The sequence below is a fragment of the Sphingomonas sp. CFBP 13706 genome (assembly GCF_014842355.1).
In the GTDB taxonomy this organism is placed as follows: domain Bacteria; phylum Pseudomonadota; class Alphaproteobacteria; order Sphingomonadales; family Sphingomonadaceae; genus Sphingomonas; species Sphingomonas aerolata.
The window spans coordinates 564,951-621,686 of sequence record NZ_JACYVM010000002.1 but is presented as its reverse complement, the minus strand read 5'-3'; the positions used below and the strand labels follow the sequence as shown (position 1 = coordinate 621,686).

The following is a 56,736-nucleotide window of genomic DNA, read 5'->3' as shown; positions in this document are numbered from 1 at the left end:
CAGAACTTCGCGAGAACGCACGCCACCGCCTCTTCATCGTTGACATGGAGGCACACGCTACCACCGGCGAAGCTGACTACGGTTTCGCGGAAAACATTCACGAGCTTATCGTGACGTTCCGCCACCCAAGCGGACAGGTCCGCTGGATCAAGGTTACGCTACCGGCTGATTTCACCCAACACCGTTATCTCCTCGATAACGCGATGGCTGGAGCCGTTAAGGCTGATGGTGCAGCATGAGCAAGTATAACTGCGTTATCAAGCCGATCACCGACGACTACAACGACAATTTCTTCAGCGATGAACCACGTCGCGGACTCACGCGCGATGACTACGCACTGTTTGTTGAGGATTACAGCAAGGCGCTCGATATTATCACGCTACTGATATGGCATGACGATGTGTCGCCTACGCCGTTCGATGGCCCTTACAGGGCGGAAAGATACACAGACGCCAGCGCATGCAATGGCGCTGGTATCGATGGCTACTTCATCCGGTTCAAGACCAGCGAGATCGACGCGGTAAGCGCAGCGATTTCGGATGCGGTGAAGGCATGACCTACCCCCTCACCCTAACCGTCTACGGTTCATCCTCGACATGCACGCGCCTGATGAACTGGAGCGTTAAGCAGCTTCCCCATAATGAGTTCAGCATGGTCCACCAGTCGGCTTCATTCAGCGATCAGGCTGATGGGGAACATTACTGGCATTTTGAGATCGATGTCAGGGACAGCGAAGAGCGCATGCTGTTCATCATCTCGCAGCTTGGGCAGATATGGGCCGATCCCCATGAACCTCACCTGTTCCATGATTGGGATATTGAGGGAGCGCTGGCGAGGGTTGATGCATGAAGCCGGTTGATGATCAGTGGACTATCTAACCGCCTCTTCCATAGCATCAATCACCTTCTCGCATATCGATCCCATCTCGTTAAGTATGGCAACAGCCGAAACCAATGGCAGGCCATGCACAGCGCCAAACCCAAAGCGCGGTGTGATCGTGCAGTCGCCAGTTATCTCTACCGTGGCGGGCGCTCCAACCGTGAATATCTCGGTCGGGTTAGCGTCCGTCCACACGGGAACTTTGCCCATGTAGTGGCATGCCTTACCATCGTCGCGATGCAGGGACAGGCCATCTATGGACATTTCGGACGGACCGCCCGCAAGCCCAACCAACTGAACATGCTTATCGGCGTTCACCAGTGGATTAAGCGCAGCAAGCACGACGTTGCCGTTCTCTGTCCACGGACGAAAGCGACGAACGACATCACATACCCGGCTATCAACACCGCGCATGTTTTGCCTAACTACCTTATTCCACCCCGCCTCATCCTTACCAAACGCAAAGTATATTTTGCCAATTTCATTCTTTGCGAGTGATCTTGCAGCTTCATACACAGCGATATCAAGCGATGAGCGAAATGCTCCCAATATATCGGCAACGATAGCGCAGTGCTGCAAGGTTGGTATCGAACTTAACCGTCCGTATCCCTTGGTATCTCCATTTGGCTGCCGAACGAGATCGATGATAATCTTTTCGGGTTGCATATAAGCAGCCTCTTCAGCAACCAGTTCATCAAAATGACGATGTGAGCGCTCAATCTTTGCGCGCGCACCATCGAACGGATTCCGAAACATGATCGATCCTCTATTCCTAGCGCTTACGATACCACCGCAAGAACCGAACAATCCCGTAGGAGAATATCAGGGCAAAACTGAACGCGCTTATCGCCCTACCGAACACGAAGTCATTACGCGCAGCTTGTTGCGCGACAACGGCCCCGCCCCAGACCGCGCCAACGATCAACCCGTTCCTAGTGTCTTTCTGCATGCTTCCCCCGTTCGCAGCCGTCTTAATCGACTAACTCACTAAATACCAGATATGGACGAGAAACCCGCCTTTGACGGCACCCGCACCTTTGCCGAGATATCCGCTGAATCGATTGGGACCGGCAATGGCCGCGACCTCCAGACCCTTGGCAGACAGACTGTAACCGATATGGCCACCCGACTTCGCATGCTTCACAACCTGAAGCCCGGATCGTCGTCTATCCGCACACCCGCGATGATTGATGAGATACTTGATCGCCTCAAGAGTGGCCAGAGCGTTACTGTAATCTGTCTTGATGATCACATGCCAGCGCACAGCACCTTCTATAACTGGTGCGATAAGGACGATTGGCTAGATGAGCAGCGTATACGCGCTCAAGCTATTGGGCAGCGCACCCTAGCTGATCTTCGTATCATGATCGCACAGGGCGGCGATTGGTCTACTGGAGATCGCCAGCGTGACGAACTGTTGATCAAGGCCATCAACACCAACATCGCACAGCGCAACCGCACAGAGTTTGGTGAACAGTCGCGTGTTGAAGTCACGCACTCTATTGCGCCTGTGGTCTTGCCGATGATCGCCCTACCGCCAGCGCGGGTGATTGAGGACGATGATCAGGCCGAATGAGCCTATACCGAAAACCCCTATGTTTTCAGGCCATACGATCCACGGTTTTCAGCCATTTATTGCAGGGTTGCCACCTATACGCTAAATAAGTGATTGCGGTATAGGAGCAACCACCATGCGAGTAGGGATTTACCTTCGAGTTTCGACCAAAGAGCAGACGACAGAGAACCAGCGGATGGAGCTTGAGCGTGTAGCCAAGCAGCGAGGCTGGACCATTGTAGAGATATTCGAGGATGCAGCTATCAGCGGCTCCAAGGGCAGGGACAAGCGCCCCGCCTTCGATGCCATGCTGAAGGCCGCACAGCGCCGCGACATCGATATGATCGCCGCATGGTCGGTAGACCGTCTAGGCCGCTCCCTGAACCATCTGGTGGCCTTCCTAGAGGATATCCAGAACGTTGGGTGCAACCTCTACCTCCACATTCAGGGACTCGATACCAGCACCCCTTCAGGGAAGGCGATGTTCCAGATGCTGGCGGTGTTCGGGGAGTTCGAACGCGCCATGATCGTGGAGCGCGTCAATGCCGGTCTGGCCAGAGCCAAGGCCAAGGGGGTGAAGCTCGGTCGCAACAAGGTGGAGCCGATCAAAGAGACGAACATTCTAGCACATCGCAAGGTGGGCAAAGGGAAGCTCTGGATCGCACGCACGGTAGGCGTCGGTGTCAGTGTGGTTCAGCGGGTGTTGCTGGAGCATGGCGATCCCAAGCCGAAGGATGCCTGATACAGCCCCATACAGCCCCTTGGGGACGATCTAGCCACGATTGAGGCCAGACCGTCCCCGAAGCGCCCCTGAAGGCTCCTAGCCGCCCCTACGCGGCTATTGTTACGACCTCGCAATCAGAGATGCAGTAACCGTAAGTATCAGACAGGTGGTTCATCACCTTGTCGTCAACAAACTCATCAAACTCGGCATCCGATCCGCGTTCCTGATAGTCCCCGAACCATTCCATCGTCACGCTGGTGGGCAGCTTTGCTACCTCGCGCTTGCTGGTGGCATCCCATACGATGTTGCTAACTGTGATATGTGCGGTGGTGGTGTTGGTCTGTTCAATCATGGTCTTCCCTTTGGTTGTAGTAGCACGCCGAACCCTTGCTACGACCGCACCCCACTGATTCGCATTATTTGAATCTCCGATCCGTCCGTGATGACGATCACGCAGACAGTTTAGGAATACCTCATCTTAATATTCGTCAAGGCTTTTATAGTATTTGACAGCAGCCTGAACCAGAACGTAGTGGATCGGGCGGCACAAACATAGGAGCCGCAAAGATGAACTTCGTTGATATGGGTATGACCCCACTTTCCAAGATCGCTCGCGACGATGACGACGCGCTACTCCAGTTGATCAAAGACTTGGCTGATGATGACACATGGTGTTGCGATCCAGCTTCCGACCGCGCCCCTGCTATCCGCCACTATCTCGCGATCCTTGCAGGGCAAGAGTAACCTAACCGTAGCCACCGCTAGTGCGTCACCATGCGTCTCTGGCGATCCGGCTAAATACCGGATGAGCAGCCAACCAGACCCTACCCCTGAACAGATACGCGACGTGCAAGAGCGAACCGCCATCCTAGATGCGGAGATCGCACAGCTTCTCGCCAACGATCACACCGAAACGGTAGCACAGCGGATACGCCGTTTGAGAGGCGATCAGGCATGACCCCGCCAGACCCCATGAAGCCAGTAGAGCGCTATTGCGAGGCGTGTGGCACGATGTGCGAGGCTCGCCAGTGGAATGATCACTACTTCGAAGAGTATGGCCAGACGATCCGCAACGGCGATGGCACAACCACGCTGTATTGCATCACAGACCTATCCGATGGCGGTATCTCCACCCTGATCATGAACAGCGCCAAGACGCTGGCTGATGAATATCGAGATCACGATCACTACGACGATGGCAAGACCCGCTATCCCAAGAGCGCGAGGTTGCGCGAGCTATGACAAACGTCATCAACATGAGCGATTACCAGACCGTAGATCAGGCCAGCATCCCGACCATGATGCGGCGGTTGGCTGATCGTATCGAGAAGGGCAAGGTAGACGCGCAAAGCGTCTTTGCCTTCACCATCACTGAAGATGGCGGGATCGGCTTCTATGGCTTTGGTGAGGACCGTTCCAACCTAGAGTTCGCCGGTATCCTCGCACTAGCGCAGTCATCTTGGTGGAATATCGTAACACCTCCCCCGATGGAGGAAGACGAATGACCCTCAAAGCCAGAATGCATCAACTTCCGACTTGTTGAACTGAACATCCTTCATCGTAACGCTGTTCCATTCCGTTACATACTTCAACGAGTCACGCCGATGATCGAACTTGGCTCTAGCCAGATATGTGACGTGGATTTTGCTTATTGGACGATCATCAAGCCGCCCCCAGACGGATACGCCATACTGAACAACCCAATCGGCTATAGCGAGGTTGATCCTCCTATCGTCCGCTTCGTCTGGAATGCTTGCCACAACCAATGGCACCAGTTTGGCTAGGCTGAAGTTCGGACGCAGCGGCGGTAGTTTCTCCGCTCCCCTCATTGCATCCGCTGAAATCCGCATGGGCGGGCGTCCGCTACCGTATGGCGACCTAGCCGGTTGCGTGGCGGCTGGGGGAGGACTGCCGATATTCACCGGCCCATGAACAACGCCGATGTTGAACGCGCCCGCTCCGCTGGAGGACTGTGACGCCCCCTCGGGTGCAGCCACTTCAGGTCCGGTTGGCCAGAACCCCCAAATGGTTACGCCAATGAACACAGCGAGGAACCACCACTGAAGGTTTGCTGGTGGATCGGCTAGCAGCTTGGCGAAGTCTTTCGCCTTCCCCGGCACCTCCACGATTGAGGTGACTGTGGAGTAGACCCCCCAAGCCATCCCCACCACACTGAATACCGGCCCCAACTTCCGCGCGCTCTGTCGTCCCATACCGCGACGCTATCACCGCTCGATCTGTGATGCCATTCCGAACACACGGAGCATCCCCACCCCTGACACCCCTTCGACCTCTCCAAGCTAAATACATCGCAAGACGATGAAGCCGCGACAACCGGCTCAAGCATTAGGAGAGTTCCCCATGAACCATAAAGAACGCGAAGCGGTTATTACCGCCCTTAACGAATCTCGATGCATTGGCATCATCAAGGTGCGAGCGACCGAACGCCCCGATGGTTCTCGGACCGCACCAACCTACCGTATCGACTACCTTGACGAACCAAGCGTATTCATCCCCCGCGCTGACAACGTGATCGATTATATTACCGACAATATGTATGATCGCATTCGCCGCTCGCATGCAGAGCAGGCCGCGAAGGAAGAACGACTAGCCGCAGAGCAGGCGCACCTAGCCGCCCTCAAGGCCGAAGAAGACATCGCCGCAGCGCAGGCCAAGCTGGATGCCGCAACCGTCAAGGTAGAGCTTCCCGAAGCCTTCAAGCGCATGGCTGATGCGCTTCAGACCGCGATTGAAGCGATAGCAGCGCTGAAGGGTGGCAAGTGATGGAACAGATCATTCTTCTATCGCTTAATCTACGCGATATCGTAACCATCTTGTCCGTTAGCCTGATGTTCGTTCTTTTCATTCCTGTAGCGAAGCCAATGATCAAGACTACGATGAAAACGCTTGCATTGGCGTTGGTTGATCGCGATCCCGACGATATCATTCCGGTAACGAAGCCAGACGTAACGCCGCATCGTTGGGATTTTCGTGATGACCCGGTTAGCATCCCGCGTTCGATGACGCCTACCAGCGATGTGATGGCCATGAATGTCACGGCTGTGTTCGTTGATGGCAACAAGATTGATGAGTTGGTTTACGCCTACGATATCAACGCACGAACAGTAACTATCTACGACGCAAGCGATATGATGATCAAGCGAACCCTTACCGGCGAGATTGCCGTTGAGTTCACGCTTGATGATTGCGTAACCGTCCTGAAGAGCAAACCGGTTTAACCAGTTACCCGCCCTCCTACCTCCGAGTTCCGCCCTCTGATCTACAGCGGAACCGATTAAGCCTAGCCTGTGTATTAACATCAAGGCCACTGGAGCAAAGCGGGTAAACATTGAAGGGTGGTAAAGGCTAGGAACGATCAGACGGGGAGAGGGCGTTGCGACGCGCCGCTCTCCCAACCTGACTAAATACGATTATGAAAACAGTAGACCTCCCCGCGCTCGATCATTCGGGCAACCTTACGCCACTCGTGATCGATGCCATCAAGCATGGTGCAGTCGCGGCCCATCATCCCGACGATAAGGGTTTGATCACCCTCACCTTCTCGAAGGCGGCGAACGCCAATGCCTTTCTGAAGGCTGTAGAGGCCGCTGAAGACGGCCCCGCCACCCCAGAGCCACTTGAGGACGATGAAGCCCCAGAGGACACCTCTGAAGCCGAATGAGTAAGGGTGCAGAGGCCATCATCCCCAAGGGTGGCCTCAACCTCGCTATCGAATGGGCAGAGTGGATAGACGCCAACCTTCCCCAGACCCGTTACGACTTTCAGCCGCCTCGCTTCTACGTCTGGTTTAGGAGCGAGGACGACCGGTTTCTCTTCCAGATGCGCTGGATTTAACGCCATCCGGCTAAATATCGGGTGTCAACATCCCCAAAGAACCAAGAGTTCAATCTAACAACGTTCCAGCCGAAGCATTACAAGCTATTCGAATGGGCATCTGATCCGACGATCCGTAACATCCTTGCGGCTGGCGGTATCCGTTCCGGTAAGACCATCGCGCTTATCACCATCATGTTCATGCGCGCGCTTCGCGCTCCCGGTTCTACGCATGGGTTCTTCCACGCGACCCGCACAAGCTGTGAACGAAATCTCTTCAAGGGCAGCTTTCCCGAAACCCTCGACATCCTCCTACCCGGCTGGTGGACCGAACTGAAGCTACACCCTGACAACTACGTTCATGGTGGCGATCTAACCGTTCGGCTTCCCAACGGTTCGAAGTTCATCTTCATGGGGCTTGATGACCCTGAAAAGGTCCGTGGTCTGAAGTTCTCCACCGTAATGGTGAACGAAGCTAACCAAGTCGATTACAAAACCATCGTTACGCTACGCGGGCGCTTGTCCGAAGAGATCAAGACCGTTGATGGTCCGATGCTCGAAACGAAGATGCTCTTCGATCTTAACCCGACCGTTAAAAGCAGTTGGGATTATCAGGCATTCGTTGAAGGTGTCATTCCTGATGAGCGCACGCCGATTGGCAACCACGCCAAGACCTATCGCTACCTCACCATCAACGCCATCGACAACAAGCCGAACCTACCGGCATCGCTCTTCGAAGATTTTGAGTCGATGTCGGATGAGCAGCGCAGGCGCGATGAACACGGCATGTGGAGTGAGGATAACCCTTCCGCTCTGTTCAACCCGGCGCATATCGGACGGCTCTACGCCCACCCTGACAAAATGGATGAAACGGTAGTCTCGCTCGATCCGGCTGGCACCTCCAACAGCAAGAGCGATAGCACGGGTATCATCGTGGCAGGGCGTGGCCATGACGGTAAGTATTACGTCCTTGAAGATGCCACCATGAAGGGTAAGCCTGATGAATGGATCAAGGAAGCTGAACGTCTACGCGTTAAGTATGATGCGAACTGGATTATTTCGGAAAAGGATTACGCGCGCGATATCCTTGAGGAGCTAATCAGCCGCACCATTCCTAATGCTCCCGTCAAGTATGTTGAAAGCCGTGGACGTAAGAAGCGCCTACGCGCTGAACCTATTGCCGCGATGTATGTGCAGGGCTTGGTCAACCATGTTCCGCATGTTCGCGCTGAAGGTGAAGACCCGGCATTCACAGCAATGAAGGCGCGACAGTTTCACGCGCTTGAGCAACAGATGGTTGAGTTTGACGCACCTAGCTTCAAGGGTTCGCCAGATCGCGTAGACGCGCTGGTGTATGCTCTACAGCATCTATCAGGCGACAAGCCGAAAGCCACGCTTACTATCGGCAGGGTAGCGAACTTCATGAGCTAAATATGTTCATGATCCCCTACATCGATAACTCCGCTATCAATACTCCCGACTCCCGCATCGCTGCATGGCATCCTATTTGGAAGCGCAACCGCGATGTCATTGAAGGCGAGCGGATGGTTAAGCCAGCGGGCCGCACGTATCTCCCCGCACCTCCCGCACCTAAAGGCGATGAGAAGGATGAGGTCTACAAAAACACAGTAGCTCTTACGCCGTTCTTCCCCGGCGCGGCTCGCACGCATGAGGGCTTGATGGGGCTGATTTTTCACAAGCCCGCTAACATCGAAGATGGTGGTGTCCCCGACATTCTCGAAACGATCACGCAGGACGGCTACAGCATCGATCACCTTGCTGAAGATGTTGTTAGCGAGTTGATGATTACCAACTTCGTTGGCCTCGTTTGTGATTATCCGGTTAGCGAGAAGCGTCTAGATGCCAGACAGGCACAGCTTCAAGGTGTTCGCCCGTTCATCGGCCTGTATCAGGCTGAAAGCATTCTTGGGATCGAAACAGGCGTCATCAATAACCGCCAGCGCGTTACCCGCGTTCGTCTGGTTGAAGACGATGTTACGATCAGAGAGCTACGCCTTGATGATGGTGTCTACTCGGTCAACATCTGGAAAGCTAATGCCGGAACATGGGCAATCTCGCAGACGATTACCCCGCGCAAAGGCAATGAAACACTAGACGAAATCCCGTTCAGCCTTGTCACTTCAAACCGCAAATATCTCCCCGCGAAGGCAAAGTTGAGCGATGTCGTCAATGTTAATCTGGCGCATTACAGCGCATCGCGTAACCTGAAGATTGCCGAATTCTGGGCTGGTAATCCGACCCCGTATCTATTCGGCACGAAGGTCAACAGCATGGCGCTTGGACCGGGTAACTACCTAACCGCTGAAACTAACGGCTCTGAAATCAAGGTTGGGATGCTTGAGCCGACTGGCGGAGCGCTACCCGGCTTGCGCGAGTCCGTCGCTGTTCTTGCCAATGACATGGCCAAGGTAGGAAGCCGCGTTCTGGCGGCTGAAAAGGCCGCTGTGGAGGCTGGCGAGACGCTGGCGATCAAAACCGCTTCAGAGAACGCCGTGGTGGCTGGAACGGCTCGCCTATCCTGCCATTGGCTGAACGATCAGCTTGATTGGGTTGCCTACTGGTTGGGACTTGAGGAAGGTTCGATCAGCTACACGCTAAACACCGACTATCAGGCGGCGAAGCTTACCCCTGACGAGCGCAAGCAGCTTGTGGAGGAGTGGAAGGCGAACGTCTACAGCAAGGATACGCTGATCGATCAGATGATTGAAGGTGGCGCGCTACCCGAAAGCTTTGATCGCGAGCTTGATCAAGAGAAGCTTGGTGAGGAGATCGCAGATCGTCCGCCCGTAGACAGCATCATCCCGATGACGACAGAGACCAACGCTACTGTTCCACCGCCCGCTGATCAGGGAACTACACCGCTGGCCTAAATACCCATATGGCCTTCAACGATACTGATCTTTCCAACACCCTCATTCGCCACGCTATCGCGAGTGAGGGTTTTGGCGCGGACTTGGCGAACAAGATCGTCCGCTTGCTTAACAGCGCTGATGATGAACTGGTTGAGACAATCGCCAGCCGATACGCGAGCATGAAGGCGAAGGGATTCGATAACGGACCCGCTACCACCAAGCGCTTTGAGGACATGTTGACCTCAATCCGAACGGTGAACACGAACGTTTACAAGCAGATTGCTTCGGGTGCGACGGCTGATCTTACCGAACTGGCGAAACACGAAGTCGATTTTACCACCAGAGCAGCGAAGAAAGCGGGCGCGGACCTAACGGGACGCGTGCCATCCGCTGCATATCTCAAGAGCCTTGTAGAGAACACGCCGATCCCGGTTGATCAGCATGGCGCGGCCCTACTGAAGTCATGGGTTGAGGGGATGGACCAAGGACGCTTCAAGCGCCTTGAGGGGGCTATCAGGCTCGGCATCGCACAAGGTGAGGCCACAGACGGTCTGGTTAAGCGCATCGCAGGCACGAAGGCGCAAGATTACACAGATGGCTTGATGGATATCTCGCGACGGTCCGCACAGACCTTCGCACTAACCGCGAACTCACAGGTTCAGAACGCGGCACGTCTCGACACCTTCCGTAACATGCGGAACATCAAGTTCGTTGAGTGGTCCTCTGTTCTAGACAGCCGCACTTCCCCGATATGCCAGACCCGTAGCGGCAAAATATATCCGATTGATTCCCCGCATGTAACACCACCAGCGCACCCGCGTTGTCGCTCGCTGTTGCTACCGCGTAAGAATGATACCGATCCGCCGAAGCACAAGCCTTACAGTCAGTGGAAGGCCGAACAGTCTGGTGAGGTTCAGGAAGAGGTATCGAAGGACAAGCCGCTTACACTGGACGAACTAAAGAAGCGTGATGAAGCCAATCTGGCCTCGATACCGGAAGTGGAGAAGCCAAAGCGCTTCACCAGCCCGGTTGATAAGACGGTAACGGCGGATACAATCGCTGTAGTCCCGCGTAAAGAAGCTGTTAGAAGCATCTCCGCCAAAGTGGCTGATGGCGCAAAGGATGAACGCTACGATCCAGTTCGCGAGTTCAAATCGATCAAGGATACCGACTTTGGCAAGGTCGCCATGGGGACCGGCTTCACGGACAAGGGCGCTAGCATGATCGCAGCGCTCTGGCCTGAACTCGATACGCTGGCTGATGCCTTCAAGGTTCCGCGTCTACGCGCCATGAAGCAAGGCGTCGGTAGCTATGTCGCGACCATGGGCGATGGCGTTCTCACCATGAACCCCGTTTACTTCAACGGATATGCGGAGATCATCGGCGGTGGCGAGACCGCTAGCGCAGTCGCTAAAGCCATCGCGGCACGAGATGCGGCAGCGGTAGAGCTAAAGGAGCTTCGCGCGGAGATCGATGCGCAAAAGACGAAGATCAAGGCGCTAGAAGGTGATGCCCAAAGGGATGCGGTAATCGCGTATCACGGCATGGCCGATAACTTCAACGCCAAGCGTAAGGTATACATGGCGCTTGATAAAAAGGTTACGGCGGCACGCCGAACCGAAGGCGCGTCTACCCGCCCTGTATCAACATGGAAACCCGGCGATGATGTTAAGGATCGTCCCCCAATCGCTACCGATTACTTCGATGGCATTGATCGCGCTCGCCACGTCATGTTCCACGAGTTTGGCCACCAAGTCCACCAGATGCGTAACAAGGCTGGACGGCGTTCAAAGGTCGGAAGACCACCGCTTGAGAAGCAACTAGCAGAGATGTTCTTTACGAAGTTCCATGGCGCTAGCCCCGGCAATGGTGGCGGTGTTGGAAGCGCGAAGAAAGCGCTTGTGAGTAGCACATATGCTACAACCAATGAGCATGAATGGTGGGCGGAGAGCTTCGGCCTCTACATGATGGGGCGACTGGACTTGGTTGATCCCGACCTGAAGACACTGATTGAACAAATTCTAGATGAGGCATCAAAGACATGAACGCACTTGATCAAATCACCCAACTTGTAAGCGAACGCGGCAACAAGATTGACCGTGATGACTTGAACACAATCATGACTCTGGCGGTTGATATCCCGCTAGAGGACAGTGATTACCTCGGCTCTGTTTTCGAAGGCATCATGCTTACCGTTAGCGATCCTCTCTATGTCGGGAACCTTACCGTGGAAGACCTTGAACGCGTCTAACTAAATAGAGGTGTAGCGGGAAGCCCGCTGCATCAACGCGGGAAGCCCGCACACCATCGGGGAAGCCCCGCAGGAGAATGATGACTGATAAGACCAACGAAACTGAAACGCCTAATGATGATGTCTCTGGCCTGAAGGCCAATAACGCGGACCTGAAGAGCCGCCTCGATAAGGCCACCAAGGCTAACAAGACCCTTGAGGACAGACTGGACCAACTGGAGGCCGCGCAGAACGACGCAGCCGACACTACCAAGAGCGAAGTTGAGAAGGCACAGGCCAAGCTCCAGCGCGAGATCGACAAGCTCACCACGCTGAACCAGAAGCTCAACAGCACCCTAGCCACCAAGACCATCGATGGTGCGATCAGCGCCGCTATCGCCAAGGCGGGCGTTCTTCCCGAACATGTCGCCATGCTCACCAAGGCCCTCAAGGCTGATGCCAGCATGAACGATACCGGCGAAGCCGTGACGCTAGATGGCACTTCGTTTGAAGATCACCTCGGCTCCTACTTCGCGTCCAAAGAGGCGAAGTCATACATTGCCGCGCCCATGAACAGTGGCGCTGGTGCGGCTGGTTCCAGCGCAAAGGGCAGCATGTTTGCTGGTGAACCAAAGACCGCTGAAGACTTCAAGAAGTTTGAGGAGCTTGCCAAGACTAACCCCGCCGAAGCACAGGCTTACGCTAAAACTTGGAACTGGCCTACTCTCGATATCTAAAATCGATCCCTGAATACATCGTTAAATAAATATCCGTGGAGCCGAAAAGCTCCACGGCTCCAACGCGGGCCGTCTAACCGTTTAAGTTGGAGCTAAAAGCTAAACATGACCACACAGACCCGCATTAGCGACCTAGTTGCATCCCCCGGCGTTCTTGCGCCTCTGGTTGCACAGCGTTTCAAGATCAATAACACCCTCATCACTTCCGGCCTCGCTGTTACCAGCGCCCTTGTTCAGTCGCTGATGAATGGTGGTTCACAGGATCAGGGCGTTAAGTTCATTAACAAGGTTGATACCACGCAGTTCAACCACTCGAATGACAACTACGATGATAAGGGCGCAGTCGGCAAGCTGACTGGCGGAAGCTACACGGCTCACCGTTTCGACCTTAACTGGGGTTGGGCATACACCGACATGTTGAACATCATCACGAAGTTCGACCCGCACACCTATCTTCCGGCAGTGGCTATCCCGCTTTTCTGGAACGAAGTTGCGGAGAACTTTGCAGTGGCATCGATGAAGGGTGCGATTGCATCTGACGCAGAGATGACGCTTGATGGTGGCACCTCGGCATTCAGCGTTGATATGATCATCGATGCTGAAGTTGAGCTTGATGGACCGGCAACGAATCTGATCGTTTCCAAGCGCACGCTTGCCAAGCTGAAGAAGGCTAACGCCGCAGCTTATCAGGGTCCGCAGTCGGACGTGAACATTCACTTCGCAAAGTATGCCGATTACAACCTGATCGTTACCGAAGCATTCGGTGATGAGACGACCATCATCGCTAGCGATGGCGCTCTAGCATTCGCTACCGGCGTTGTTCCGGGCGAAGTCGCTATGGAGTATGGCCGTGACGTTGATGCCGGTAACGGCGGCGGCGGTGAAATCCTCCGCACGCGTCGTTCGCTCGTTGTTGCTCCGCAGGGCTTCAGCTACACCGGCACCATCGGTGAGAATGAGATCGAGAAGCCTTCCCTTGCGCAGCTTGCAAATGCTGACATGTGGGATCGTAAGGCTGGCCTCGACTTCATCGGGTTCCGCGCGATCAAGCACGCGAAGTAATCCACGGATTACGCACGATTGAGGGGCTGGTGGAAACACCGGCCCCTTTCTCGTTTCAGCCTAAATACTTGATGACGATCATCAACGATAGCTACGCGACGGTTCAGGAAGCCGATCAGTATCATTCCATTCGACAGAACACCGCGTGGGATGACGCAACCAACGATGCACGCGAAGCCGCGCTGGTTCGTGCCACCGATTACATCGATGCGCTTTACCGCGCGAAGTCGCCCCGCATGGTCTGGCTACAGCCCCTCCAGTGGCCAACGCTGGAGGATGCACAGGTTCCGGCCTCTGTGGTCCGTGCGACCGTTGAACTAGCGCTCTACGCCCTCACAGGCCCCCTATTCGGCCCTCCAGCCGCACGAGGCATCAAATCCACCAAGCTTGAGGGCGATGCCGGTAAGAAGGAAGTCGTTTACGACGATATCACCTCTGGCGACCCCTACCCCGCGATCACCAACCTATTGGCTGATGTCGCGTTCCTGAAGACCTCCGTCGCTACTAGCGGCGGTAGCCTGATCATCGGGAAGCTAACCTGATGGCTAGTTTCCTCGAAGAGATGCGCTTGCTTCCCGGCGAGCTATTCGATGCTCTTGAAGCGCCAACCATCACGGTAACTCGCTCGGTTCGCCTCCCCCGCACGGACGCGCAACGCGATGCCGGTAAGAAAGCACGAGTAGAGACCACCACCTTCACTACACGCGGCTTTCGCAAGGATCGCGAGGTTAAGGCTGATGACGGGCTTACCACTACCGAAACCACCGCTAGCATTCTCGGCCTCATCAAGATCGATGACGTAATCCAGTTCGAAGCCAGTGATCGAACCTACAAGGTATCAAGCTCCAAAGAGATGGCACCAGACGGCGGCGAGCCTTCGATGTGCAAGGTTGTAATGCGATGATGAAGATTGATGCTGACTTCAGCCAGATTACCGCGATGCTCAACGCCGACGAGATCGAAGAGGAGATGTATGAGGCGATGGAGGATATGATGAACGATATCTTCATCGATCTTACCGCGTCCCCGCCTTCCGGCACGCCTGTTATATCTGGCGCTCTACGCAACGGTTGGCAGATCGACACCAGCGATCCGAAGAACCCGGAAGTCTATAACCGCGTCCCGTATGCGGAAAAGATCAACCGTAAGTCGCGCCAGTCCGTCCCGCGCTTCGTTGATAAAACCGTTGATAAGCATACGCGCTAAATACATCGTGAATAACCTTGATGACATTCTAGCGATCAACGCGCGCTTCAGACAGACATGGGATCAATCGATTCCCTACATACTGGATAATGACCCCTCGATAGAGGAACCGGGTGTTCTTTACGCTCACCTTCAGGTTGATCCGGGCAATCGGGACCGGCTTTCTATTGGTCAGCGCTCTTACAAGCAGATCGGGCGCATCATCCTTGATGTCTATGTTCCGGCTGGCGATTCCGTTGAGGAAGGTTGGGCATTGATCGAACAGTTCAGCGCAGCGTTTACCGACTGGCATACTGACGATTATCGTTTGCGATGCGATCCGCCTGAATATCGAACAGACGATGTAGAAGTTAACTGGTTCATTATCACGGCTAGCGTTCCCTACACAGCGGAACACTAAAACCTAATCGCCCGACCCTGATCTTCTAAATATGTGTGGAGCGATGCTCCTACCACTAATTTAGGAGCTTACACTCGTGGCTAACCCCTCTGATACAACCTACGCAATCGTTGCTAATACGGCGACCGGAACGCCGGTAGCACCGGTTTTCAATATCATCGAGAACCTTAACGGCAATGATATCACGTTCGACTACAAGACGCTTACCAGTGAAGCCTTGAAGGCTAACCGTGATGTTGCCGACATGGCATACACTTCGGGTTCCGGCACCGGTCCAATCGCGCTTGAAGTTAGCCGTAGCGTCAACTTCGAAACGCTGATGCTCTCCGCAATCTCGGCAAAGCCGTTCACCGCCAATGCGACTACGGCTGGCACCACTGATAGCGCGTTCACTTATGAGAAGACGATTCGTCATAAGAACACCGAAATGCATTACCGCTATTTCGAGCAGCAGGCGACGAAGATGACGCTTTCTGTTGCAACCGATGCATACGTTAAAGCGACTTTCGATACGCAGGCGCTTGATTGGGAATACTCCACTTCGAAGATGACCGGCGCAGAGTATGTCATTCCAGCTTCCGGCCCCCGCCTGAAGGGTGAGGACATGGGCGCTATCAACATCGGTGGCCTTGACGTTGATTACACCTCGCTTGAACTCGTGGTTGATCAGGCGCGCGAAGTTCAGTTTGCTCTCGGCAAGCGTAACGGCATCGGTCAAAGCACCTCGGCTAACCGCATGGTTACGCTTACGGTTAAGGCTTACCGTGAAGACCTCAACCCCGAGTTGCTGTTTGGCGATGCCAAGACCGAAACCGCAGTTTCCTTGAACCTCGGCAAGGCTGGCACCGGCTACGGTTATGAGTTCCCGCGCATGCTGGTTTCGGTTCCGAAGCATGAAGTCTCGGGCGCAAGCGAGCTAGTCAACCTGACGCTCACTGGCCTTTATAGTGATGTCGCTGGCTTCGCCATGCGCGTTACCAAGCTGTAATCGCACTACCTACAAGAGTTGCGATGAATGGGGCGTGGTTTGGGAAGCTAGATCACGCCTTCATTGCGTCTGACTAAATAGCTTACAACTCTTGTAGGAGCTATTAATAATGACTGATGCAAAAGCATCGATTGATGACGATTTCGCATTCATCGAGCGTTACGACGCCGAACTAGCCGCTGGTCGGAAGTATGAGGTGATTGATGAAATGGGACGCAGCCACGGTATATTTGACCTAGCGCTGTTTGATATGACGACCGATCACTTCCGTGTTCGTATGGAAGACATGGCGGCGAAGTTTAAGACCAAGGACGGTAAGCCCGATCCCAAGATCAAGGAACTGACTGAAGATGAAATGAAGCTCAAGGGCTTCGTTGAAATCTGTGTCAACGACTGGAGCGGCGTTAAGAACAAGGCTGGAAAGGAAATGCCGTTCACCAAGGAGCGCGCTTTTGCCTACTTGAACCATCCTAAAGGCGCGTTCGCCATGCAAAAGGTTCTCGCGTTCGCTTCAGACCTGAAGAACTATCAGCCTAAAGGACAGGACGAACTACCAGAGGGAAACTAATACGCCGTTTGGAATTCGAGGTTGCGCAGGGCGACAGCCTCGGAGACCTTATTAAGACGGCGCAAGGCTCTGGACATAAGGCAAAACGCGCACAGCGTTCCCTTGATAAGATTCCTAAACTCACACCATACGAATGGTCTTTCTGGCGAGCTTATGGCCAGATCGCGACTATGCGACCACCAGCGATGGCGGGTGTTCTCCGCCTTCCTTGGGATAAGATCATTGATTACGCCAAGTATAACGAGATGGGCAGGATGCACACTAACATCCTAGTTCGCGTAATAACGAATATGGACATAGCTTATGTGAACGCGGTGACGAAGAAACAGGCGGAGGAGACGGCGGCTAAATAGTTACATGGCCGCTTCCGCTTCAGCAAAAGTTATTCAAATCCGCACAGACACCGCTCAAGGTGTAGCTGGCGTCAACGCTCTTAATGCAGCGTTCGGACAACTCGCAAATCAGAACCAGACGATTGCAGCGCTTACCGCGCACATCGCCGCTCTTCAGGCCGCGCTTAATGGTGCGGCTGGTGGTGCAGGCGGCGGCGGCGGCGGTGGTGGTGGCGGTGGCGCTGGTGGTGCAGCTAACCGCTTCGGCGCTCTTGGTGCGGCGGCTCAAGCAGCGATGCAGCGCCTTTCGGGTATGTCTGGCGCTCTTGGCGGCATGGCCTTTGCTGGTGCGGCTCTAGGTGCAGCGGCAGCGGCTGGCGGTTTGATCGCTCTCGGCACGGCGGCTGTTCAGGCCAGCGCGCAGATGGAGACATACCGCGCGAGCCTTACCACCGTTCTAGGTGATACCGAAAAAGCAGGGATGGCGTTTGATCGCCTTACCGCATTCGCAGCTAAAACCCCGTTCTCCCTTGATCAGTCGGTTCAGGGCTTCATCAAGCTGAAGGCGCTTGGTCTAACGCCATCTGAAGCGGCGATGACCTCTTACGGCAATACCGCATCCGCGATGGGCAAAGACCTTAATCAGATGATTGAGGCTGTTGCCGACGCATCAACGTCCGAGTTCGAACGCCTCAAAGAATTTGGTATCAAGGCCAAGCAGAATGGCGATCAAGTCGCGTTCACCTTCCAAGGCGTAACCAAGTCGGTTGGTAACAACTCGAAGGACATTCAGGCTTACTTGATGGCCATCGGCAACACCAACTTTGCTGGTGCGATGGATAAGCAGGCCAAGACCTTCAATGGTGCGATGAGCAACCTTGAGGACACTTGGACACAGACGCTAGCCGCGATTGGTGATGCTGGCCTTGCTGATAGCATGGGCGGTGTGATCAGAGGCATCACTGACGGACTATCAGAGGCAAAGCCGCTCTTGGTCGCAGTCGGTTCGATGATGGGCGGTATCGTTGACGGTATCGTGTCCGTTGGTTCCGGCATCGGTTCAATGTTCTCTTCCATGCTCTCGAATGGTGGGCAGGGATTGACCTTCCTTGAGACCCTAACGGTTGCGGTCAACCTGATCGGCCAAGGCTTTCAGGTTGTCGGCTCGGTTGTCGGCGCTGTGTTCAGTGCCATGGGGCAGATCGTCGGCGGCATCACGCAAGGTATCCGATCCGTTTTCGGGCAGCTTTGGGATTGGCTTGGTGTCAGTTCCAGCCAGACCAGCAACCAAGTCGGCACCAGCTTTCTTGGCGCTCTACGCGCTGGCAAGTTCGTTGCGCAGAACCTCCAGACGATCTTCAGCACCGCTCTAGGCGCTATCGGTGGGGCGTTCTCCATCGTTGGCCAGCGCATCACAGCGTTCTTGAGCGGCGACTGGAACGCCTTTGACGGCATGGGCGGAGCGCTGAAGGCGCAGTTCGTGGCGGCTGGTAACGTCCTGAACGGGATCGCGGTGAAGGCCAACGGCATTGCCAACGATAGCAAGGGCGCGGCGGCGGCTTGGGACCGCTTGAGAGGCAAGACCGATAAGAAGGGTGGCCTCTCACTCGATCAGCTTGCTGGCGCTGGCGTAGACCCCGCCAAGGCGGCTGGAAAGGGCGGCAAGGGCGGCGCTGATGATGCAGCCAAGAAAGCCGCTGATCGCGCCAAGCGTGAAAACGACTTTTGGGAGACGCTGAAGAACCAGACCACAGCGGCTGGCATGCTCACCAATCAGGCTGAAGTTTATAACAAGCAACTTGAGTATCGTAAGATCATCGAACGTGATCTTAACGATGGCGAGAAGACGCGTATCGCGAATGCGCTAAATGAACTTAACACCGCCAAGGCACTAACCGGCCTGAAGCAAAAGCTGTTTGAGGCACAGAACCATTACACGATTGAGCTAGGACGCGCGAAAGGTCTTACCGATGCACAGCGTGCGGTTGAGAACGAAATCTTCAAGGATCGCGAAGCCAACCTGAACAAGGGTGTGGACATCAACACCGCAGCTTACAAGCTGGAGGAAGATAGTCTTCGTAATCAGCTACTGAAGAACAAGGCGCTTGATGCACAGAACGACCTTCTAGCGAAGGCGCGCGAGTTCGCCGCACAGCTATCCTCTGGCTTCAAGGCATCAAACGACCTGAAGAGCCTGAACGATCAGTATCAGGCGTTGGTTGATGGCATGGCCTCTGGCGATATCAGCAAGGATTTTGCGGATCAGTTCCTTGCTGGCTTCAACACCGCAAAGACCAAGATCGAACAGGATGCCATTAAGGTTCTTCTCGACATGTCCCCTTCGATGGATCGGGATGCACGCACGCAGTCGGCTAACAACCGCTTCAGCGAGGCGATGGCGACAATCGGTAATGCGAACCTCTCGCCTGATGCACGTAAGAAGATTGAGAACGAAATCTTCGGGGCGCATCAAGCCGCACTGAACAAGATCAAGAACGAAGTCTACGACGACTGGACCGATATGTTCGACAGTCTGGCGGATACCTTCGGCGGTAAGCTCGGCTCTGTGTTCTCCAAGGTTGGTGACTTCCTTAACGACATCACGCGAAACGCCAACGGCGAAGGCACCGGATGGGCAGCGAAGCTATCGAACATCATTGGTGGCAAGGGCGCGTTTGAATCTAGCTCAAAGGGGTTCCTTGATCAGACGAGCAAGATGTTCAGCAACCCGGTTGGCGCGCTCACAGACGGCTTCAAGTCGTTCAAGGACATGTTCAGCGGCAACCTCGCTAACGGCATCGCCAGCGGCTTGGGCAAGATGCAGGCTGGTGGCCAGATTGGCGGCATGGTCGGTGGCCTTGGTGACATGCTCGGCTTGGGCAAGGGCTTCAGCAAGGGCGCAAGCATTGGCGGCACCCTCGGTGGCCTGTTTGGTCCGGTTGGCTCCATCGTCGGTTCGCTCGGCGGTGGCCTGATCGGCAAGCTCTTTGGCGGGAAGTCGCCAGAGGCTAGCGCAGCGTTGTCCGTCCTAGACGGCAAGGCGATTGCTGGACCTACTAGCGGTAGCAGCAAGGCAACCGGCACCGCAGCCGCACTGGCGGGCAACGTAGCAGAGCAGCTTAACAGCCTCGCAGCCGAACTGGGCGGAACCATCGGTTCGCTCTCTGGCGTGTCCGTTGGCTACCGACCCGGCCACAAAGCTGGGGCGTTCAGAGTCGATACCTCTGGCGGTGGCAAGCTAACTGGCGTTGCCGCGTTCGAAGATGAAGCTTCGGCAATCGCCTTCGCTATTAAGGATGCAATCGCTGATGGTGCAATCGTCGGCTTGGCTCCGCTTGTTCAAAAGGCTCTCGGTAAGCTAGGCGCTGATGCCGCTATTCAGTTCTCCAAGAACTGGACCAGCGTCATGAACGACTACACCGCCATGACTGATCCGATCCGTGCGGCTGTTGATGCGATCATTAAGCCGCTGGACTCGCTCAAGGCTACGATGATCAGCGTTGGCGCAACTACTGAAGACCTCTCGCAGATCGAACAGTATCGCACGCTGAAGCTGAACGAAGCCCTCAAGGCACAGGTTAGCGGTCTAACTGAAACCTTGAAGATGCTGAACGGCGATGGTTCGGGACAGACGAAGCTTGCACAGCTTGACTCCAACATGGCGGAGTTCAAGGTGATGGCTGATAAGATCAGCAAGGGCGATATGAGCGTTGATAAGGACGCCTATACTAGCCTTGTTGAAGCCATCCGTTCGGGCGCTAGTGAGGTATACTCGACCGGCTTGCCACAGTTTCAGGCAATCAATGACATGCTGAAGACCACCACCACCGCATTCATCGGAGGTGTTACCAGTCAGTTCAATACGGCGGCTGGTATCAACCCGACCGTAACGGCTGTTGATAACACCTCTAGCGTGATCGCGGCGGCGGCTAACACCGCCAAGGCACAGGCGGATGCCTTGCTTCAGCAAGCGGCCCTTCAGACTGACTACCTCCGCCAGCTTGTTGCGGGTTCAGGCGCTACCACAAGTGGTGTTTCCCCGGCTAACAAGCCAGCACAGTTTGAGGCGATCAACGGACGCTACACGCAGGCTGTCTACTAAATACCCATATGGCAGATGCAAACCGTGCGGCGTTCGTAACACAACCTTACCGCTACTCATTCAACAAGACGACCGATCCCGGTATTCTGGCGATCTATCCGAACTCGCAGCCTATCACGATTGACACCAATCTTGATAAGGCTGGAGCGGAAGAACTAGCTGTGGCGATGTTCAAGGTGATCAAGTCGCCCGGACGAACCTTCACGCTCACAATCGCAGACAAGATGTTCCTTGAGGACTTCATTGCGCAGCCGCCCCGCTATGTCTGTGTGTTCGATCAGCACCCCTCGGCAGGCACGAACATCATCTACACAGTAATCAACGCTCGCCTTAATCAGTTTGCAGACCGCACCACATTGACGGTTCGCGCACAATGAGCGCGATCTTCCTGAAGCCAATGAGCTTCACCGCCTCTTCAGCGTCCCCCGCCCCTCTGATGGGCAGCGTTAAGAACATGACCACCGACCGCGCCACCTACTGGAGCGGTAACGGGACAAGCAGCTTCATCATCGATCTAGGGGCAGACCATAAGCCCTACGACATGATCACACTGGTTGGCACGAACCTCAACGCAAACGATCAGTGGCAAGTCACCACCGCAACTAACGCAGCCGCCACATCGGTAGCCTATCAGTCCCCTACGCTCTCGGCATGGGCGGGCATGGATAAGCCGGATGAGCTTAAAGCGAAGGCGTTCTTCCGTTTCCCGTCACAGCGCAACGAGCGTTACATTCAGGTCAACTTCGTATCAACGAATCCGACCGTTGAGGTAACGCGCCTTGTCGTCGGCAAACAGATTAAGGTTGGTGGCATTCAGCCGAACGCTGAACAAGGTTTTGACGACCAATCAGTTATTACCAGCGGCGCTGGCTACTACACCGTAAGCCGTAAACAGGTTGTCCTCTCGTGGAAGTTCACCACGACATGGATCAAGCCGCTTGATTGGCGCTTGCTCTGGAACCCGTTGATGCTTTGGGCGGGTTCATCTCGCGCGCTTCTCTTCATCCCGTTCGATGGCGATTCTACGGCGTGGCAAACTGAAGCCGTGTTCGGTCGCATTACGACCAAGGCTAGCGGCAAGATTGATGCCTCGGAACAGTATATAGTTGACGCGACCATTACCGCGCTTGCGCCCTAAACCGGCGAGCGCGGTAACGCGCTAAATAGTCCGTGAACAACTTTCTAGCAGAAATCCAAGCAATCAAGCCCGACACGGGCGCTATCGTAATCGTGCGTATGTGCGCACGCCAAGCAACCAGCGCGGGCATCTACCTTGATGGCTTCGAATGGACGAATTGCGTTACCGAAGGCAACGAGACCACGCTCTCATGGTGGGGTTCAAAGCAGCCACAGCCGCTGACTGTTAGCTATGGCCAGATCAACTTCGAAGTAAGCGAGGATATGGACAACCTCGATTGGGCAAGTCTCGATTTTGACGGTTCGCTTGCTACGGTTTGGGTTGGTGAAGATGGCGCGGACTTCGCTGATTACCAAGAGACCTTTACCGGCTCGGTTGGTCCGTTCATCCGCGACACCGACACCACAGGCCACATCGCGCTCTTGGGACCGGAAGCCGCATTGGCTCGCGATATCCTCACAGAATACAGCGGCACTGGCGATATCGAGGGACCGGCTGACACGCTCGGCAAGCTCAAGCCCTATGTGGCTGGCCTAGCGCTCAACGTCACGCCAATCCTAATCGATCCTATCCGGTTCATCTATCAGGTTCACGGCTACGGCCCCTGCCCTGTCAACACGATCTACGCGAACGCCCTCCCGTTCGGGCAAAGCGTTACGAACTACACCAGCTATGCGGCCCTGAAGGACGCCAAACTTCCGAACGGCTCTTGGGCAACCTGTGAAGCGCTCGGCCTGTTTCGCATCGCCAATGACGTGGGCGGCGCGGCGATCACGGCTGATGTCGGCACGCCCCAGACCGTTGGCTCAATCGTGGTGCAGCTTCTCAAGCTCGCTGGCCTATCGAACAGCCGCATTGGCTCCAGTTGCTACACGGCTGGACGCTTCACCAACTTCTACCTGACTGATCAGGCGCAAGTGATCGACATTGCGGGGAAGGTCGCGTTCGAAGGTTCGCGCTACCTGATCGCGGATTCACGCGGGCGCTTCGAACTCGGACGCTACCAGAGCGATGCAACACCCGGTATGCTTCGCAGCGACGGTAGAAGCGATCCGTTCGTTCTCCCCGATAGCATCACGCAGGAAGCCAAGGGCGCACCGCCATGGCGTCTATCAGTTGGCTATGAGCGTTCTTGGACCGTCCTGACTGGTAGCCAGATCAGCCCGCTGATCGCCACGCTTGGCGCGGACTTGGTAGCACTGAACGCGAAGGCACAGGGCGCGCTAGACGCGGCTGAACAGGCGTCTGTTGATGCAGCGCTGGCGCTGAAGCGTATTGAGGAGATCGGCGGTGATGGCGTTCTCACTCGCACAGAGAAGATGACGCTTGAGCGCGAAATCGAAGAGATCACATCCGAGAAGCGCGGACTTACCGCGACGGCTCAAGGCTTTGGTCTGGCAACGGCTGTATACACCACCGCCTATGATGCCTTGCTGGCTTACATCGATACGCTTAACCTTTCGGATACAGATAATAACACGGCTGTTGATCCCGAGACCTTCAAGGGGAAGTTTGCCGCTTACTACGTCGCGCGTCAGAACCTTGAGAACGCCATCTTCAACGAGACCGCCAAGCGCGCGAACTGGAAGAACGTAGACGAACGCCCCACTAACCTGAATGAACTTGATCCAGAAAGTGGCGGTAAGCTTGATGGCATTGACGACAACGCCACTAACTCTGGCGATCCGAACTCCCCGTTCGGTAACGGAACGGTTGGCGATGCACAGGCGGCGATTGATGCCGCAAAGGCCGCAGCGGACCTAGTTCGTAAGACACTACCGGGACGTGTTGATGCTCTAATCATGGAGCCAATCGAGAAGATCAGCGCGCTACAACTCAAAGCCAGTTCAGCCAATCTGAAGGCCACCAAGGCGCTTTCGGATAAGAACGCGCTCGCTGTTACGACGCTTGAGACGAAGATGGATGAAAGCGGGCGTATTACCTCTGAACAGATCACACAGCTTACCAGCCGCGTGAAGGAAGGTGAGGATACGGTTGAAGCTGGTTTCCTTGAGGTGAACCGCACGATTGCGGATTCAGAGAAGGCACTGGCGGAAAACATCATTCTTACCATCGCCAAGTATGGCGAAAGCGCATCCGCTAGCATGGTTGAGGAACGGCGTGTTCGTTCATCGAAGGACGAAGCGCTAGCCGAAGATATTGAACAGATGGCGGTTGATCTAACCACGGAGTTTGGCGACAAGCTTACCGGTCAGATCAACGATGTTAAGCAGATCATCGCAGACGCAGACGGCATCATCGGCACGCGTATTGAGGAGCTTGGCGTTAAGCTTGTTGAGGATGTTGAAGGCGAAAAGCTAGCGCGTGAAGCCGCCATCAAGGTGGTTGAGCAAACCATCATTGATACTGATGGCGTTACCGCTGGTCGCGTGGATACCATCTCTTCACGTTTTGAAGACTTGAGCAAATATACCGGTGAAGTCGCGGACTCGGTAAATGGCGTTAACGGTCGCGTTGATGTTGTAGAAGGCGTCATTCAGGTTAATCAGGAAACGAGCGCTAAAGAGAATGAAGCGCGGGCGGAAGAGACACGCATTCTGAAAGCCGCTCTCGACACTATGAACTACGCGGCTCTTGAGCAGGACTTTAAAACCTACGCCACCAAGCTTGACGGCATCGGCGCTGAATACACGCTCAAGGTTCAGACCATGCAGGATGGAACACCAGCGGTAGCCGGTATGGGCATCGCGATAGAGAAAGGCATTAGCGCGGTTAACTTCCTCGCTGATAGCTTCCGCATCTCGGTCCCCGGTGTAACCGCACCCGTTCAGGTCTTTCAAGCAGATGCGCAGGGCGTCTACATGCCCAACGTCCGCGCCGATAACATCAAGGCGGGCGCGATTGATTTCGAGTTCGTCAACAGACAATCGCTACTCAATCCCGATGGTGGCTATCAGATGCTACCGGGTGGCCTTATCATCATGTGGGGGCGCTATCGGGCGTTCATTCGAAGCGAGTCGGTGTTTACGGTCTCATTCCCAATGCCGTTCCCTAATGTTTGCTTGAGCTTTCAGGCTACGCCTTACTTGAACGTGTTCAATAACGAGCGCGATCTTTGGGTTCAGATCATTGGCCAGCCTTCCACGACTGGCGCTAACGTCGCGACACAGGCCGCGCGCTCAAATGATCAGAACCTTGATGGCTTTGATTGGATCGCGTTTGGGCGCTAAACCGATGGCGAGCCGCTACAACTAAATAGTAGCATGGCTATATTTGAATCCGCAGGGACGATTACACTAACGAACGGCTCCAGAGCCGTTACCGGAACTGGCACCTACTGGGCAACTAACTACCCCGGCGTTCTCTTGATCGTTGATGGCGCTACCTACCCGGTAGAATCCATCGACTCTTCCAACGCTATCACGCTGGTTCAGCCGTATGGCGGCGAGACGCGTTCGGGTGCGAGCTACACCTTCGCACCAGTGCAGCCAGAGAACTACCAGCTAGCCAGCAAGGTAACGGAGATTATCGAGATCGCTGGTTCGCTGGTGGACGCCTCGCGCGGCCCCGCTGGACCGGCTGGACCGGCGGGCACCGTTGGACCGGCTGGTAAGAATGGCGAGACGGCGATTGGCGCTGTGGTTGGCCTTACGCAGTTCGCTGGCCAGCCCGCTGGCGGCTCTGGCGTGAACCTCATTGTTCCAATCGCACAGGGCGAACCGGGCATCACGCTTACGCAGTCGTCTACGGTAGTCCTGCCCTACGACAAGCCGAACGCTGGCATCGGACTTTGGATCAACGCGACGACCTCGGGTTACGCGATCACGCTTGGCTTGACGAACGCCCCGCTTCCACAGCCTACGCTACCGTCTGAACCGGTTGATCTATCCGGCTCGACAACGATCTATGGCCAGCCCGGAACTGTCATCCCGGTTGGCATCTTCGTCGGTGGTTCCTCGGCTGACTTCACCGTCATCATTCCTAGCTCGCTACCGATCCGCGTTGAGCGGAAGACGAACATCGTTGTCCCGACGAACACGAAGTGGACGCTTGGAAGTTCGGGCGCACCCTACGCCGCAACCGGTAACGCAGCCTCCAGCGATGCCGCCTTCAACAAGTCCGGTAGCGGCTTCGCTTTTCGTAATGGCCACGTTGTCGTTAATCAGGGAAGCTATCTGACTACCACGGCTTTGGCGCTCGATTTTACGACGAACGCTAACGAGATCATCACGCAGACTCCGCCTACCCTGAAGATGAGCTTCAAGGGCGTTTGTCCTCCAGCCGCCAACGAGGCCATCCTTCTCAACCTGATGGACTACGCCACGGGTGGTTTGACCTTCGGCCCGTATTGGGATGGAAACACGCTCCAGTTGCGCATTCACCGTAACGGCTCCAGCGAGAACATCATTAGCGACTCATCGGACGCGCGTGTTCTTGGCACCAACCAGCTTTATGAGGCTGAATGGATCGATAACCCGAACGGCCCCGGTGGTTCGGTTAAGTTCTACGTTGATGGCGTTCAAATCGGCGCTACCAAGCAGTCTACGGCTAAACCGCGCATTGCTTCGGCGGCAACGCTGGAGATCAACGCTTCGGTTGGCAACACCTCGCAGTCAGTCAATAACCTTGAGATTGAGTATGTCGGCATCAACGTCGGCAAGCCTGCTATCCAGAGCAACTATGAAGCGGTTAGCAGCGGCGCTATCTCGCGTGCTGCTCTTGAAGCGCTGGTGATTGATGCGCGTAACCTGACGACCAACCAGCCAGCCGCACACCTCACCTACACCGCCAATGGCATTCAGACTTACGATATCGAGATGATCGTTGGTGAGATGATCGTTCCGACTGGACGCGCCTATAAGGCGGTTCTTGAAGACTGGTCTTCCGGCAGCGCTGTTGAGCATCCTAATCATCTGGTTATGACCCGTCCTAGTGCGCAGAACTGTAAGTTTGAGGATGTCGGCCTATACGCCTCACAGGCGACGTGGACAGAGGTTCTACCGGTTGGTCCTGTTCCAAGCATCGGCGGTATCAACTACTACTGTGAGGGTATTCGCATCGGAACCTATGTTCAGTTCCAGTTCGGCTACGACTGGAATACGGACACGATGCCCTTCGTCCCGTTTGGTGATCCGCAGAACAAGAACAGCTACATGGTTCCGCACAAGTGGCGCATTGAAGACAGCGCGGGAACCGTCTTGGCGCGTATCGAGAAGCCGAATGGTGAACCGCTCAACAGCAATAGCAAGCCAGCCGTATGGCAGGGTTCTTATGATGGGCGCGGTGTTGCGATCATCACAAAAGAAAATCCGTGGTATCCGCATGGCACCGTTCGCGCGGGCGTCATCTGGCGTAGCCACGATCCGGTTGAATACTCGCAGGCGCAGATTTACGCGACCGTTCCCGTTTACGACATGCGCGTTCCGTTCGCCTCCAAGGTTGGCTACTCGGTTAACGGCGGCGATGCTCGCGTGTTCAGTGATGGACAGGCGAACGGCTTTGCCAACTATCGCGTGATGGAATGGGAGCAGACGACTTACCTCGATATCCAAGCCAAGGCACAGGCGACTAAAGACCCGTGGAAGGGTAGCGTTTACTCCCCCTCTGGCGCGGTTCCAAACGCTGGCATCTGGCTCAAGTATACCCCGTTCAACCAGATGGGCCGCTCGCCTATCACGGGACCGGGCGGCGTGCGCGATGATCGCCAGATCATGCCTGAACCAGTCGCGCTGTATGCGCGTGATGTGACCTCAAAGCGTCCGCATGATGATCTATCGATGAAGAAAATCACGCTAGACTATCTCACCGGATATGTAAGCGATCCTTACCACACCTTTGAAAACGGACGTAACAAGCCGCTCTTCAAGGGCAACCAGCGCCGCGCCATTACCGCCCGTAACCATTACTACGGACCGGGCGAAGCCACTACGCCAGCTTCACAGGCATACTACGTGCAGGGCGGGCGTCCGTATGAATGGGCGCAAGGCACAAGCCCGCTTCGCGTCAAGGTTCCTTATGGGGGTATCGATCCGACAAAGCCGGTATTCGGAACCAACCAGATCGATGAAGCGCATGGCCACCAGTTGCCGCACTGGGGTTCAATGCTTTTCCAGACACCAGAGTTCGCGTTCCTTGGGCATCGATTCTTCGATCAGGTGAAGCTCTATCATAACGGCATTCTCGGCTTTAACGACTCCAATGCGGAGTTCTATGAGCGTGGTGCAGCATGGAAGTTCTTCCAAGCCGCAATGGCATGGAAGACGGCATCGGCTAACAGTGACAGGCTGTATAGCCGTGCGGAAGTGATGGACTTCATCACGTTCGACTTCGAAAGCTTCTACGACCTCTGGTATGATGCGACACCGGGATTCCTTAATCCGCCAACCAACATCATGGTTGATGGTGAGATCAACCAGCAACTAGCGGTGTTTGCGGGTGCGGCTCGCTTTGGTCCGGTTCAGTTCAACGATGACGGCGTTCATTGCCATGATTTCTTCTCGGGTTACTGGCTATCGGCGCTTCATGCAGCGAACAAGATTGGCTTTATTGACGCGCTCAAGGCGGCATCGCCAAAGGTTAAGGCTGTCACTGAATGGTTGCTCTCGGTTCATCGCAAGCGCACCGTAGGACGCGTGAACGATGGCGCGCGTATCAACCCGACGCGTGGCACAGAGTATCTAACCAGCTATTGGACGGTTGACGAGATCAAGGCCGCTGGCGGTGATGTCTCGAAGCTTCACCAGAGCTTTGCAGCCGTTCAGGCGGCTCGCACCTCACCATCTTGGGATACCTATACGTGGGAAGGTCAAACCAACTCGCGTGATGGGCAGGCAATGGATCAGATGCTTGCTGGACCGGCCCTATTGAAAGATTTGGGCATGACCGGCACCGACATTAACAACGCGGTTAGTGCGGCTGAATCCCGTTTCCAAGAAAAGCTGGTGGCTGAAACCGCCAAGGGACCGAACGAAGCCGGTTCAACTTGGTTTGTCTACCATCAAACCACAAACAATCGCCCTTACAAACCGTAAGATCGCACTACCTGAAGCCTCATTAGCCTCCGGGCTGGTGGGGCTTCACTTTAGCTAAATATCCGATGAACTCCTCCATCGTAATACATGGCCGTGAAGGCTACACAGCGCTTATCAAGTCGATTGTAGACGGATCGGTAATCGATCTATCCGCCGCAACGGTCTATTTCGAAATCCCGTCTGTTAATCTTCGCGCTCGGCTTCCGGCTGATCCCGTTGAGACAACCTCACTTCGTCTAACGCTTGAGCGTTCCGAAGTTGAGAAGCTTTCCACCAGCCCTAGCGAATTCGCAATCATTGACGAAACCGGCCTTCCGGTAGTCATCAAGAGCGGCACGATCCAGCGCAACGGTTACAAGGGTGAACCGAAGTGAGCGCGGGCGATAACATCGATGATATCATCATCGTAACCGCACCCCTCCCCAATGTCCTGATCACACAGGCACAGCCTACCGCCATCGGCGTGAAGGGTGAGAAGGGCGATCCCGGCGAAGCTGGACCTACGGGACCGGTTGGACCGGCTGGCAAAGACGGCGTTGATGGTCTGAACGGCTTGAATGGCGTTGACGGACTGAACGGACGCGATGGCGTTGATGGTCGCGTTGGCGATGTCGGACCGGCTGGAGCCGATGGAGCCAAGGGAGATCGCGGCGCTGATGGCGTAGCTGGAGCCAAGGGAGATCGTGGAGAACCCGGCTCTGATGGCGAGCGTGGTGTTGATGGCCAGACGGGCAGCAAGGGCGATACCGGCGCGGTTGGTCCCATTGGACCGGTTGGACCTCAAGGCGACCGTGGCCTTACCGGAGCGGATGGCTCGCAGGGTGTTGCGGGCGCGAATGGACGCGATGGCCGTGATGGTTTTCAGGGACCGACTGGATCGAAGGGCGATCAGGGTGAGACTGGAGCCAAGGGAGATCGCGGCACTGATGGCGTAGCTGGAACCAAGGGAGCCGATGGAGCTACCGGCGCGACCGGCGCGGCTGGCGCTGATGGTCTACCGGGTGCGAAAGGCGACAAGGGAGACAAGGGCGATACCGGATTGCAGGGCATTCAGGGTATCCAAGGCGTTAAAGGCGATACCGGCGCTACCGGCGCAAAGGGTGACACCGGAGCCACTGGCGCGACTGGATCGGCGTCTAACGGCTTGCCGACTGGCGGCACGAGTGGGCAGATTCTTACCAAGACCGCATCTACCGATTTTACCTCGGCTTGGCAGACCAAAACCTTCCTTGCAGTCGCTGGATCAGGGCGCGAGCTTCAATACAAAAACGGTAACGCTCTAGCGGCGGCTTCGAAGGTGTCGGTTCACACTGATGGTAATCTGATCTTTGGCGGCGATTCTGTAGTTCGCTCGGCTAACATCGCAGGGCGTTCATTCATTAGCGCTAGCGATAGCTACAGCCTCGCTACTGAAAACCCACTTGGCATATCTCCAGCGTTCTCGACACAACGAGAATGGCAGGCGCACGGCGATACCCTTAATATCAGTTCAAAGGCTTGGGACGCGACATATACGGGGACTGCCACACCAGTTCAGATGGCGTCGGGTGCAGCGCTTAATGAACCGCAGATCAGCTACGAAACCGCCGCTTCAGCGGGTTCGGTCGCGGGGATGGTTTGCGCCAATCCCGTCATTAAGAACACAGCCGACAATATTAGCGGGTTCTTCGTTACGCTTCGTCTACGCATTCCAGCTTGGACAGCGGGACAGCGCTGGTTCGTCGGCTTGACGACTGATGGTAGCGCACCGACAGATGTTGACCCGTCAACGTTGACGAACTTCATCGGCTTTGGCGTCAACAGCGCCGATACCAGTTTGCAGTATATGACACGCGCTACCGGCGCTTTGACAAAGACGGACATCGTTATGCCGCCAGCGTTGAGCGGTAACTTCTACACGTTCATGTTCCATCTCCCGAGTGTCGCGGGCAACATAAACGCCATCGTTCGCAATGGACCTTACAACATGGGTAACGCCACCACCTCGCTACCAGCGGGGCGGTATTACCTGAAGGCTTACATGTCTACCGGAGCAACCACAACCAAGGCAGCAATCAGCTTTAGCCGTGGTTATATTGAGCATGTTTATTCGGTCTACTAATCCGTTGGGGGCTGTGTCATCGCTACACAGCCCCTCTGGCTTAACACCGTTCTAAATACCGCTATGGCACCTAATAGCCCCTATCCTGATTCGTTCCTCGGCAACGGTTTTCTGTTTGGCGGCGCGTTGTTCGCGCTAGTCCTGATGACCTGTTTCGCGATCCTTATCTTCACAGTTTTCGCTAAACAGCTTTGGTATGACAGGCATCAAGGCATCAACCCCGCCTCAATATTCTGTAGCGTGTTCCTCACCATATCATGCGCGATGATTATCAGATGCGCGCCTGAAGCCGTTTGGATGATCAGCTACGCAGAGCTAGACCGCTATCAACGCGCCACAGTCGGCAACGTTAAACGGTTCCTTGACCTCTTTGCCCTCTTTCCGGTTGGCCTCTGGATGAGCCTTATTCTGATGTGGAAGGATGAGATTCTATTGAAGCTCAAGGCTCCTACAGCCCGCATATGGGTTGATTACCGCATCACTCCCTTGAAGCGTGTCTTGCCTCTCGCAGCCCTATGTATGGCCTTCGCGCTATTCGTTACTCTCGGTCGCGCTTATTCTTAAATAGAGGTATGCTAGAACGACTCGCCAGCGCTGGCGTCCTGATTAGCGCTTCGGCCTCGGCAGCTAGCGTTACAGCGACGGTAGACCCCTCCCCAATCGCAATTTTTGCACCCGTTCTAGTGGCATGTATAGCCGCGTGTTTTGCTCGCTTCATTGCGATCTTCGGCCCCCAGAGCCGCAAGAAAAAGGAATGGCGTTACGAAGTCGCCATCATCGGACTGTGTGTTCTCGTGTCTGGCGCGCTCGCTTATGATCACGCTTGGACCGTTGGAATGTCGGCTATGTATGGTGGTGGCATCGGCGGCATTGGAGCCGGTCTAAAGCCTCTCCTAGAAGGCTTTGCTCGGTCCGCGATAACCGCTCTGGCCAACGCCCTGAACCCTCCGCCTTCCCCGTAACCCTTGCGCGGTGTTCCCGTCCTGTTCTACTGGGGCGCATGGGCGATTTAGCTTACTTCACCACCTTGGATTACGCCTCCCACAGGGCGGATATGCGGATCACATGCGAATGCGGGCGCATCATCAACATCCCGTTTTCCAACGTGTTCGCCACGTTCGGTGGACTCCCCCAGCATGTTGACCGGGTGAAAAGGCGGCTGGTTTGCAAGCGGTGTTTCAAACGAGGAGCGGTTACGATTTCTCCGGTCCCAACCGTGCGAAGATGACTTGAAAGGGGTCTCACTACGGTCGAGCAGCGGCCCCGACACCTTCGCCTGATAGTCCGCGGCACAGCGCGGTGCCCGCGCACAGGCAAGGCCGGCATCGCCGAGATGACCGCAACGACACGGATTCATCGCCGCGATCAGCTGGACGCGCGCGGGGAAGGTCACATGCGCATTGGCGCGCGCGACGCTGATCGTTCCCGTCTCGAGCGGCTGGCGCAGCGAATCGAGCACCGCCCGCTGGAATTCGGGCAACTCGTCGAGGAACAGTACACCCAGATGCGCCAGGCTGACCTCCCCGGGCTTCACCTTCAGGCCTCCCCCGGTCAGCGCAGCCATCGACGCCGAATGATGCGGGCTGCGGAACGGGCGGGTCCGAGTCAGCCGTCCCCCCGACAACGTGCCTGCCACTGACTGGACCATCGACACTTCGAGCGCCTCGGCGGGGTCGAGCGGCGGCAGGATCCCCGGCAGGCACGCCGCCATCAGCGATTTGCCCGACCCCGGGGGCCCGCACATCAACAGATTATGCCCACCCGCCGCAGCGACCTCCAGCGCACGCTTGGCGGTCTCCTGCCCGCGAACCTGCGCAAGGTCCGGCCCGGCCGGCGCGACATCGACCTCGCCGGGCTGGGGCGCGCGCAGCAGGCCATGGCCTTTGAAATGGTTGATCAGCGCGAGCAGGTCGGGCGCGGCGACCACCTCGATCGAACCGGCCCAAGCCGCTTCAGACCCTTGCGAGGCCGGGCAGATCAGGCCCTTGCCCTCGTTCGACGCATGCAGCGCGGCGAGCAGGACACCGGGCGACGCGGTGATCCGCGCATCGAGGCCGAGCTCGCCGACGACGACATAATCGGCGAGCATTTCCGCATCGATCACCCCCATCGCCGCCAGCAATGCGAGCGCGACAGGAAGATCGAAATGCGATCCTTCTTTTGGCAGATCGGCCGGCGACAGGTTCACCGCGATCCGTTTCGGCGGCAATGCCAGCCCCATCCCCGCGATCGCGCCGCGGACCCGCTCGCGGCTTTCGCCGACCGCCTTGTCCGCCAGCCCGACGAGGTTGAACGCAGGAAGTCCCGGAATCAGCTGAACTTGTACTTCGACGGCGCGCGCTTCCAGCCCGAGATACGCCACCGTCGACACGATCGCCGCCATGAAAATCCCCCGCCGCGTCGCTCGTCATGGCGGATCGCCACCGTCACGCCCTATTCATACCGGATTTGACCATTGGGCAATGGCGAGCGGCACGGTGCCGTCTTGCCAACCTAACACACCGGTCCCAAATGCCTCGCGTGAACGCCGTCCGCTCCTCGACCTATCGTCTCGTCCAGCTGCTGTGCGGCGGGATGATGATCCTCACCGCGCCCCTGCTGACACCGGTGCCCGGACCGGCGGGCGTATTCGTGTTCGCCGGCGGCATGGTCCTGGTGCTGCGCAACTCGCCACGGGCACGGCGACGCTGGGGGCGCCTGAAGCGCCGCTGGCCGCGGGGTGGCCATTTCGTCGACCGGATGATGCGCCGCCGCAGCGCGTTGCGACGGCACGCGCGCGATCGGGCCGCCGCGGTTTCGCAGCCGATCGATTCGGCCAAGACGGAGCGGGCGAATTGACTTGTCACCGCGCTTTGCCTAAGCGCCCACCCATCAAGGCCGTCCCCGTGGCGGCCGTTTTCTATTTGATGACCTAGGGAATGACCAATGAAGCGGACCTTTCAGCCGAGCAACCTGGTACGTGCACGCCGTCACGGCTTCCGCGCACGGATGGCCACGGTCGGCGGCCGGGCAGTGATTCACGCCCGCCGCGCCCGCGGTCGCAAGAAGCTGTCGGCCTGACCGTCGCGGCCGGCGATGCCGGCCTGACGATCATGTCGAAACGCCGCGATTTTCTCGCGGCAAATTCGGGGAAGCGCGCACCGATGCCGGGATTCGTCCTGCTCATGCGCCCCCGCCATGACGGTGACGAGACGATGCGAATCGGCTTCACCGTCACCAAGAAGATCGGCAACGCCGTTGTCCGTAACCGCATGAAACGGCGGTTGCGGGCTTTGGCGCGTGAATTGTTGGCGGAACGTGGTGTCGCTGGCGCCGATCACGTGCTGATCGGGCGCAACGGCGGCATCGAGCGTGATTACGCGCTGTTGCGGACCGAACTTGGCAAGGCTTTTCGCAAGGTAACGCCGCAAGCAGCAGCTGCTGCTTCAGTGGATACCACCACCCCGGCGAAGGCCGTGGCCCAGGTGGGGAAGCCCCTTTAATGCACCGCAGCCGCTCGTCACTAGCGTCCCCCAACTGGGCGCCGGCCTACGCCGGGGTGGTCCGCAGTCTGGAGTGGCGCGGTGCCGAAGGCGCGATCTTGCACCGCTTTTTGTTCTCCCGCGAAGGCGGGAGTCCAGTCTCGATCCCCGCCTTCGCGGGGAAACAGTTTTGGGGTGCACTGGTCCCGGCCGCATCGTGCTAGCCCGCCTCCTCATCCTCGTCGCGCGCGGCTGGCAACTCGGTCCTTCACTGGTCCTGCCGTCGAGCTGTCGCTACGATCCTTCCTGTTCCGCCTATGCAATCGAGGCCGTTGGGCGCTATGGCGCGCGCAAGGGGGGCTGGTTGGCGGCGAAGCGCATCGCGCGCTGCCATCCTTGGGGCGGGTACGGACCCGACCCAGTCCCAGAGCTGAAGCCTGAGAAATTGAAAGACGCCGCCCTGTGAAAGACGACAAGCAGAATTTCGTGCTGTTCGCGGTTATCGCGGCGCTCATCCTGTTCGGATGGCCGATGATCCAGGGCAAATTCTTCCCGACGGCCAATCCACCGGTGACGAAAATCGAAGGCGGCAAGACCAAGCCCGTCGCGAACCCCGCCGCCGATCCGGCCGCCGACGGTGCCGCCGCAGTGCGCGATCGCGCCGCGGTCATCGCCGAGACGCCGCGCGTCCGTATCGAAACCCCGCGGGTGTCCGGCTCGATCAACCTGAAGGGTGCGCGGATCGATGATCTCGTCCTCAAGGGCTATGACGAGACCGTCGCGAAGGATTCTCCGCCGATCCGTCTGCTTTCACCGGCCGGTGCACCCGACGCTTATTTCGCGAGCTTCGGCTGGCGCGCGCAGGGGCTTGCTCCGCCTGCCGCTGACGCCGTCTGGACTGCGTCGGGCGCGACGACGCTGACGCCCATGACTCCGGTCACCCTCGACGCGACCAACGCCACGGGCCAGCGCTTCCGCATCCAGATCGCGGTCGACGGCGATTACATGTTCACGGTCCGCCAGACCGTGCTCAACGCTGGCACCGCACCGGTCCCCGTCGCCACCTACGGCCTCGTCAACCGTGTCGGCATCTCGAAGGATCCGTCGTCGATGACGATCCATGTCGGGCCGATGTCGGTCGACAATGGCGGTGCGCATTACCGGCCGAACTATGACGACATCGACGAGGCTCCGCAGAAGTTCACGACCACCGGCGGCTGGCTTGGCTTCACCGACAAATACTGGCTGACCGCGCTGGTCCCCGATCAGGGTCAGGCGTTTGACGGCCAGTTCCGTGCCGGCGCCAACAAGGCCTATCAGGCCGACTACGCGCTGGAGCCCAAGCTCATCGCCCCCGGCCAGGCGGTGACCCAGACGTCGCGCTTCTTTGCGGGCGCGAAGGAGGTCCGGCTGCTCGATCGCTATACCGACCAGGCGGGCGGCGTCGCCAAGCTCGATTATGCGATCGACTGGGGCTGGTTCCGGATCGTCGAGAAGCCGATCTTCTATTATCTCGACTGGCTGTTCCGCATGGTCGGTAATTTCGGCGTCGCGATCATTCTGCTGACGGTGACGATCCGCGGCCTGCTCTTCCCGATCGCGCAGCGCCAGTTCAAGTCGATGGCTGCCATGCGCGCTGTCCAGCCCAAGACGAAGGAGCTGCAGGAGAAGTACAAGGACGACAAGGTCCGCATGCAGCAGGAGGTCATGGCGCTGTACAAGGCGGAGAAGGTCAACCCGCTCGCGGGTTGCGCGCCGACGCTGCTGCAGATCCCGATCATGTACGCGCTGTACAAGGTGCTGATGCTCACGATCGAAATGCGTCACCAGCCGTTCGTCGCGTGGATCAAGGATCTGTCCGCGCCCGATCCGCTGACGCCGCTCAACCTGTTCGGTCTGCTACCGTTCACCCCGCCACACATGATCGCGATCGGCATCGTCCCGATCATCCTCGGCATCAGCATGTACTTCCAGTTCAAGCTGAACCCGACGCCGATGGATGACACCCAGAAGCAGGTCTTCAAGCTGCTGCCTTGGGTGCTGATGTTCGTGATGGCACCGTTCGCCGTCGGTCTTCAGGTCTACTGGATCACGTCGAACTGCCTGACGATCCTCCAGCAGAAGCTCCTCTACGCCCGGCATCCGGGCCTGCAAGCACCGGTGACCAAGTGAACGACCTTCCGACCGCCGGCCCGAATCTGGGTCCCGACCTCGAGCAGACCGACGCGCCGTTCACCGCGGAGCAGCTCGAGCATGCGCGCAAGCTGTTCGCCGGTCATGTCGGCTTCCTGAAATCGGCACCGACGCTCGAATTCCTGCCCGATGCGTCGGTGCCGGAGGTGGCGTTTGCCGGACGGTCGAACGTCGGCAAGTCGTCGCTGCTCAATGCGCTGACCGGGCGCAATTCGATGGCGCGTACATCGAACACGCCCGGACGCACGCAGGAACTGAATTTCTTTGAAGTCGGCGCGCCGCTCGCCTTCCGCCTTGTCGACATGCCGGGCTACGGCTTTGCCAAGGCGCCCAAGGATGTCGTCAAGAAGTGGCGCTTCCTGATCAACGACTTCCTGCGCGGCCGCGACGTGCTCAAGCGCGCACTCGTGCTGATCGACTCGCGCCACGGCATCAAGGACGTCGATCGCGAGATCCTTGAGATGCTCGACAAGGCTGCGGTCAGCTATCGCATGGTGCTGACCAAGGCGGACAAGATCAAGGCATCGGAACTCGTCGAGGTCACCGAGCGCACCGCGGTCGAGGCCCGCAAGCGCCCCGCCGCGCATCCCGACATCCTCGTGACGTCGAGTGAATACGGCATGGGCATCCCCGAACTGCGCGCGGCGGTCGTCGAAGCCGTCAGCTGACGCCCGTGCATCCGGCGAGGGCGGCAGAGATTGCCCTCGCCGCTCCCGCCCGCTAGTCCCCGGGCCATGAAACTCGTCATCGGCAACAAGGCCTATTCCTCCTGGTCGCTTCGCGGCTGGCTCGCCTGCAAGCAGTCCGGGCTGCCCTTCGACGAGGTCGTCGTCCCGCTCTACGATGCGGAATGGGAAAAGCGGCGCCAGGGCGATGAATTCGCCCCCTCGTCGGGCAAGGTGCCGATCCTCTGGGATGGCGAGGCGGTCGTATGGGACAGCCTGGCGATCGTCGACTATCTCGCGGACAAGGTGGGTCGCGACCGCTTCTGGCCCGAAGACGAGGCGGCCCGCGCCATGGCCCGCTCGATGGCGGCCGAAATGCATTCGAGCTTTGCCGCGCTGCGCAAGAAGCACAGCATGAACGTCCGTCAGATCTTCCCGGCGCAGCGCCCCGACGACGATGTCCTGGTCGATCTCCAGAGGATCATGGAGCTCTGGGCTCAGGCGCGCGCGCGCTTTGGCGGAGGCGGCGATTTCCTGTTCGGTACGTTCGGCGCGGCCGACATCATGTACGCGCCCGTCGTCACGCGGATCGTCACCTATCAGCTGCCGATCGCCCGGTTCGCGCAGGGCTATATGCAGGCAATGTTCGACCACCCCTTCATGCAGGACTGGATCGCCGGCGCGCAGGAAGAGGATTGGGTGATCGAGCAATATGAGAAGCCGGCGCCGAGCGCGCTGCGGTGATCGATCCCTTGGCGCTGGCGCAGGCGCTGTTGGCCGAAGACAGCGTCACGCCGGCGCAGGGCCGCGTGTTCGACGTGCTGGAGGCGGCGCTGACGCCGATCGGCTTTGACGTCGACCGCTTCACGATCGGCGAAGCGCCCGACGGTCCGGTAGAGAACATGCTCGCAGTCCGGACCGGATCAGGGCCACACCTGGCATTTGCAGGGCATCTCGACGTCGTCCCCCCGGGCGAGGGGTGGCAGGGCTCGCCCTGGTCGGCCGAGGTTCGCGACGGCCTGCTCTACGGGCGCGGCGCAGTCGACATGAAGGGCGCGATCGCCGCCTTTGCGGCGGCCGCCAGCCGGACCGACGCGGGCACCGTGTCGCTGATCATCACCGGGGACGAGGAAGGTCCTGCCACCTTCGGGACGCGCGCGCTGATCGATCGCATGGCAACACGGGGCATCCATCCCGACCAGTGCATCGTCGGCGAACCGACCTCCACCGCCGCGCTCGGCGACACGATCAAGATCGGCCGGCGCGGCTCGGTCAATATCTGGATCAGCGTCCCCGGGCGGCAGGGTCACGTCGCCTACCCGCATCTCGCCGACAACCCGATCCCACGGCTGGTGGCGATACTTGCCGAGATCGAGACCGTCGCGCTCGACCAGGGCAATGCCTGGTTTCAGCCGTCGAACATCGAGGTCACCGATATCGCGGTCGGCAATCCCGCGCATAACGTCATCCCGGCCGCAGCGTCGGCGCGACTCAGCATCCGGTTCAACGACACGCATAGCGGCGACGCACTCATCGCCCGGATCGCCGCGCTGGCCGCACGTCATGATCCCGCAACGGTCGTCACCGGCCGCGTGTCGGGTGAGGCCTTTCTGACGACCCCTGGCCCACTGTCGACGCTGGTGTCCGACGCGATCACGGCGGTGACGGGCGTCGTTCCCGACCTGTCGACGACGGGCGGTACGTCCGACGCGCGGTTTCTGGCGAAGCTGTGCCCGGTGGTTGAATTCGGGTTGATCAATGCGACGATGCACAAGGTGGACGAGGCGGTTGCGGTCGAGGACCTGTACCGCCTGACCGACATCTATGCCGATGTCATCGTACGTGCGGTCGAGCGGGGATAACCCACCGTGTCAGCCGCCCAGTTCGCGGCTGCGGCGCAGGATGATGTAGAGCGCCCCTGCCCCGCCGTGCCGGGGATGCGCGCCGCGGACCGCGACGATCCCGCCGGCATGACGCGAGATCGAGAGCCAGTCGATGACCGCCGCACGGATCGCGCCGCGCGCATGCGGGCGTTCGCTCTCGGGGCGCGGCGGCTTGCCTGTCACCAGCAACAGCACACGGTCGCCGCGGGCGATCGCGCGGGACAGGCCGGTGTCGAGGATCGCATGCGCGGAGGCGAGCGTGTGCCCGTGAAGATCGATCGAACTGTCGGGGCTGACCGCGCCGCGCAGCAGCCTTTTGTCCCAGCCACCGTCGAGCGTGTTGGCCGGCGACAGGGTCCGCGCCGCCGTCTTCAACGGCGCGGCGCGAGTTGGGGGTGGGAGCGTTGGCAGGCGGATGCCCTTGGTCGGCTTCACCTTGCGCGTCGGCGCGACGGGCACCGCCGCCACCGGCATGACCGGGGGCACGAGCTTGGGGACCGCGCGCATTGGGCGCACGGTCTGCATCACGCGCGCCCAGAGATGCGCCTCGTCAGGGTTGAGCGGACGACCCGTCATAGCGCGCCCCGTTCGCAGTTGCGGCGTTCAGCCGTGCGGTGGTGCCGATCGGGAGCAGCAGGAACGCGGTGCCGCGCCCCGCCATGCCGCCTGCGGTCGCTTCGGCAGCGGCGCCGGCGCCCCAGAAGGTGTCGAACCGGTTGCTGCCCTTGATCGCGCCACCGGTATCCTGGACGATCCACAGCCCGGTCGCATCCTGCCGATCGAGCGACAGGATCACTGGCGCACCGAGCGGCACGAACTTGACGTCCGCCGCCGCGCTGACCTGCCCGGTCACGGGATAGCCCATCGCACCCTGCGGCGCGCCGTCGAGTTCGCGGAAGAACACGAAGCTCTTGTTCTCGCGCATGATCGCCTGCCCCTCGACGGGGTGATCGTGGAGCCACCGCACGATGCCCTGCATCGACGTCTGGCCCGGCTGCAACAACCCGCGCGTCTTCATCAGCGCGCCGATGCCGGTATAGTCGCGGCCGTTCTGCGTGTCGTAGCCGATCCGCAGGATCGACCCGTCGGGGAGGCGGAGCCGCCCCGACCCCTGGATCTGGAGGAAGAAGAGCTCGACCGGATCCTTCGCCCAGGCAAGGATCGGCGCGGTATCGGCAAGCGCACCCTGCTCGATCGCGGTGCGGTCATAATAGGGAATGAAGTTCGAGCCCGACACGCGGCCGCGGATCTTCTTGCCTTTCAGCGATGTCGAAAATGCGCCGAGATCGACGTCGATCAGGTCGCGCGGGCGCCCATAGACCGGGGCATAGCCGTCGCGGCGCTCGAGCGAGCCGGCGATCTCGGGCTCGTAATAGCCCGTCGCGAAGGCCTTGCCGTCGCCGACCTGGACCGCTTCGAACCACTGGGTGAAGAATGCGCGCGCGCCACCGGGCCCGGTCGCCTGCGCCGCGGCACAGGCGGGCTGCCAATCGGCACCGCGGGTCAGCCCCGATTGGTCGGAACGACGCTGCAAGCCGGGGCAGCTGGTGACGAAGGCCAGACGTGCGGCCTCGGCCTGCGCATCGCTGATCGGCAGCGTTGCTAGCGACGGCCCCAGCGTTACGCCGGCCGTGACCGCGCTGACCGGGGCGAGAGCGCCGGGCAGAGGCGGAGCGACAGAAACGGCAGCCAGCGGAACCGCCCCGACGATGCGGGCGGGTATCTGGATGCCGCGAATGTTGCGAATGTTGTCACTGTTTGGGGTAAATTGACCCCGTGACGGCTTTCCGGCGGTGGCAGCCTGCGATGCGGTGCCCGGCGAGGACGGGCGGTCGGTCGGTGCCGCGACACCGCCGACGCACCCGCTGAGTGCCAGGGCCAGCGCGAACGAACCGCCAATCCCCCTGATCGCGCGCGTCACGCCTCGTCGGTGTCCGCGAGCTTCCAGTTCGGGCCGGCGCTCTTGAGCGTCCGGACGAACGTCCAGATGTCATGCGTCTCGACCGCATCGGTGAGCGACCCGGCGATGACCTCGCCCGCCTCGTTGCGCGTGATCGCGGCGATGTCCGCATCGAAGCGCACCGATATCCGGGCTTCGCGGCCCGAGACCGATGCGTCGGCGATCACCGCGCGTTCGATCGTCACCAGACGATTGTCGAGCGTCTCGCCGGCCGCCTCGCGCGCCGCGATCGCCTCGACGAACGCGGTGCGGACGTCGTCCTCGGCCAGATCGGCGAGCGTATCGGCATCACCCTTCCAAAAGGCCTCCAGCGTCATGCGATAGGCCGCCTGCGCGCCTTCGAGGAACTGGTTGACGTCGAAGCCGGGCTCGACGGCGATGATCGAGCGCAGGCCGGGTTCGGCGCGCGCATCGATGTTGCGGTTCGCGATCGTCCGCTGTTCGGCGGCCGCATCGATCGTGCGCGGGATCGTGACGGGTATGGACCGCTCCTCTGCCGCACGCGGCAGGGGCTGCTGTTCATGACCGGTCCGCTTTCCGAGCACGCTATAAAGACGCATCGCCAGGAACCCTGCGACCATCGCGAGAAGTACTACGTAAAACAACCGTGCCTCCGATCTTCGTCCCAACATAGGGCAACGGCGTCTCTTTTCAAACCCGCCTAGGATTCAGTGAGATCCGTAGCCGTTGAAACACCCGTCGGGCACTGCTACGCGCACTGCCTCAAGACACGAACGCGCGACCCGTCCGCTTCGGTCCCACCTCATTTATACGAAGGATTCGCAGATCATGGACGACCAGAACGGCATGTCGATCGCGGATCAGCCGCTTGCCAATGGTGCCGACGAAGCGCCCGCCGCCGGCCTGATCTCGCAATACGTCAAGGATCTCTCGTTCGAGAACCCCAACGCGCCCGCAGTCTACCAGAACCAGACCCCGCCCGCGATCGACGTCCAGTTCAACATCGGCGCGGCGCAGGTCGGCGACGAGGTGCACGAGGTCGTGCTGAAGATCGACGTCCGCGCCGAGACCGACGGCCAGGTCGCCTTCATCGTCGACCTGTCCTTTGCGGGCCTGTTCGGGCTGCGCAACATCCCGGCCGAGCATGTCCAGCCCTTCCTGCTAGGCGAGGCCCCGCGCCTGCTGTTCCCGTTCGCACGCCGCGTGCTGTCGGATGCGGTGCGTGACGGCGGCTTCCCGCCGCTGCTGCTCGAGCCGATCGATTTCGCGCAGCTCTATCTCCAGCAGTCGGAGCAGCAGGGCATCCAGCCGAACGTCGGCGATTTCGGCCAGGCGTGAAGCCCGGACCGGAGGGCGCATAAGTGAACCTGACCAAAGCGCTGGGATCGGTTGGCGGGCTGACGCTCGCCAGCCGGATCCTGGGGCTGGTGCGCGATTCGCTGTTTGCGCGGTTCGTCGGCGCGGGGTTCGCATCGGATGCGTTCCTGATCGCCTTCCGCCTTCCCAACATGTTCCGCGCCCTCTTCGCCGAGGGCGCGTTCTCGGCCGCGTTCATCCCGATGTTCAACCGCAAGGTCGGCGACAAGGATGGCCGCGGCCTGCCCGACGGCATCGCCTTTGCCGAGGACGCCTTGTCGGTCTTGCTGCCGGTGCTGATCGGCATGACGGTGCTGCTCGAGCTTGCCGCCTGGCCCGTCACCTGGCTGCTGACCTTCGGGTTCAACGGGGCGAGTGCCGAGCGGTTCGCCTATGTCGTCCACCTGTCGCGGATCACCCTGCCCTATCTCCTGCTGATCAGCCTCGTCTCGCTGCTCGGCGGCATTCTCAATTCACTGCATAAATTCTGGATCAACGCTGCGGCGCCGATCCTGCTCAACGCGACGCTGATCGCCGCGCTGCTGCTGTTCCACGAGCGGCTGCCGCTGATGACCGTGCGCAACCAGGCGATTGCGGTGACGGTGTCAGGCGCGCTCCAGCTGCTCTGGCTGATCTACGCCTGCCGCAGATCGGGCGTCGTGCTCCGGCTGAAGCGGCCCCAGCTCAATCCCGAGGTGAAGCGGCTGATGTCGCTGATCTGGCCCGCCGCCGCGGGTGCGGGTGCGGTGCAGATCAACCTCGTCGTCTCGACCGCGCTCGCCGCCGCGCTGCTGCCCGCGGGCTCGGTCTCGTATATCTATTTCGCGGACCGGCTGAACCAGCTGCCGCTCGGGCTGATCGGCATCGGGCTTGGCACCGTCCTGCTCCCCACCATCTCGCGCCAGCTCGGTCGCGGCGAGGAGACGGAGGCGATGGCGACGCAGAACCGCGGCATGGAGCTCGCGCTGTTCCTGACGCTGCCCGCGACGGTGGCGCTGATCGTCTGCGGCGTGCCGATCGTCGGTGCGCTGTTCCAGCACGGCAAGTTCGCGCTCGAGGACAGCATCCTGACCGCGCAGGCGCTCGCCGCCTTCTCGATCGGGCTGCCGTCCTACATCCTCGTGAAGGTGCTGACGCCGGGCTATTATGCGCGGTCCGACACGAAGACGCCGGTGCGCTATGCGACGATGTCGATGGTCGTGAACCTCGTCCTCAACCTCGCCTTCATCAAGCCGCTCGGCCATATGGGCCCGCCGCTCGCCACCGCGATCGCGAGCACGGTCAATGTCGCGATGCTGTATCGCACGCTCGTCCGTCGCGGGCATTTCGTCCCCGATGCGCGGCTGGTACGGCGGACGTGGCGGCTGCTGGTCGCCGCGCTGATCATGGGCGGCGTGATGTATTTCCTCAACGACCTGTTCCAGCCGTTCGTCACGGGCAGCGGGACCGAGCGCTGGGGGGCGATGCTCGTGCTGGTCGCGACCGGCGGGGTCGTCTATGCGATCGCCACTCTGCTCACCGGCGCGTTCCGGCTGGGCGATATCTCCACGCTCCTGCGTCGTTCCAAATAAGGTTTTCCCATGCGCGTCGTCTCCGGCATCAAGCCCACCGGTAATCTCCATCTCGGCAATTACCTGGGGGCGGTGAAGCAATGGGTGGCGTTGCAGGACGACGTCGTCGCGCAGGGCGGGGAGTCGATGTTCTTCATCGCCGACCTGCATGCGCCGACCGAATGGATCGCGCCCGCCGAACTCTCATCACACACGCTCGAGGTCGCGGCGACGATGATCGCGGCGGGCGTCGATCCGGCCAAGTCGATCCTGTTCAACCAGGCGCGCGTGCCCGCGCACAGCGAGATGGCGTGGCTGCTCAACACCGTCGCGCGCGTCGGCTGGCTGAACCGCATGACGCAGTTCAAGGACAAGGCGGGCAAGAACCGCGAGGGCGCGAGCGTCGGGCTGTATGACTATCCGGTGCTGATGGCGGCGGACGTGCTGCTCTACAATGCGACCCACGTGCCCGTCGGCGAGGACCAGAAGCAGCATCTCGAGCTCGCGCGCGACATCGCGACCAAGTTCAACGGCGATTACGGCGTCGACCTGTTCACGCTCCCCGCGCCGCTGATCAGCAAGGCGGCGCCGCGGATCATGTCGTTGCGCGATGCGTCGGCCAAGATGTCCAAGTCCAACCCGTCCGAACAGTCGGTGGTCAAGCTGATCGACAGCGACGACACGATTGCGGACAAGTTCCGCAAGGCGAAGACCGATCCCGACCTGCTGCCCGCGACCGTCGACGAGCTCGGCGACCGGGCGGAGGCACGCAACCTGCTGACGATCTATGCCGCGCTGGCGGACAGCGATGTCGCGACCGTGTTGGGCGAATATGGCGGCAAGGGGTTCGGCGCGTTCAAACCGGCGCTCGCGGATCTCGCGGTCGCCAAGCTTGGGCCGATTCGTGACGAAATGGTGCGGCTGCTCGACGATCGCAGCGCGGTGACCGCGGTGCTGCGCGACGGCGCGGAGAAGGCGCGCGCGCTGGCGGCGCCGGTGCTGAAGCGGACGCAGGATGCGATGGGGTTGCAGGTCTGACGACGGCTTCGCCGTTCCGGCTGCGGAAGCCGCGTGACGACTTGAGGACGTGCCTCACCTGAAAGGCGTGTTCCCCCGCGAAGGCGGGGGTCCAGTCTGGGCTCCCGCCTTCGCGGGAGAACACGGGAAGGAAGGCCTCAGCCCTCGAGTTCGCGCATCAGCACACGGACCGCGGCGTCGATGTCGCGGTCCTGGTCGCGCAGTTCGGTGATCTTGCGGACCGCGTGGATCACCGTCGAGTGATCGCGGCCGCCGAACTTGCGTCCGATCTCGGGCAGCGACCGCGTCGTCAGGCGCTTGGCGAGATACATCGCGATCTGCCGCGGCCGCGCGACCGCACGGGCGCGGCGGGCCGAGATCATGTCGAGCGGCTTCAGCTCGAAATGCGCCGTCACCAGCTTCTGGATCTCGTCGATCGTCACGCGCTTCTGCGCGCCGCGCAGCACTTCGCCGAGCGTCGCGATCGCGAACTCGAGGTCGATCGTCTCGCCGGTCAGCTGCGCATAGGCGATGACGCGGTTCAGCGCGCCCTCGAGCTCGCGGATATTGGCGTGGATCCGGCTCGCGATCAGATCGAGCACGTCGGTCGGCACGCGCAGGTCGGGCAGGTCGACGAGCTTGCGGTCGAGGATCGTCCGGCGCAGCAGCAGGTCGGGCGCCTTGATGTCGGCGACCAGCCCGACCGCCATGCGGCTGATGATCCGCGATTCGACACCCTCGAGCGCCTGCGGGCAGCGATCGGCGGAGATCACCAGCCGCTTGCCGGCCGACATGATCTCGTTGATCGTGTGGAAGAATTCCTCCTGCGTCGCGTCCTTGCCGGCGATGAACTGGAGATCGTCGATCAGCAGCAGGTCGGCGCCGCGCAGCCGGCGCTTGAACGCATGCGTGTCGCGCGCGCGCATCGCCGCGACGAAATCATACATGAACCGCTCGGCCGACATGCACAGCACGACCGCGTGCGGGTTGGCGGCGAGGAACGTGTGGCCGATCGCATGCATCAGGTGCGTCTTGCCCTGCCCCGTGTTGCTGTGGAGGAACAGCGGGCTGAACCGGACGGGTCCGGGCTCGGCAAGCACCTTGGCGGCGTTGAACGCGACCTTGTTCGACGCATCGACGACGAAGCGGTCGAACGTATAGCGCGGATCGAGCGGCGGGCGCTCGGGGATGATGGTGTCATAGGCCGGTACGGGCTGCGCCGCGGTGGCGGGGGCGGGCTTCAGCGACGGGTCGACGCCAAATTTGACCAGGACCTGCGCGGGTTCCACGGCCGCAGCCGCGGTGGTGCGGTCCAGGACCTCCGCAGGGGTCGGCATCACCAGCAGCACGGGCTTCGGGCCGGGCCTGCGCGTCTCGATCTGGACGGTGCGGACCTGCGGCAGGATCTGCCGGAATTCGAGCGCGAGCCGGTCCGCATAATGGTTGCGGACCCAGTTCGTCATGAAGGCGGACGGCAAGGCGAGGCGGATCGACTCCTCGTCGTCGCTCGGGATCAGCTCGATCGGCTTCAGCCACTGCTCGAACAGGCGCGCGCCGGCAGACTCGCGCAGGGACGAGCGCACGCGATCCCAGGCCTTTTCGGCCTCCGAAGCGTGCACGGTCGATCCTTGCCAATTCGTCACGCGCACACTTCTCCGACCCCGCGCGACAGCCGCGCTGGTGATATAGTCCCGACAGAAAATGATCCCCCGTGACGACCCATAGGGTCGCCCGGCATCTTCGCCCTGTTGCTTGCGCAGTGGTGATTCACGTCCGTGATTCACCGCCGCCGTTCGCTCAGTTATGAAGCGATCGGCGAGTCTAGCAAGGCCCGAGCACGTCACATTTTCGAAATAAAGCGGGTTGACTTGATCAAGCCCCGGAAATGCGTCGATATTTTTATAAGTGGCTGTGTTTGGCCAATTTTTACGATTTCGGAGCCGGTGCGGCATGATCCGGCTTCACTCGAATCGCGGGGAATCCGTGGGTTGCGCGAGCGCGCCTTCGGTTCCCTTTGCAGACGCAAAAAACCCGCCGGGAAGATCCCGGCGGGCAATCCGCTCCGGCCATGTCGGGTCGCTCAGGCGAGCCCGGTCACGGCCTTGGTCAGACGCGCGAACTTGCGGCTCGCGGTGTTCTTGTGCAGCACGCCCTTGGCGACGCCACGCTGCAGCTCAGGCTGTGCCGCGGCTAGTGCGGTGGTCGCTGCGCCCTTGTCGCCCGAAGCCAGTGCGGCCTCGACCTTCTTGATGAAGGTACGGATACGGCCAACGCGGTTGCCGTTCACTTCCGCGCGACGGTCGTTGCGACGGATACGCTTTTTCGCCTGCGGCGTGTTCGCCATGAAGCCCTCTGGATGTTCGAATGATAAAAAGGGGCGCCGGATTGCTCCTACGCCCTCTCGAAGCGCGGCTCCTACCCACTCCGCACCGAATCGTCAACCGCGTTCCGTCATGCCTTTTGGCAGCGCGCGCACCAGAAGGTCGAACGCCCGCCCTCCGTCCTGCGGCGGACCAGCGCGCCGCACGAACAGGGCTCGCCCTCGCGACCATAGACGCGCCATTGTTTTGAGAAATAGCCGAGCTCGCCGTCGGGTCGCGCATAGTCGCGCAGACTCGAGCCGCCCGCGAGGATCGCGGCGGTCAGCACCGCGCGGATCGCCGCGACCAGCCGTTCGAGTCGCGGCAGCGCGATCCGCCCCGCCGCCCGGCTCGGCGCGATCTTCGCCATGTGCAGCGCCTCGCACACATAGATGTTGCCGAGGCCTGCGACGATCCGCTGGTCGAGGAGCATCGCTTTGATCGACGCGCCCCGCCCTTCGAGCGCCGCGAGGAGATAGGCCGCGGTCAGATCGGGGCCGAGCGGCTCGGGGCCCATGGCGAGGAACGGTGGATAGTGCGCGATCGCGTCGCTGGACCAGAGATCGAGAAAGCCGAAGCGCCGCGGGTCGTTCAGCGCGACCGTCCGCCCCGCCGCGGTGCCGATGAGCAGATGGTCGTGCGGCAGTATCGCGCTGGGATCGACCCGCCAGCGTCCCGACATGCCGAGATGGAAGACGAGCGTATCGCCGCGATCGGTGTCGATGAGGCCGTATTTGGCGCGCCGCGACAGCCGCGTGACGGTCGCGCCGGTCATGCGCTGCCGCAGGTCGACGGGAATCGCCTTGCGCAGGTCCGCACGGCGCGGTTCGACCGAGGCCAGGCGCTGGCCGAGGAGCACGGGTTCGAGCCCGCGCACGGTGGTTTCGACTTCGGGAAGTTCTGGCACGTTTTCCAGCTAGGTTGCGTTTGCCCGCGCCACAAGGCGCCGCTAGAGCACGGGGCATGAATGACATCGCGCCCGCCCCCGCTCTCATCCCCGGCACCGCCCCGAAGGCGGACACCGTCTCGTTCGGTTATGAGGACATTCCCGCCACCGAGAAGACCGCGCGCGTCGGCGGCGTGTTTTCGAACGTCGCGAGCAAATATGACCTGATGAACGACGCGATGTCGGGCGGCATGCACCGGCTGTGGAAGGACCGGTTCGTGCGCCGCGTGAAGCCGCGCGAGGGCGAGCAGATCCTCGACATGGCGGGCGGCACCGGCGACATCGCGTTCCGCATGGAGCCGTCGGGCGCATCGATCACGGTCGCCGACATCAATCCGCAGATGCTCGAAGTCGGCATGGAACGCGCGCACAAGCGCGGGCTCGACGGGCTGGTCTGGACCGAGGCGAACGCCGAGACGCTGGCCTTCCCCGACAGGTTCTTCGACGCGTACACGATCGCGTTCGGGATCCGGAACGTGACCGACATCCCCAAGGCGCTGCGCGAGGCCCACCGCGTGCTGCGGCGTGGCGGGCGGTTTTACTGTCTCGAATTCTCGACCACCGTGTGGCCGGGCTTTGCCGAGGTGTACGACGCCTATTCGCACAAGATGGTGCCGAAGCTCGGGCAACTGCTCGCGCAGGATGCCGACAGCTATCGCTATCTGATCGAGTCGATCCGTCGATTCCCGGACATGCCCAAGTTCAAGGGGATGATCGCGGATGCGGGTTTCGTGCAGACGAAGGTCGAGCCGTTGCTGGGCGGTCTGGTTGCGATTCATTCGGGTTGGAAGATTTAGTGATCACGCGAAGGCGCGAAGGCGCGAAGAGGGGTTCACGCGGAGACGCGGAGACGCGGAGAGTCAGAGCCGCATTCGCGCGACAGCGCATAATCAACTCTTCGCCGATGATGAAAGGCCGCAGTCGCGTCAGGGTGCACACCCTCCGCGCCTCCGCGCCTCCGCGCGAACCAAATTCTTCTCTTCGCGCCTTCGCGCCTTCGCGTGAGCAAATCTCGCTTTCTGCGGTGTCCGGTCTGTGACCGCCTCGACCACCCATGTCTGGCGGCTTCTCAAATGGGGTCGCATTCTCGCCCGGCACGGCGCGCTGCGCGGGATCGAGCGGGATCCCAATACGCCGGCCGCCGTGCGTCGCCTCGCGCGGATCGCCCGGTTCGGTGCGCGCGTGCCGAAGGTGCCGCGCTATGCCGATGCGTTCCAGGCGATCGGCCCCGCCGCGATCAAGCTCGGCCAGACGCTCGCCACCCGTCCCGATCTGGTCGGCGAGGATGCCGCGCAGGATCTGCTGCGACTGCAGGATCAGCTTTCGCCCGTCCCTTACGAGACGATCGAGGCGGCGATGCTGGCGAGCTTCGGCAAGCCGCTCGAAACGCTGTTCTCGCGGATCGAGCAGGTCCCGGTCGGTGCCGCGTCGATCGCGCAGGTCCACCGCGCGACGACCACCGATGGCCGCCAAGTTGCGGTCAAGGTGCTGCGCCCCGGCGTCGAGGATGATTTCGCGCGGGCGATCGACACCTATAGCTGGGCGGCGGCGCAGCTCGAGGCGCTGAGCCCCGAGGCGATGCGTCTGCGGCCGCGCCTGACGATCGAGACGTTCAAGCGCTGGACGCTGCGCGAGTTGAACTTCCGCCGCGAGGCCGCCTCGGCGTCCGAGCTCGCGGACGGCATGACCGCCGAGCCCGATTTCGTCATCCCCGCGATCGACTGGGCACGATCGACCGCCAAGGTCATGACGATCGAGTGGATCAACGGCATCAAGCTGTCGGATCGTCCCGCGCTGGTGGCGGCCGGCTACGACCTGCCCGGCCTCGCGCAGACCTTGGTCCGCGCGTTCCTGCGCCAGGCGATCGCCGACGGGTTCTTCCATGCCGACATGCATCAGGGAAACCTGTTCGCGATGCCGGGCAACCGGATCGCGGCGATCGATTTCGGCATCATGGGCCGGATCGACCGGCGCGCCCGCGTCTGGCTCGCCGAGATCCTCTACGGGCTGATCACCGGCAACTATAAACGCGTCGCCGAGATCCATTTCGAGGCGGGCTATGTGCCTGCGCATCACGACGTCGCCGAATTCGCGACCGCCTTGCGCGCGGTCGGCGAGCCTATGCGCGGGTTGCCGGTCAAGGACATGTCGATCGGCATGATGCTCGACAGCCTGTTCTCGATCACGCGCGATTTCGACATGGTGACGCAGCCGCATCTGCTGCTGCTGCAGAAGACGATGGTGATGGTCGAGGGCGTGGCGACCAGCCTCGATCCCGACATCAACCTGTGGGAGAGTGCGGAGCCGTTCGTGCGCGACTGGATCCGCGGCGAACTCGGCCCCGAGGCGGCGATCGCCGACCGGATCATCGAGGACGTGCGCACGCTGACCCGGCTGCCCGAACTGGTCCGCCGGATCGAGGCGCATTACCCGGCACCCGGCGGCGCGCCGCCGACGATGCCGCTGCGCGAGATCGAGGTCATCCGGATCGGCGGCGGCTGGCGCTATGGGCTGGTCGCGGTGATCGCGGCGATGGCCGGGGTTGCCGCGACGCTGGTCTTCGGATGAGCCTGCACGTCGGATGAGGACACGGCGGGGCGCCCCCCTGTGGCTGGTCGGCCCGAGCCGGTTTGCCGGCATGTCCCGGTCGCAGGCGCGGCTGGGGCTCGCGCTGTTCGCGATGCTGCTGCTCGCGTGCCTGACCGCGATCAGCGCGCCCGGACCACGCCCGAGCGGGGCGGGCGTGGCGTCCGCGCCGCTGGGCCAGACCGAGCTGCTGCTCTATCAGAGCGTCGTCGCGAACGTGCGCAGCGGCACGCCCTATTATGTCGCGGCGGCCGAGGCGCACCGCGTCGCGCACGCCCCGCTCAAGCCCTATACGACGGTCCGGCTGCCGACGCTGGCGGTGGTGCAGGCCGCGGTGCCGCCGCTGCTCGTCACTGCGCTGTTGCCGCTCCTCTGCATTGGCGTGATGGGCGCGTGGATCGTCCGGTTGCGCCCGGCGATGACCGGGCCGATCCCCGTGGGGATCGCGGGGCTGCTCGTCCTGACGGGGCTCTACGTGCATCTCGAGCCGCCGCTGGTGGTCTTCCCCGAAGTCTGGGCCGGGGCTTTGATCGCGCTTTCGCTCGCGTTGCGGCGCCCCGGTGAGTGGATCCCCGCGGTCGCGCTCGGCCTGTCGGCGATGCTGATCCGCGAGACCGCGCTGATCTATGTCGTGATCATGGCGGTGATCGCCTGGATCGAGGGCGAGCGCCGCGAGGCCGCCGCATGGGTCGGCGCGACGCTCGTCTTCTTCGTCGCGCTCGCCGCGCATGCGCATGCGGTGACGCTCGTCACCGGTCCGCTCGACCGGAGTGCACAGGGGCTGAGCGGTCTTGAGGGGTTCGGCTTCTATGTGCAGCTCGTGACGCTCTCGTCGGGCCTCGCGCTGCTGCCGGACTGGCTGGCGGCGGTCCTGATCGCGACCGCGCTGTTCGGGTGGCTGGCGTGGCGCGATCCTGCCGCAGTCCGCGCGCTCGCGACGCTGCTGGGCTATGCGGCGGTGATCGCGCTGGGCGTGCGCAGCGACGACTTCCCCTGGGCGTTGATCACGACCCCCGTCCTGCTCGTCGGGATCGTCTTCGCGGTCGATGGCCTGCGCGACATGATCGTCGCGGCGCGCGATACACGACGGATTACGGTGACGCGCGTGATCCGCTAGGACTCGCGGCATGAAGCGTATTCTCCTGATCGTCGGGGGCGGCATCGCCGCCTACAAGGCGAGCGAACTCGTCCGACTCCTGCGCAAGCGGGGCCATGCGGTCCGCTGCGTGCTGACCGAGGCGGGGCAGCATTTCGTCACGCCGATGACGCTCGCTGCACTCAGCGAGGACAAGGTCTACACCACCCTGTGGGACCTGAAGGACGAGGCGGAGATGGGGCATATCCAGCTCAGCCGTCAGGCCGACCTGATTGTCGTCGCGCCCGCGACCGCGGACCTGATCGCGCGGATGGCGGGCGGGCTCGCCAACGACCTTGCGACCACGCTGCTGCTCGCGACCGACAAGCCGGTGCTCGCGGCGCCGGCGATGAACGTGCGGATGTGGCTGCACCCCGCGACGGTGCGCAACGTCGCGCAGCTGCGCGCGGACGGCATCACCGTCATGGCGCCCGACGAGGGTCCGATGGCGTGCGGCGAATTCGGTCCGGGGCGGCTGCCCGAACCCGACCGGATCGCCGACGCGATCGATGCCGCGCTTGAGGCCGAGCCGCAGCGTCTCGCGGGCCGGCACATTCTCGTCACCGCAGGGCCGACGCACGAGCCGATCGATCCCGTCCGCTATATCGCCAACCGGTCGTCGGGGCGGCAGGGCTTCGCGATCGCAGGCGCGCTTGCGGCACTTGGCGCGCGGGTGACGCTGGTGGCGGGGCCGGTGACGCTGCCGACCCCTGCGGGCACGACGCGCATCGACGTCGAGACCGCGCGCGAGATGGCTAATGCGGTCGACCGCGCGCTGCCCGTCGATGCCGCGATCATGGTCGCGGCGGTCGCCGACTGGCACGTCGACGCCGCGGTGCAGAAGATCAAGAAGGGTGACGCGACGCCGACGCTCGCGCTGTCCGAGAACCCCGACATCCTCGCGACACTCGCGCGCAGCCCGCAGCGCCCCGCGCTGCTGATCGGCTTCGCCGCCGAGACCGAACGCATCGTCGAGCATGCGACCGCCAAGCGCGCGCGCAAGGACGTCGACTGGATCGTCGCCAACGACGTGTCGGGCGACGTGATGGGCGGCGACAGCAACAGCGTCCACATCGTCACGAAGGACGGCGTCGAGAGCTGGCCGCGGCAGGGCAAGGATGCAGTCGCGGCGCAGCTGGCACGGCGCGTCGCCGATGCGCTGGAACCCGCACAGCCGATGCGCTAAACCGCGCCGCATGACGATCCGTATAGACCTCAAGAGATTGCCGCATGGCGATGGCCTCCCCCTGCCCGCCTATGCGACCGCCGGTGCCGCGGGCATGGACGTGGTGGCGGCCGAGCCGCTGACGCTTGCACCGGGCGCCCGCGCGGCGGTCGCGACCGGTTTTGCGATCGCGATTCCCGAAGGCTACGAAGTCCAGGTGCGGCCGCGCTCGGGGCTTGCGCTCAAGCACGGCGTGACCTGCCTCAACACGCCCGGGACGATCGATTCGGACTATCGCGGCGAGGTGAAGGTCATCCTCGCCAATCTCGGCGATGCCCCCTTCGACATCGCCCGGGGCGACCGGATCGCACAGCTCGTTCCCGCGGCGGTGGTGCGCGCGAGCCTCGGCGAGGTCGAGGCGCTCGACGACACGGTGCGCGGACATGGAGGATTCGGGTCGACCGGACGATGATCGCGCTGCTTCTTCTGGCAGCGTCGCTGGGCGCTGTGCAGGCGCCGGCCGCCGATCTGCAGACCGCACCGGCGCTGCCCGTGCCGCGAATCATCCCCCCGCCCGTCGTTCCGACCCTGCCCCCCGCGCCTGCGCCGTCCGCGCCGCCTCAGGTGACGGGTGGCGTCCCGCTGCCGCCACAGGACTGGAGCGCGCTGCCGGTGTTGCGGCTGCGGCGCGCGGTCGCCCCGTCGCTGGATGCCAGCACGTTCGTCCAGCGCGAGGTGCTGGCCGGGCGGTGCGGCGGCGCGACGCGAACGCCGCAGGGCTGGGTCCTGAACCTCGACCTCGCGCTGCTCGCGGCGGCGGATGGCCGGGTGCGGCGGGTCACGCCGCGCGCGATCGACTGTCCGACGGTCGAGCAGTTCGCCGCCGGCCTGCTGCTGGGCGCGGCGCGCAACAATGTCGATCTGCGCGGCGCCGCCACCGACAGCTGGTACCGCACGACGATGGTGTTCGCGTGGAAGGCATGACGCTCTCCGACGACGAACTCGCGCGCTATGCCCGGCACATCGTTCTCCGCGAATTCGGCGGCACCGGTCAGCTCCGCCTGAAAGCGGCGGCAGCGGTGGTGATCGGCGCCGGCGGCATCGGCTCGCCGGCGATCCAGTATCTCGCGGCCGCCGGGATCGGGCGCCTCGTGCTGATCGACGACGACGCGGTCGAGACGTCGAACCTCCAGCGTCAGACGATCTTCCGCACCGAAGACCAGGGTCTCGCCAAGGTCGAGGCCGCGGCCGCGGCGCTGCGCCGGATCAATCCGAACGTCGCGGTGGACGCGCACCGCCTGAGGGTCGACCAGGGCAATATCGGCGCGCTGATCGCGGGCGCGGACGTGGTGCTCGACGGCTGCGACAATTTCGCGACGCGGTTCGTCGTCGCCGATGCGGCGCATGCGGCGCGGATCCCGCTGGTCTCGGCGGCGGTCGGACAGTTCGAAGGCCAGCTCGGCGTCTATCGCGGCTGGGAGCCCGACCGGCCCTGCTATCGCTGCTTCGTCGGCGAGAACCCCGAGCGTGCCGAGACGAGCTGTGCGGAGGACGGCATCCTCGGCCCCGTCACGGGCGTGGTCGGCAGCCTGGCAGCGCTGGAAGTGATTCGTGCGGTCGCACCGTTCGGCGACGACGTGGCGGGGCAGCTGTTGCTGATCGACCTGCTGTCGCTCCGCTTCCGGACGATCCGGCTGCCCAAGGACCCCGGCTGCCCCTGCTGCGGCGGCGGCTGATCCGCCGCCGAGCGGGGCGGATGGGCGAACCCCACCCGCCCCGCAACGTGCGGGCGGTTCAGCCCAGCAGCGTCTTGGCGAAGGCGCGGACGACCGGTCCGATATCGTCGCGTGCGAGCGCGAGCGCGAGATTGGCCTGGATATAGCCCGCCTTGTCGCCGCAGTCGTAGCGCTGGCCATCGAAGGTGAAGCCGTGGAACGGCTGGTTGCCGATCAGCCGCGCCATCGCGTCGGTCAGCTGGATCTCGCCGCCGGCACCCTTTTCCTGCCCTTCGAGGATGCGCATCACCTCGGGCTGGAGGATGTAGCGGCCCGGGATCATCAGATTCGACGGCGAGGTGCCCTTGGCGGGCTTCTCGATCAGCGCGGTGACCTCGGTCAGGCGACCGTCGGTCGCGCCGGGCGAGATGATGCCGTATTTGTCGGTTTCCGAATCGGCGACCTCGAGCGCGCCGATGACGTTGCCGCCGACCTTGTTATACGCCTCGACCATCTGCTTCATGAAGCCGGGCTTGCCGACCATCAGCTCGTCGGGGAGCAGCACCGCGAACGGCTCGTCGCCGACGATCTCGCGCGCACACCAGACCGCATGGCCAAGACCCAGCGGCTCCTGCTGGCGGACATAGACGGGCGAGCCGGGCCGCTGGCGGATGCCGTCGAGCACGGTCAGCGACTTGCCGCGCGCGCGCATCGTCGCCTCGAGCTCGTAGGAGATGTCGAAATGATCCTCGAGCGCACCCTTGCCGCGGCCGGTGACGAAGATGATCTGCTCGATCCCCGCTTCCAGCGCCTCTTCGACGGCATATTGGATCAGCGGCTTGTCGACGACGGTCAGCATCTCCTTGGGCATCGACTTGGTCGCCGGAAGGAATCGCGTGCCAAGCCCAGCAACGGGGAATACGGCCTTGCGCAGCGGTTTGATCGTCATTCAGTAGTCCCTTGTATCGTTGCGGGTGCAGATCGTTGCGGGTGCATAAAGCCGCCGAACGGACTCGGCAAATCAACTGCGGCGGTTAGCGCGTCATTAAAGACGTGGGGTGT

60 protein-coding genes (1 of these 60 cut by a window edge) are annotated in these 56,736 nt (G+C 60.5%); 49 read left to right on the top strand and 11 right to left on the bottom strand.

Features of this window, described 5'->3' with window-relative positions; translation table 11 throughout:
- The 3 genes in view from IFS44_RS06355 to IFS44_RS06345 are tightly spaced (each overlapping or abutting the next) and all read left to right on the top strand, a layout consistent with a single transcriptional unit that may run on beyond the window.
- Positions 1–239, top strand: the 3' portion of a protein-coding gene (locus IFS44_RS06355) for a hypothetical protein (protein ID WP_192097848.1). 85 nt of this gene lie to the left of the window's left edge; 239 of the gene's 324 nt are visible here — the last part of the coding sequence; the start codon falls outside the window, past its left edge; its stop codon occupies positions 237–239.
- Positions 236–556: a hypothetical protein gene (locus IFS44_RS06350; protein ID WP_192097847.1), complete on the top strand. Its 321-nt coding sequence runs from the start codon at positions 236–238 to the stop codon at positions 554–556. Before IFS44_RS06355 ends, IFS44_RS06350 begins: the two co-directional genes overlap by 4 nt.
- Positions 553–849, top strand: coding sequence for a hypothetical protein (locus IFS44_RS06345; protein WP_192097846.1), 297 nt, complete (start codon positions 553–555; stop codon positions 847–849). The genes IFS44_RS06350 and IFS44_RS06345 overlap by 4 nt, the downstream gene beginning before the upstream one ends.
- A gap of 21 nt (positions 850–870) precedes the next feature.
- On the opposite strand, the gene IFS44_RS06340 is transcribed toward IFS44_RS06345, so the two are convergent.
- A complete protein-coding gene (locus IFS44_RS06340; protein WP_192097845.1) occupies positions 871–1,635 on the bottom strand; it encodes a hypothetical protein in 765 nt (254 codons plus the stop codon).
- 244 nt (positions 1,636–1,879) lie between these two features.
- Between IFS44_RS06340 and IFS44_RS06335 the strand changes: the two genes are divergently transcribed.
- Positions 1,880–2,455, top strand: a complete 576-nt coding sequence (locus IFS44_RS06335; RefSeq protein ID WP_192097844.1) for a terminase small subunit-like protein — start codon at positions 1,880–1,882, stop codon at positions 2,453–2,455.
- 115 nt (positions 2,456–2,570) lie between these two features.
- The gene (locus tag IFS44_RS06330; protein ID WP_192097843.1) at positions 2,571–3,176 is read left to right on the top strand and encodes a recombinase family protein; all 606 of its coding nucleotides are present in this window, start codon (positions 2,571–2,573) and stop codon (positions 3,174–3,176) included.
- Between the two features lie 88 nt (positions 3,177–3,264).
- Here IFS44_RS06330 and IFS44_RS06325 read toward each other — a convergent pair whose 3' ends face one another.
- Positions 3,265–3,510, bottom strand: a complete 246-nt coding sequence (locus tag IFS44_RS06325) for a hypothetical protein (protein ID WP_192097842.1) — start codon at positions 3,508–3,510, stop codon at positions 3,265–3,267.
- 215 nt (positions 3,511–3,725) lie between these two features.
- On the opposite strand from IFS44_RS06325, the gene IFS44_RS06320 reads away from it, so the two are divergent.
- From IFS44_RS06320 to IFS44_RS06310, 3 genes are all read left to right on the top strand, one after another.
- A complete protein-coding gene (locus IFS44_RS06320) occupies positions 3,726–3,902 on the top strand; it encodes a hypothetical protein (RefSeq protein ID WP_192097841.1) in 177 nt (58 codons plus the stop codon).
- A 210-nt stretch (positions 3,903–4,112) separates the two neighbouring features.
- Positions 4,113–4,400: a hypothetical protein gene (locus IFS44_RS06315; protein WP_192097840.1), complete on the top strand. Its 288-nt coding sequence runs from the start codon at positions 4,113–4,115 to the stop codon at positions 4,398–4,400.
- Entirely contained in the window at positions 4,397–4,663 is a 267-nt protein-coding gene (locus tag IFS44_RS06310) for a hypothetical protein (protein WP_192097839.1), read from the top strand. Before IFS44_RS06315 ends, IFS44_RS06310 begins: the two co-directional genes overlap by 4 nt.
- Positions 4,664–4,666: 3 nt before the next feature.
- Here IFS44_RS06310 and IFS44_RS21885 read toward each other — a convergent pair whose 3' ends face one another.
- Positions 4,667–5,008 carry a hypothetical protein gene (locus tag IFS44_RS21885; protein WP_206757814.1) on the bottom strand — a complete coding sequence of 114 codons (342 nt, stop codon included), beginning with the start codon at positions 5,006–5,008 and terminating at the stop codon, positions 4,667–4,669.
- Between the two features lie 511 nt (positions 5,009–5,519).
- Here IFS44_RS21885 and IFS44_RS06300 point away from each other — a divergent pair.
- The 23 genes from IFS44_RS06300 to IFS44_RS06190 all read left to right on the top strand — a co-directional run bounded on the left by IFS44_RS06300 (position 5,520) and on the right by IFS44_RS06190 (position 32,285).
- Positions 5,520–5,942: a hypothetical protein gene (locus IFS44_RS06300; RefSeq protein ID WP_192097837.1), complete on the top strand. Its 423-nt coding sequence runs from the start codon at positions 5,520–5,522 to the stop codon at positions 5,940–5,942.
- Entirely contained in the window at positions 5,942–6,397 is a 456-nt protein-coding gene (locus IFS44_RS06295; RefSeq protein ID WP_192097836.1) for a hypothetical protein, read from the top strand. The genes IFS44_RS06300 and IFS44_RS06295 overlap by 1 nt, the downstream gene beginning before the upstream one ends.
- Positions 6,398–6,591: 194 nt before the next feature.
- Entirely contained in the window at positions 6,592–6,840 is a 249-nt protein-coding gene (locus IFS44_RS06290; RefSeq protein ID WP_192097835.1) for a hypothetical protein, read from the top strand.
- Between the two features lie 194 nt (positions 6,841–7,034).
- On the top strand, positions 7,035–8,423 hold the full coding sequence (locus IFS44_RS06285) for a phage terminase large subunit (protein WP_192097834.1): 1,389 nt from the start codon (positions 7,035–7,037) through the stop codon (positions 8,421–8,423).
- A 2-nt stretch (positions 8,424–8,425) separates the two neighbouring features.
- Positions 8,426–9,883, top strand: coding sequence for a DUF4055 domain-containing protein (locus tag IFS44_RS06280; RefSeq protein WP_192097833.1), 1,458 nt, complete (start codon positions 8,426–8,428; stop codon positions 9,881–9,883).
- Positions 9,884–9,891: 8 nt separating this feature from the next.
- Entirely contained in the window at positions 9,892–11,910 is a 2,019-nt protein-coding gene (locus tag IFS44_RS06275; protein WP_192097832.1) for a minor capsid protein, read from the top strand.
- Positions 11,907–12,116 carry a hypothetical protein gene (locus IFS44_RS06270; RefSeq protein ID WP_192097831.1) on the top strand — a complete coding sequence of 70 codons (210 nt, stop codon included), beginning with the start codon at positions 11,907–11,909 and terminating at the stop codon, positions 12,114–12,116. The genes IFS44_RS06275 and IFS44_RS06270 overlap by 4 nt, the downstream gene beginning before the upstream one ends.
- A gap of 80 nt (positions 12,117–12,196) precedes the next feature.
- Positions 12,197–12,832 carry a hypothetical protein gene (locus tag IFS44_RS06265; RefSeq protein WP_192097830.1) on the top strand — a complete coding sequence of 212 codons (636 nt, stop codon included), beginning with the start codon at positions 12,197–12,199 and terminating at the stop codon, positions 12,830–12,832.
- A gap of 105 nt (positions 12,833–12,937) precedes the next feature.
- Positions 12,938–13,894: a hypothetical protein gene (locus tag IFS44_RS06260; RefSeq protein WP_192097829.1), complete on the top strand. Its 957-nt coding sequence runs from the start codon at positions 12,938–12,940 to the stop codon at positions 13,892–13,894.
- 71 nt (positions 13,895–13,965) lie between these two features.
- A complete protein-coding gene (locus IFS44_RS06255; RefSeq protein ID WP_192097828.1) occupies positions 13,966–14,436 on the top strand; it encodes a DnaT-like ssDNA-binding protein in 471 nt (156 codons plus the stop codon).
- Positions 14,436–14,798, top strand: a complete 363-nt coding sequence (locus IFS44_RS06250) for a hypothetical protein (protein ID WP_192097827.1) — start codon at positions 14,436–14,438, stop codon at positions 14,796–14,798. The genes IFS44_RS06255 and IFS44_RS06250 overlap by 1 nt, the downstream gene beginning before the upstream one ends.
- Positions 14,795–15,100, top strand: coding sequence for a hypothetical protein (locus tag IFS44_RS06245; protein WP_192097826.1), 306 nt, complete (start codon positions 14,795–14,797; stop codon positions 15,098–15,100). Before IFS44_RS06250 ends, IFS44_RS06245 begins: the two co-directional genes overlap by 4 nt.
- A gap of 7 nt (positions 15,101–15,107) precedes the next feature.
- Positions 15,108–15,500, top strand: a complete 393-nt coding sequence (locus tag IFS44_RS06240; RefSeq protein WP_192097825.1) for a hypothetical protein — start codon at positions 15,108–15,110, stop codon at positions 15,498–15,500.
- A 76-nt stretch (positions 15,501–15,576) separates the two neighbouring features.
- Positions 15,577–16,488, top strand: coding sequence for a phage tail tube protein (locus tag IFS44_RS06235; protein WP_192097824.1), 912 nt, complete (start codon positions 15,577–15,579; stop codon positions 16,486–16,488).
- A 109-nt stretch (positions 16,489–16,597) separates the two neighbouring features.
- Entirely contained in the window at positions 16,598–17,056 is a 459-nt protein-coding gene (locus tag IFS44_RS06230; RefSeq protein WP_192097823.1) for a hypothetical protein, read from the top strand.
- Positions 17,057–17,413: 357 nt separating this feature from the next.
- Positions 17,414–21,490, top strand: coding sequence for a tape measure protein (locus IFS44_RS06225; protein ID WP_192097822.1), 4,077 nt, complete (start codon positions 17,414–17,416; stop codon positions 21,488–21,490).
- 8 nt (positions 21,491–21,498) lie between these two features.
- Positions 21,499–21,867 (top strand): hypothetical protein, encoded by a 369-nt coding sequence (locus IFS44_RS06220; protein WP_192097821.1) that lies wholly within the window; start codon positions 21,499–21,501, stop codon positions 21,865–21,867.
- Positions 21,864–22,628 carry a hypothetical protein gene (locus IFS44_RS06215; RefSeq protein ID WP_192097820.1) on the top strand — a complete coding sequence of 255 codons (765 nt, stop codon included), beginning with the start codon at positions 21,864–21,866 and terminating at the stop codon, positions 22,626–22,628. Before IFS44_RS06220 ends, IFS44_RS06215 begins: the two co-directional genes overlap by 4 nt.
- A gap of 32 nt (positions 22,629–22,660) precedes the next feature.
- Positions 22,661–25,819: a gp53-like domain-containing protein gene (locus IFS44_RS22760; RefSeq protein WP_192097819.1), complete on the top strand. Its 3,159-nt coding sequence runs from the start codon at positions 22,661–22,663 to the stop codon at positions 25,817–25,819.
- A 33-nt stretch (positions 25,820–25,852) separates the two neighbouring features.
- Positions 25,853–29,620, top strand: a complete 3,768-nt coding sequence (locus tag IFS44_RS06205) for a hypothetical protein (RefSeq protein WP_192097818.1) — start codon at positions 25,853–25,855, stop codon at positions 29,618–29,620.
- Positions 29,621–29,685: 65 nt separating this feature from the next.
- Positions 29,686–29,994 carry a hypothetical protein gene (locus IFS44_RS06200; RefSeq protein WP_192097817.1) on the top strand — a complete coding sequence of 103 codons (309 nt, stop codon included), beginning with the start codon at positions 29,686–29,688 and terminating at the stop codon, positions 29,992–29,994.
- A complete protein-coding gene (locus IFS44_RS06195) occupies positions 29,991–31,721 on the top strand; it encodes a collagen-like protein (RefSeq protein ID WP_192097816.1) in 1,731 nt (576 codons plus the stop codon). The genes IFS44_RS06200 and IFS44_RS06195 overlap by 4 nt, the downstream gene beginning before the upstream one ends.
- A gap of 63 nt (positions 31,722–31,784) precedes the next feature.
- Entirely contained in the window at positions 31,785–32,285 is a 501-nt protein-coding gene (locus tag IFS44_RS06190) for a hypothetical protein (protein WP_192097815.1), read from the top strand.
- Positions 32,286–32,730: 445 nt separating this feature from the next.
- Here the strand turns inward: IFS44_RS06190 and IFS44_RS06185 are convergent, their stop codons facing one another.
- Positions 32,731–34,104: a YifB family Mg chelatase-like AAA ATPase gene (locus IFS44_RS06185; protein ID WP_244649948.1), complete on the bottom strand. Its 1,374-nt coding sequence runs from the start codon at positions 34,102–34,104 to the stop codon at positions 32,731–32,733.
- Positions 34,105–34,241: 137 nt separating this feature from the next.
- On the opposite strand from IFS44_RS06185, the gene IFS44_RS06180 reads away from it, so the two are divergent.
- The 8 genes from IFS44_RS06180 to dapE all read left to right on the top strand — a co-directional run bounded on the left by IFS44_RS06180 (position 34,242) and on the right by dapE (position 39,902).
- On the top strand, positions 34,242–34,559 hold the full coding sequence (locus IFS44_RS06180) for a hypothetical protein (RefSeq protein ID WP_342366347.1): 318 nt from the start codon (positions 34,242–34,244) through the stop codon (positions 34,557–34,559).
- 87 nt (positions 34,560–34,646) lie between these two features.
- The gene (gene rpmH / locus IFS44_RS06175) at positions 34,647–34,781 is read left to right on the top strand and encodes a 50S ribosomal protein L34 (RefSeq protein WP_031393806.1); all 135 of its coding nucleotides are present in this window, start codon (positions 34,647–34,649) and stop codon (positions 34,779–34,781) included.
- 32 nt (positions 34,782–34,813) lie between these two features.
- Entirely contained in the window at positions 34,814–35,203 is a 390-nt protein-coding gene (gene rnpA / locus IFS44_RS06170) for a ribonuclease P protein component (protein ID WP_192097813.1), read from the top strand.
- Between the two features lie 196 nt (positions 35,204–35,399).
- Positions 35,400–35,648 carry a membrane protein insertion efficiency factor YidD gene (gene yidD / locus IFS44_RS06165; protein WP_081874402.1) on the top strand — a complete coding sequence of 83 codons (249 nt, stop codon included), beginning with the start codon at positions 35,400–35,402 and terminating at the stop codon, positions 35,646–35,648.
- Positions 35,645–37,354 carry a membrane protein insertase YidC gene (gene yidC, locus IFS44_RS06160; RefSeq protein WP_192097812.1) on the top strand — a complete coding sequence of 570 codons (1,710 nt, stop codon included), beginning with the start codon at positions 35,645–35,647 and terminating at the stop codon, positions 37,352–37,354. Before yidD ends, yidC begins: the two co-directional genes overlap by 4 nt.
- 26 nt (positions 37,355–37,380) lie before the next feature.
- Positions 37,381–38,043 carry a ribosome biogenesis GTP-binding protein YihA/YsxC gene (gene yihA, locus IFS44_RS06155; RefSeq protein WP_031393803.1) on the top strand — a complete coding sequence of 221 codons (663 nt, stop codon included), beginning with the start codon at positions 37,381–37,383 and terminating at the stop codon, positions 38,041–38,043.
- Between the two features lie 66 nt (positions 38,044–38,109).
- On the top strand, positions 38,110–38,784 hold the full coding sequence (locus IFS44_RS06150) for a glutathione S-transferase (protein WP_192097811.1): 675 nt from the start codon (positions 38,110–38,112) through the stop codon (positions 38,782–38,784).
- Entirely contained in the window at positions 38,781–39,902 is a 1,122-nt protein-coding gene (dapE, locus tag IFS44_RS06145) for a succinyl-diaminopimelate desuccinylase (protein WP_192097810.1), read from the top strand. Before IFS44_RS06150 ends, dapE begins: the two co-directional genes overlap by 4 nt.
- 9 nt (positions 39,903–39,911) lie before the next feature.
- On the opposite strand, the gene IFS44_RS06140 is transcribed toward dapE, so the two are convergent.
- The 3 genes from IFS44_RS06140 to IFS44_RS06130 are packed head-to-tail and all read right to left on the bottom strand — an operon-like array spanning position 39,912 to position 42,488.
- Positions 39,912–40,499 carry a Smr/MutS family protein gene (locus tag IFS44_RS06140; protein WP_244649947.1) on the bottom strand — a complete coding sequence of 196 codons (588 nt, stop codon included), beginning with the start codon at positions 40,497–40,499 and terminating at the stop codon, positions 39,912–39,914.
- Positions 40,474–41,844 carry a murein transglycosylase A gene (gene mltA / locus IFS44_RS06135; RefSeq protein WP_342366345.1) on the bottom strand — a complete coding sequence of 457 codons (1,371 nt, stop codon included), beginning with the start codon at positions 41,842–41,844 and terminating at the stop codon, positions 40,474–40,476. The genes IFS44_RS06140 and mltA overlap by 26 nt, the downstream gene beginning before the upstream one ends.
- Positions 41,841–42,488, bottom strand: a complete 648-nt coding sequence (locus IFS44_RS06130; protein WP_156360333.1) for a Tim44/TimA family putative adaptor protein — start codon at positions 42,486–42,488, stop codon at positions 41,841–41,843. Before IFS44_RS06130 ends, mltA begins: the two co-directional genes overlap by 4 nt.
- Before the next feature lie 184 nt (positions 42,489–42,672).
- Between IFS44_RS06130 and secB the strand changes: the two genes are divergently transcribed.
- From secB to trpS, 3 genes are read left to right on the top strand one after another with little or no spacing between them, the layout of a single operon-like run.
- On the top strand, positions 42,673–43,182 hold the full coding sequence (secB, locus tag IFS44_RS06125; protein WP_031394740.1) for a protein-export chaperone SecB: 510 nt from the start codon (positions 42,673–42,675) through the stop codon (positions 43,180–43,182).
- Positions 43,183–43,205: 23 nt separating this feature from the next.
- Positions 43,206–44,771, top strand: coding sequence for a murein biosynthesis integral membrane protein MurJ (gene murJ, locus IFS44_RS06120; RefSeq protein ID WP_192097809.1), 1,566 nt, complete (start codon positions 43,206–43,208; stop codon positions 44,769–44,771).
- 9 nt (positions 44,772–44,780) lie between these two features.
- Complete coding sequence (gene trpS, locus IFS44_RS06115) at positions 44,781–45,788, top strand: tryptophan--tRNA ligase (protein ID WP_056675004.1); 1,008 nt, start codon at positions 44,781–44,783, stop codon at positions 45,786–45,788.
- Between the two features lie 137 nt (positions 45,789–45,925).
- Here trpS and dnaA read toward each other — a convergent pair whose 3' ends face one another.
- The 3 genes from dnaA to mutM all read right to left on the bottom strand — a co-directional run bounded on the left by dnaA (position 45,926) and on the right by mutM (position 49,034).
- Positions 45,926–47,386: a chromosomal replication initiator protein DnaA gene (dnaA, locus tag IFS44_RS06110; RefSeq protein ID WP_342366344.1), complete on the bottom strand. Its 1,461-nt coding sequence runs from the start codon at positions 47,384–47,386 to the stop codon at positions 45,926–45,928.
- Positions 47,387–47,847: 461 nt separating this feature from the next.
- Positions 47,848–48,111 (bottom strand): 30S ribosomal protein S20, encoded by a 264-nt coding sequence (gene rpsT / locus IFS44_RS06105; RefSeq protein ID WP_031394736.1) that lies wholly within the window; start codon positions 48,109–48,111, stop codon positions 47,848–47,850.
- 107 nt (positions 48,112–48,218) lie between these two features.
- Positions 48,219–49,034, bottom strand: coding sequence for a bifunctional DNA-formamidopyrimidine glycosylase/DNA-(apurinic or apyrimidinic site) lyase (gene mutM, locus IFS44_RS06100; RefSeq protein WP_192097807.1), 816 nt, complete (start codon positions 49,032–49,034; stop codon positions 48,219–48,221).
- Between the two features lie 56 nt (positions 49,035–49,090).
- On the opposite strand from mutM, the gene IFS44_RS06095 reads away from it, so the two are divergent.
- The 7 genes from IFS44_RS06095 to IFS44_RS06065 all read left to right on the top strand — a co-directional run bounded on the left by IFS44_RS06095 (position 49,091) and on the right by IFS44_RS06065 (position 55,695).
- Positions 49,091–49,870 carry a class I SAM-dependent methyltransferase gene (locus tag IFS44_RS06095; RefSeq protein WP_192097806.1) on the top strand — a complete coding sequence of 260 codons (780 nt, stop codon included), beginning with the start codon at positions 49,091–49,093 and terminating at the stop codon, positions 49,868–49,870.
- A gap of 238 nt (positions 49,871–50,108) precedes the next feature.
- Positions 50,109–51,641, top strand: coding sequence for a 2-polyprenylphenol 6-hydroxylase (ubiB, locus tag IFS44_RS06090; RefSeq protein WP_107929524.1), 1,533 nt, complete (start codon positions 50,109–50,111; stop codon positions 51,639–51,641).
- Between the two features lie 13 nt (positions 51,642–51,654).
- Complete coding sequence (locus IFS44_RS06085) at positions 51,655–52,776, top strand: hypothetical protein (RefSeq protein ID WP_192097805.1); 1,122 nt, start codon at positions 51,655–51,657, stop codon at positions 52,774–52,776.
- A 10-nt stretch (positions 52,777–52,786) separates the two neighbouring features.
- Entirely contained in the window at positions 52,787–53,980 is a 1,194-nt protein-coding gene (coaBC, locus tag IFS44_RS06080) for a bifunctional phosphopantothenoylcysteine decarboxylase/phosphopantothenate--cysteine ligase CoaBC (RefSeq protein ID WP_192097804.1), read from the top strand.
- Positions 53,981–53,990: 10 nt separating this feature from the next.
- A complete protein-coding gene (dut, locus tag IFS44_RS06075) occupies positions 53,991–54,431 on the top strand; it encodes a dUTP diphosphatase (RefSeq protein WP_192097803.1) in 441 nt (146 codons plus the stop codon).
- Positions 54,428–54,943, top strand: a complete 516-nt coding sequence (locus IFS44_RS06070) for a hypothetical protein (protein ID WP_192097802.1) — start codon at positions 54,428–54,430, stop codon at positions 54,941–54,943. Before dut ends, IFS44_RS06070 begins: the two co-directional genes overlap by 4 nt.
- Positions 54,940–55,695 (top strand): HesA/MoeB/ThiF family protein, encoded by a 756-nt coding sequence (locus tag IFS44_RS06065; protein ID WP_192097801.1) that lies wholly within the window; start codon positions 54,940–54,942, stop codon positions 55,693–55,695. Before IFS44_RS06070 ends, IFS44_RS06065 begins: the two co-directional genes overlap by 4 nt.
- A gap of 58 nt (positions 55,696–55,753) precedes the next feature.
- Here the strand turns inward: IFS44_RS06065 and galU are convergent, their stop codons facing one another.
- On the bottom strand, positions 55,754–56,623 hold the full coding sequence (gene galU / locus IFS44_RS06060) for a UTP--glucose-1-phosphate uridylyltransferase GalU (protein ID WP_192097800.1): 870 nt from the start codon (positions 56,621–56,623) through the stop codon (positions 55,754–55,756).
- Positions 56,624–56,736 lie beyond the last annotated feature (113 nt).

Bases quoted from the DNA above. Each gene is read 5' to 3' on its own strand.
- IFS44_RS06350 (WP_192097847.1), top strand. From the start codon at position 236: ATGAGCAAGTATAACTGCGTTATCAAGCCGATCACCGACGACTACAAC.
- IFS44_RS06345 (WP_192097846.1), top strand. From the start codon at position 553: ATGACCTACCCCCTCACCCTAACCGTCTACGGTTCATCCTCGACATGC.
- IFS44_RS06340 (WP_192097845.1), bottom strand. From the start codon at position 1,635: ATGTTTCGGAATCCGTTCGATGGTGCGCGCGCAAAGATTGAGCGCTCA.
- IFS44_RS06335 (WP_192097844.1), top strand. From the start codon at position 1,880: ATGGACGAGAAACCCGCCTTTGACGGCACCCGCACCTTTGCCGAGATA.
- IFS44_RS06330 (WP_192097843.1), top strand. From the start codon at position 2,571: ATGCGAGTAGGGATTTACCTTCGAGTTTCGACCAAAGAGCAGACGACA.
- IFS44_RS06325 (WP_192097842.1), bottom strand. From the start codon at position 3,510: ATGATTGAACAGACCAACACCACCACCGCACATATCACAGTTAGCAAC.
- IFS44_RS06320 (WP_192097841.1), top strand. From the start codon at position 3,726: ATGAACTTCGTTGATATGGGTATGACCCCACTTTCCAAGATCGCTCGC.
- IFS44_RS06315 (WP_192097840.1), top strand. From the start codon at position 4,113: ATGACCCCGCCAGACCCCATGAAGCCAGTAGAGCGCTATTGCGAGGCG.
- IFS44_RS06310 (WP_192097839.1), top strand. From the start codon at position 4,397: ATGACAAACGTCATCAACATGAGCGATTACCAGACCGTAGATCAGGCC.
- IFS44_RS21885 (WP_206757814.1), bottom strand. From the start codon at position 5,008: ATGCGGATTTCAGCGGATGCAATGAGGGGAGCGGAGAAACTACCGCCG.
- IFS44_RS06300 (WP_192097837.1), top strand. From the start codon at position 5,520: ATGAACCATAAAGAACGCGAAGCGGTTATTACCGCCCTTAACGAATCT.
- IFS44_RS06295 (WP_192097836.1), top strand. From the start codon at position 5,942: ATGGAACAGATCATTCTTCTATCGCTTAATCTACGCGATATCGTAACC.
- IFS44_RS06290 (WP_192097835.1), top strand. From the start codon at position 6,592: ATGAAAACAGTAGACCTCCCCGCGCTCGATCATTCGGGCAACCTTACG.
- IFS44_RS06280 (WP_192097833.1), top strand. From the start codon at position 8,426: ATGTTCATGATCCCCTACATCGATAACTCCGCTATCAATACTCCCGAC.
- IFS44_RS06275 (WP_192097832.1), top strand. From the start codon at position 9,892: ATGGCCTTCAACGATACTGATCTTTCCAACACCCTCATTCGCCACGCT.
- IFS44_RS06270 (WP_192097831.1), top strand. From the start codon at position 11,907: ATGAACGCACTTGATCAAATCACCCAACTTGTAAGCGAACGCGGCAAC.
- IFS44_RS06265 (WP_192097830.1), top strand. From the start codon at position 12,197: ATGACTGATAAGACCAACGAAACTGAAACGCCTAATGATGATGTCTCT.
- IFS44_RS06260 (WP_192097829.1), top strand. From the start codon at position 12,938: ATGACCACACAGACCCGCATTAGCGACCTAGTTGCATCCCCCGGCGTT.
- IFS44_RS06255 (WP_192097828.1), top strand. From the start codon at position 13,966: ATGACGATCATCAACGATAGCTACGCGACGGTTCAGGAAGCCGATCAG.
- IFS44_RS06250 (WP_192097827.1), top strand. From the start codon at position 14,436: ATGGCTAGTTTCCTCGAAGAGATGCGCTTGCTTCCCGGCGAGCTATTC.
- IFS44_RS06245 (WP_192097826.1), top strand. From the start codon at position 14,795: ATGATGAAGATTGATGCTGACTTCAGCCAGATTACCGCGATGCTCAAC.
- IFS44_RS06230 (WP_192097823.1), top strand. From the start codon at position 16,598: ATGACTGATGCAAAAGCATCGATTGATGACGATTTCGCATTCATCGAG.
- IFS44_RS06225 (WP_192097822.1), top strand. From the start codon at position 17,414: ATGGCCGCTTCCGCTTCAGCAAAAGTTATTCAAATCCGCACAGACACC.
- IFS44_RS06220 (WP_192097821.1), top strand. From the start codon at position 21,499: ATGGCAGATGCAAACCGTGCGGCGTTCGTAACACAACCTTACCGCTAC.
- IFS44_RS06215 (WP_192097820.1), top strand. From the start codon at position 21,864: ATGAGCGCGATCTTCCTGAAGCCAATGAGCTTCACCGCCTCTTCAGCG.
- IFS44_RS06205 (WP_192097818.1), top strand. From the start codon at position 25,853: ATGGCTATATTTGAATCCGCAGGGACGATTACACTAACGAACGGCTCC.
- IFS44_RS06200 (WP_192097817.1), top strand. From the start codon at position 29,686: ATGAACTCCTCCATCGTAATACATGGCCGTGAAGGCTACACAGCGCTT.
- IFS44_RS06190 (WP_192097815.1), top strand. From the start codon at position 31,785: ATGGCACCTAATAGCCCCTATCCTGATTCGTTCCTCGGCAACGGTTTT.
- IFS44_RS06185 (WP_244649948.1), bottom strand. From the start codon at position 34,104: ATGGCGGCGATCGTGTCGACGGTGGCGTATCTCGGGCTGGAAGCGCGC.
- rpmH (WP_031393806.1), top strand. From the start codon at position 34,647: ATGAAGCGGACCTTTCAGCCGAGCAACCTGGTACGTGCACGCCGTCAC.
- rnpA (WP_192097813.1), top strand. From the start codon at position 34,814: ATGTCGAAACGCCGCGATTTTCTCGCGGCAAATTCGGGGAAGCGCGCA.
- IFS44_RS06150 (WP_192097811.1), top strand. From the start codon at position 38,110: ATGAAACTCGTCATCGGCAACAAGGCCTATTCCTCCTGGTCGCTTCGC.
- IFS44_RS06140 (WP_244649947.1), bottom strand. From the start codon at position 40,499: ATGACGGGTCGTCCGCTCAACCCTGACGAGGCGCATCTCTGGGCGCGC.
- secB (WP_031394740.1), top strand. From the start codon at position 42,673: ATGGACGACCAGAACGGCATGTCGATCGCGGATCAGCCGCTTGCCAAT.
- trpS (WP_056675004.1), top strand. From the start codon at position 44,781: ATGCGCGTCGTCTCCGGCATCAAGCCCACCGGTAATCTCCATCTCGGC.
- rpsT (WP_031394736.1), bottom strand. From the start codon at position 48,111: ATGGCGAACACGCCGCAGGCGAAAAAGCGTATCCGTCGCAACGACCGT.
- IFS44_RS06095 (WP_192097806.1), top strand. From the start codon at position 49,091: ATGAATGACATCGCGCCCGCCCCCGCTCTCATCCCCGGCACCGCCCCG.
- IFS44_RS06085 (WP_192097805.1), top strand. From the start codon at position 51,655: ATGAGGACACGGCGGGGCGCCCCCCTGTGGCTGGTCGGCCCGAGCCGG.
- coaBC (WP_192097804.1), top strand. From the start codon at position 52,787: ATGAAGCGTATTCTCCTGATCGTCGGGGGCGGCATCGCCGCCTACAAG.
- dut (WP_192097803.1), top strand. From the start codon at position 53,991: ATGACGATCCGTATAGACCTCAAGAGATTGCCGCATGGCGATGGCCTC.
- IFS44_RS06070 (WP_192097802.1), top strand. From the start codon at position 54,428: ATGATCGCGCTGCTTCTTCTGGCAGCGTCGCTGGGCGCTGTGCAGGCG.
- IFS44_RS06065 (WP_192097801.1), top strand. From the start codon at position 54,940: ATGACGCTCTCCGACGACGAACTCGCGCGCTATGCCCGGCACATCGTT.
- galU (WP_192097800.1), bottom strand. From the start codon at position 56,623: ATGACGATCAAACCGCTGCGCAAGGCCGTATTCCCCGTTGCTGGGCTT.